The organism is Planosporangium spinosum (genome assembly GCF_049999945.1).
Classification (GTDB): domain Bacteria; phylum Actinomycetota; class Actinomycetes; order Mycobacteriales; family Micromonosporaceae; genus Planosporangium; species Planosporangium spinosum.
This window is the reverse complement of record NZ_JBLYUB010000010.1, coordinates 169,112-213,055: the sequence shown is the minus strand read 5'-3', so window position 1 is coordinate 213,055 and position 43,944 is coordinate 169,112. Positions and strand designations below refer to the sequence as shown.

General features: G+C 72.0%; 40 protein-coding genes and 3 pseudogenes (1 of these 43 running past the window's edge). 21 read left to right on the top strand and 22 right to left on the bottom strand.

Annotation, left to right across the window (positions count from 1 at the left end):
- Positions 1–117 (top strand): annotated as a pseudogene (locus tag ACNTMW_RS16245) (IS5/IS1182 family transposase); the annotation flags it as partial.
- 12 nt (positions 118–129) lie between these two features.
- Positions 130–513, top strand: coding sequence for a GNAT family N-acetyltransferase (locus ACNTMW_RS16240; protein ID WP_426634447.1), 384 nt, complete (start codon positions 130–132; stop codon positions 511–513).
- Between the two features lie 114 nt (positions 514–627).
- Here the strand turns inward: ACNTMW_RS16240 and ACNTMW_RS16235 are convergent, their stop codons facing one another.
- Genes ACNTMW_RS16235 through ACNTMW_RS16225 form a run of 3 tightly spaced genes read right to left on the bottom strand, consistent with a single transcriptional unit; the run spans position 628 to position 2,132 of the window.
- A complete protein-coding gene (locus ACNTMW_RS16235; protein WP_426634446.1) occupies positions 628–1,104 on the bottom strand; it encodes an HAD family hydrolase in 477 nt (158 codons plus the stop codon).
- A 57-nt stretch (positions 1,105–1,161) separates the two neighbouring features.
- A complete protein-coding gene (locus ACNTMW_RS16230) occupies positions 1,162–1,632 on the bottom strand; it encodes an NUDIX domain-containing protein (protein WP_426634445.1) in 471 nt (156 codons plus the stop codon).
- A complete protein-coding gene (locus tag ACNTMW_RS16225) occupies positions 1,629–2,132 on the bottom strand; it encodes a hypothetical protein (protein ID WP_426634443.1) in 504 nt (167 codons plus the stop codon). Before ACNTMW_RS16225 ends, ACNTMW_RS16230 begins: the two co-directional genes overlap by 4 nt.
- A 41-nt stretch (positions 2,133–2,173) precedes the next feature.
- On the opposite strand from ACNTMW_RS16225, the gene ACNTMW_RS16220 reads away from it, so the two are divergent.
- A complete protein-coding gene (locus ACNTMW_RS16220; protein ID WP_426634441.1) occupies positions 2,174–2,545 on the top strand; it encodes a tyrosine-type recombinase/integrase in 372 nt (123 codons plus the stop codon).
- On the opposite strand, the gene ychF is transcribed toward ACNTMW_RS16220, so the two are convergent.
- Together ychF and ACNTMW_RS16210 are read right to left on the bottom strand one after the other, a co-directional pair.
- Complete coding sequence (gene ychF, locus ACNTMW_RS16215; protein ID WP_426634439.1) at positions 2,535–3,620, bottom strand: redox-regulated ATPase YchF; 1,086 nt, start codon at positions 3,618–3,620, stop codon at positions 2,535–2,537. The two genes, ACNTMW_RS16220 and ychF, sit on opposite strands and share 11 nt — an antisense overlap.
- Positions 3,621–3,778: 158 nt before the next feature.
- On the bottom strand, positions 3,779–4,552 hold the full coding sequence (locus tag ACNTMW_RS16210) for a maleylpyruvate isomerase family mycothiol-dependent enzyme (protein ID WP_426634437.1): 774 nt from the start codon (positions 4,550–4,552) through the stop codon (positions 3,779–3,781).
- A gap of 81 nt (positions 4,553–4,633) precedes the next feature.
- On the opposite strand from ACNTMW_RS16210, the gene ACNTMW_RS16205 reads away from it, so the two are divergent.
- The 7 genes and pseudogenes from ACNTMW_RS16205 to ACNTMW_RS16175 all read left to right on the top strand — a co-directional run bounded on the left by ACNTMW_RS16205 (position 4,634) and on the right by ACNTMW_RS16175 (position 14,327).
- On the top strand, positions 4,634–6,100 hold the full coding sequence (locus ACNTMW_RS16205; protein ID WP_426634436.1) for an AlkA N-terminal domain-containing protein: 1,467 nt from the start codon (positions 4,634–4,636) through the stop codon (positions 6,098–6,100).
- Positions 6,101–6,126: 26 nt separating this feature from the next.
- The gene (locus ACNTMW_RS16200) at positions 6,127–6,633 is read left to right on the top strand and encodes a methylated-DNA--[protein]-cysteine S-methyltransferase (RefSeq protein ID WP_426634435.1); all 507 of its coding nucleotides are present in this window, start codon (positions 6,127–6,129) and stop codon (positions 6,631–6,633) included.
- Positions 6,634–6,779: 146 nt separating this feature from the next.
- Positions 6,780–8,583: pseudogene (locus tag ACNTMW_RS16195) on the top strand (ABC transporter ATP-binding protein); the annotation flags it as partial.
- On the top strand, positions 8,582–10,441 hold the full coding sequence (locus tag ACNTMW_RS16190) for an ABC transporter ATP-binding protein (RefSeq protein WP_426634433.1): 1,860 nt from the start codon (positions 8,582–8,584) through the stop codon (positions 10,439–10,441). The pseudogene ACNTMW_RS16195 and the gene ACNTMW_RS16190, both read left to right, overlap by 2 nt.
- Before the next feature lie 76 nt (positions 10,442–10,517).
- A complete protein-coding gene (valS, locus tag ACNTMW_RS16185) occupies positions 10,518–13,040 on the top strand; it encodes a valine--tRNA ligase (protein ID WP_426634431.1) in 2,523 nt (840 codons plus the stop codon).
- A 75-nt stretch (positions 13,041–13,115) separates the two neighbouring features.
- On the top strand, positions 13,116–13,682 hold the full coding sequence (locus ACNTMW_RS16180; protein ID WP_426634429.1) for a GtrA family protein: 567 nt from the start codon (positions 13,116–13,118) through the stop codon (positions 13,680–13,682).
- 333 nt (positions 13,683–14,015) lie between these two features.
- On the top strand, positions 14,016–14,327 hold the full coding sequence (locus tag ACNTMW_RS16175; RefSeq protein ID WP_426634427.1) for a hypothetical protein: 312 nt from the start codon (positions 14,016–14,018) through the stop codon (positions 14,325–14,327).
- A gap of 166 nt (positions 14,328–14,493) precedes the next feature.
- Here ACNTMW_RS16175 and ACNTMW_RS16170 read toward each other — a convergent pair whose 3' ends face one another.
- The gene (locus tag ACNTMW_RS16170) at positions 14,494–15,279 is read right to left on the bottom strand and encodes a hypothetical protein (protein WP_426634426.1); all 786 of its coding nucleotides are present in this window, start codon (positions 15,277–15,279) and stop codon (positions 14,494–14,496) included.
- 54 nt (positions 15,280–15,333) lie between these two features.
- Between ACNTMW_RS16170 and ACNTMW_RS16165 the strand changes: the two genes are divergently transcribed.
- On the top strand, positions 15,334–16,542 hold the full coding sequence (locus ACNTMW_RS16165) for a DNA recombination protein RmuC (RefSeq protein ID WP_426634424.1): 1,209 nt from the start codon (positions 15,334–15,336) through the stop codon (positions 16,540–16,542).
- Between the two features lie 222 nt (positions 16,543–16,764).
- Here ACNTMW_RS16165 and ACNTMW_RS16160 read toward each other — a convergent pair whose 3' ends face one another.
- Positions 16,765–17,739, bottom strand: a complete 975-nt coding sequence (locus ACNTMW_RS16160; RefSeq protein WP_426634422.1) for a 4-hydroxy-3-methylbut-2-enyl diphosphate reductase — start codon at positions 17,737–17,739, stop codon at positions 16,765–16,767.
- A 125-nt stretch (positions 17,740–17,864) separates the two neighbouring features.
- On the opposite strand from ACNTMW_RS16160, the gene xseA reads away from it, so the two are divergent.
- From xseA to ACNTMW_RS16145, 3 genes are all read left to right on the top strand, one after another.
- Complete coding sequence (gene xseA / locus ACNTMW_RS16155) at positions 17,865–19,100, top strand: exodeoxyribonuclease VII large subunit (RefSeq protein WP_426634421.1); 1,236 nt, start codon at positions 17,865–17,867, stop codon at positions 19,098–19,100.
- Positions 19,101–19,400: 300 nt separating this feature from the next.
- Positions 19,401–20,168 carry a GNAT family N-acetyltransferase gene (locus ACNTMW_RS16150; protein WP_426634419.1) on the top strand — a complete coding sequence of 256 codons (768 nt, stop codon included), beginning with the start codon at positions 19,401–19,403 and terminating at the stop codon, positions 20,166–20,168.
- Complete coding sequence (locus ACNTMW_RS16145; RefSeq protein ID WP_426634417.1) at positions 20,165–20,362, top strand: exodeoxyribonuclease VII small subunit; 198 nt, start codon at positions 20,165–20,167, stop codon at positions 20,360–20,362. Before ACNTMW_RS16150 ends, ACNTMW_RS16145 begins: the two co-directional genes overlap by 4 nt.
- 177 nt (positions 20,363–20,539) lie before the next feature.
- Here the strand turns inward: ACNTMW_RS16145 and ACNTMW_RS16140 are convergent, their stop codons facing one another.
- Entirely contained in the window at positions 20,540–21,073 is a 534-nt protein-coding gene (locus ACNTMW_RS16140) for a DUF4245 domain-containing protein (protein WP_426634415.1), read from the bottom strand.
- A 120-nt stretch (positions 21,074–21,193) separates the two neighbouring features.
- Here ACNTMW_RS16140 and glpX point away from each other — a divergent pair, with 120 nt between their 5' ends.
- Entirely contained in the window at positions 21,194–22,231 is a 1,038-nt protein-coding gene (gene glpX, locus ACNTMW_RS16135) for a class II fructose-bisphosphatase (protein ID WP_426634413.1), read from the top strand.
- Between the two features lie 172 nt (positions 22,232–22,403).
- Positions 22,404–23,318 (top strand): DMT family transporter, encoded by a 915-nt coding sequence (locus tag ACNTMW_RS16130; RefSeq protein WP_426634459.1) that lies wholly within the window; start codon positions 22,404–22,406, stop codon positions 23,316–23,318.
- Positions 23,319–23,410: 92 nt separating this feature from the next.
- On the opposite strand, the gene ACNTMW_RS16125 is transcribed toward ACNTMW_RS16130, so the two are convergent.
- Positions 23,411–24,331, bottom strand: coding sequence for an NAD-dependent epimerase/dehydratase family protein (locus ACNTMW_RS16125; RefSeq protein WP_426634411.1), 921 nt, complete (start codon positions 24,329–24,331; stop codon positions 23,411–23,413).
- Between the two features lie 125 nt (positions 24,332–24,456).
- Between ACNTMW_RS16125 and ACNTMW_RS16120 the strand changes: the two genes are divergently transcribed.
- Positions 24,457–25,149 (top strand): TetR/AcrR family transcriptional regulator, encoded by a 693-nt coding sequence (locus tag ACNTMW_RS16120; protein ID WP_426634410.1) that lies wholly within the window; start codon positions 24,457–24,459, stop codon positions 25,147–25,149.
- 54 nt (positions 25,150–25,203) lie between these two features.
- On the opposite strand, the gene ACNTMW_RS16115 is transcribed toward ACNTMW_RS16120, so the two are convergent.
- From ACNTMW_RS16115 to phoH2, 5 genes are all read right to left on the bottom strand, one after another.
- The gene (locus ACNTMW_RS16115) at positions 25,204–25,752 is read right to left on the bottom strand and encodes a CGNR zinc finger domain-containing protein (RefSeq protein ID WP_426634409.1); all 549 of its coding nucleotides are present in this window, start codon (positions 25,750–25,752) and stop codon (positions 25,204–25,206) included.
- A gap of 81 nt (positions 25,753–25,833) precedes the next feature.
- Positions 25,834–26,805, bottom strand: coding sequence for an NAD(P)/FAD-dependent oxidoreductase (locus ACNTMW_RS16110; RefSeq protein WP_426634408.1), 972 nt, complete (start codon positions 26,803–26,805; stop codon positions 25,834–25,836).
- Between the two features lie 92 nt (positions 26,806–26,897).
- The gene (locus tag ACNTMW_RS16105) at positions 26,898–27,578 is read right to left on the bottom strand and encodes a rhomboid family intramembrane serine protease (RefSeq protein WP_426634458.1); all 681 of its coding nucleotides are present in this window, start codon (positions 27,576–27,578) and stop codon (positions 26,898–26,900) included.
- An 80-nt stretch (positions 27,579–27,658) separates the two neighbouring features.
- On the bottom strand, positions 27,659–28,351 hold the full coding sequence (locus tag ACNTMW_RS16100; RefSeq protein WP_426634406.1) for an aggregation-promoting factor C-terminal-like domain-containing protein: 693 nt from the start codon (positions 28,349–28,351) through the stop codon (positions 27,659–27,661).
- A 257-nt stretch (positions 28,352–28,608) separates the two neighbouring features.
- Entirely contained in the window at positions 28,609–30,033 is a 1,425-nt protein-coding gene (gene phoH2, locus ACNTMW_RS16095; protein WP_426634404.1) for an RNA 5'-3' helicase PhoH2, read from the bottom strand.
- Between the two features lie 256 nt (positions 30,034–30,289).
- Between phoH2 and otsB the strand changes: the two genes are divergently transcribed.
- Complete coding sequence (gene otsB / locus ACNTMW_RS16090; RefSeq protein ID WP_426634403.1) at positions 30,290–31,138, top strand: trehalose-phosphatase; 849 nt, start codon at positions 30,290–30,292, stop codon at positions 31,136–31,138.
- 58 nt (positions 31,139–31,196) lie between these two features.
- Here otsB and ACNTMW_RS16085 read toward each other — a convergent pair whose 3' ends face one another.
- A complete protein-coding gene (locus ACNTMW_RS16085) occupies positions 31,197–31,967 on the bottom strand; it encodes an isoprenyl transferase (RefSeq protein ID WP_426634457.1) in 771 nt (256 codons plus the stop codon).
- Positions 31,968–32,083: 116 nt separating this feature from the next.
- On the bottom strand, positions 32,084–33,916 hold the full coding sequence (locus ACNTMW_RS16080) for a phosphoenolpyruvate carboxykinase (GTP) (protein ID WP_426634401.1): 1,833 nt from the start codon (positions 33,914–33,916) through the stop codon (positions 32,084–32,086).
- A 608-nt stretch (positions 33,917–34,524) separates the two neighbouring features.
- Between ACNTMW_RS16080 and ACNTMW_RS16075 the strand changes: the two genes are divergently transcribed.
- A complete protein-coding gene (locus ACNTMW_RS16075) occupies positions 34,525–35,100 on the top strand; it encodes a GtrA family protein (protein WP_426634400.1) in 576 nt (191 codons plus the stop codon).
- A 42-nt stretch (positions 35,101–35,142) separates the two neighbouring features.
- On the opposite strand, the gene ACNTMW_RS16070 is transcribed toward ACNTMW_RS16075, so the two are convergent.
- Both ACNTMW_RS16070 and ACNTMW_RS16065 read right to left on the bottom strand, forming a co-directional pair.
- The gene (locus ACNTMW_RS16070; RefSeq protein WP_426634399.1) at positions 35,143–35,685 is read right to left on the bottom strand and encodes a PH domain-containing protein; all 543 of its coding nucleotides are present in this window, start codon (positions 35,683–35,685) and stop codon (positions 35,143–35,145) included.
- Between the two features lie 116 nt (positions 35,686–35,801).
- Positions 35,802–36,632: a biotin--[acetyl-CoA-carboxylase] ligase gene (locus ACNTMW_RS16065; RefSeq protein ID WP_426634397.1), complete on the bottom strand. Its 831-nt coding sequence runs from the start codon at positions 36,630–36,632 to the stop codon at positions 35,802–35,804.
- A 106-nt stretch (positions 36,633–36,738) separates the two neighbouring features.
- Here ACNTMW_RS16065 and ACNTMW_RS16060 point away from each other — a divergent pair, with 106 nt between their 5' ends.
- Positions 36,739–38,316, top strand: a complete 1,578-nt coding sequence (locus tag ACNTMW_RS16060) for an acyl-CoA carboxylase subunit beta (RefSeq protein ID WP_426634395.1) — start codon at positions 36,739–36,741, stop codon at positions 38,314–38,316.
- A 111-nt stretch (positions 38,317–38,427) separates the two neighbouring features.
- On the opposite strand, the gene ACNTMW_RS16055 is transcribed toward ACNTMW_RS16060, so the two are convergent.
- The 3 genes and pseudogenes from ACNTMW_RS16055 to ACNTMW_RS16045 all read right to left on the bottom strand — a co-directional run bounded on the left by ACNTMW_RS16055 (position 38,428) and on the right by ACNTMW_RS16045 (position 42,903).
- Positions 38,428–39,348 carry a hypothetical protein gene (locus ACNTMW_RS16055; protein WP_426634394.1) on the bottom strand — a complete coding sequence of 307 codons (921 nt, stop codon included), beginning with the start codon at positions 39,346–39,348 and terminating at the stop codon, positions 38,428–38,430.
- 203 nt (positions 39,349–39,551) lie between these two features.
- Positions 39,552–40,563 (bottom strand): annotated as a pseudogene (locus ACNTMW_RS16050) (serine/threonine-protein kinase); the annotation flags it as partial.
- A 63-nt stretch (positions 40,564–40,626) separates the two neighbouring features.
- Positions 40,627–42,903, bottom strand: a complete 2,277-nt coding sequence (locus tag ACNTMW_RS16045; protein WP_426634393.1) for a prealbumin-like fold domain-containing protein — start codon at positions 42,901–42,903, stop codon at positions 40,627–40,629.
- Positions 42,904–42,986: 83 nt separating this feature from the next.
- Here ACNTMW_RS16045 and ACNTMW_RS16040 point away from each other — a divergent pair, with 83 nt between their 5' ends.
- Positions 42,987–43,196 carry an acyl-CoA carboxylase subunit epsilon gene (locus tag ACNTMW_RS16040; RefSeq protein ID WP_426634391.1) on the top strand — a complete coding sequence of 70 codons (210 nt, stop codon included), beginning with the start codon at positions 42,987–42,989 and terminating at the stop codon, positions 43,194–43,196.
- Positions 43,197–43,880: 684 nt separating this feature from the next.
- On the opposite strand, the gene ACNTMW_RS16035 is transcribed toward ACNTMW_RS16040, so the two are convergent.
- Positions 43,881–43,944, bottom strand: the 3' end of a protein-coding gene (locus ACNTMW_RS16035; protein WP_426634390.1) for a hypothetical protein. Its footprint extends 110 nt past the window's final position; the window shows 64 of its 174 coding nt (coding positions 111–174); its start codon lies beyond the right edge, outside the window; the stop codon is at positions 43,881–43,883.

Below are 43,944 nucleotides of genomic sequence, written 5' to 3'. Positions count from 1 at the left end.
ACCCTCAAGACGTGGAAGGTCCTGACCAAACTCCACTGCTGCCCGCGACGAGCCACCCCAATCCTCGCCGCGATCACGCTCCTCCAACTCATCGAGGAGCAGCGCGAGTCAGGATGAAATCAGCTCACGGTGTACCTCGACACCCTGTTCGAGGGATACGAGTTGGGTGGGCAGGCGGCGCAGATCCAGCGGGCGATGATGACGATCGAGCACCGGTCGCCGCACCTGCGCCGGTACCTGGCCTTTCTCGACGGGCGCCCGGCCGCAGCCGCGGGGCTGTACACGACGGGGCAGCACTCGTATCTTGCCGGCGCCGCGACGCTGCCCGGGATGCGGGGCCACGGATGTCAAAGCGCCCTGATCCGGCGTCGCCTGCAGGACGCGGCGGCGATGTCCAGGCAGTCGGTGGTGGTGACCACCGCGTTCGGCTCCCCGAGCCAGGCCAACCTGCAACGTCTCGGCTTCGCCCTGGTGCACACCCGTGCCCTGTGGCGCCGACTGGGTGACCCGTAAACCGCAGCTACGAGCCGGCGCTGAATCCGGTGCGTCGCCGGTAGTGGGCCGCCTCTGGTGCCGCATACGCCAGGTCGATCAGCGCAGCACACGCCTGCGGCCGTGCCAGGGGTGTCAAACAGCCTGGTAAACAGGCGCCGGATCTCGGACACGGTCAGCCGCGGCACAGGTTTGCACCAACAACCTCGTAAGGGGGCACCCGGCCGCAATGCCTCGACGCGCGTCGGCGTGATTGTTGCTGACGATGGCGACCGGGCAGCCACTGTCACGGGCGGCGCGCAGGACGTCGACCACGCCGGGCGTGGGCGCTGCGGTGGCGACGGCGGTCAGCTCGGCGTCCCGGCAGGCGTCGGCGACCGCCCGGGTCAGCTCGTCGTCGCCGAGGTCGGCGGTACGGCGCAGGATGCCCAGCGGATGGGAGGCCAGTTCGGCGATGTCGGGCGGGAGGTGGCCGAGTCGGTCGCCGATGACGGCGTGCAGCCGCGCGGCGGCGGTCGCGGCCGGGTAGCCGGTGAACACGGCGCAGACCGGGCCGTCGAAGTCCAGCAGCAGTGCCCGGTTGCGGGCCAGCGGGTCGTCGGGCGTGGTCATGGCGTGAACTCCTGGGCGAGGGTGATCCAGACGACTCCGGACAGCCTGAGCGTCAAGTCAGAACCGGCTATCGCCGTGTTCTGCGTACGCGGCCTGCCCGTCACGCTTGGCATTGAGGGCGGTGTGTAGCCGACGAAGGAGCCGGCCGGGCACGTACCGGTCGAGTTCGGTCGGTGGCACGAACCGGAGGTCAGAAAGCTCTTCTTGTTGAAGCCGCACGTCCGCAAGACTGCCGGGCGGGAGCGTCCCGCAGTCGAAGATGAACAGGAGCTTGTCGCCCTCGCCCTCTGCGGGTGCCCAGTCGACGACGAGGTGCCGGCCGACGGGCGGGCTGATCGACAGTTCTTCCCTGAGTTCACGGAGGCACGCGATGCGGGGTGACTCGCCCGGCTCGACGTAGCCGCCGGGGATTTCCCAGTAGTCCTTGTAGGTGGGGCGGACGAGCAGCACGCGACCGGCGTCGTCGGTGAACAGAGCACCGGCGGCGACGCGGGGACGGGCCATCGGGGGCGGTTCGGGAGCCGTCACACAGGCAGATTAAGCGATGCGATGATCGCCTTCCCGGTCAGTCGAGGACGGACGTTGAGTCGGCGCGCGAGGTCGATGAGAGCTGAGGGTGGTCGGCTGCGCTGCCGGCGGATCCAGGACAGGACGAGCTGCCTGCTGAGGACGTGATAGCGAACCTGCTCAGGTGCGGGGCGTTCGGCGTCGAGCACGGTGGCTAGCGCCTCGTCGACGCGGTTCCAGGCGCTGTAGGCGCGGGTGGCTTCGAGGGCATGGCGGACCCTGCGCTCCATCGGCAGGGCGGACATGTCGAGGTTCGGCCCGAGGTCGATGGTGACCTGGACATCGCCGAGTTCGGTGGCGGCGGCTACGCGATGGATGGCGACGTTGGTGGGCCCGAACGCGGTCCACAGGTGGTTGGCGTCGTGTCCGAGTCGGCGGGCTGCCTCGTCAGCGGCGGCGAGAAACGACCGGGTTGAGGCGGCACCTGGCCAGCCTCGACGCGGTGAGTCGCTGGCGGGCACGGCGCTCCTCGCCGTCTGTACAACGTGAAGGGAAACAGGACATGCCCAAGGTGTACCCACCCGCGGCGGGCGGGACGCTGTTCACCGCCCGGTTCGGTGGACCGTACCGGCACGACTACTACGGCACGCGGATCTTCGGTGCCGCCGTGGCCGCCGCCGGCCTGCCCGAGCAGGCGACGACCCACGACCTCCGCCACCACTACGCGTCGGTGCTGCTCGCCCAAGGCGAGTCGGTCATCGTGGTCGCGGAACGGCTGGGGCACGAGAACGCGAACCTCGTGCTGTCGGCGTACGGGCACCTGATGCCGGACCCGCAACCGCGCACCCGCCGGGCCATCGACGACGCGTGGTCCGGCGCCCCGGGACCAGGACCCAACCGTGAACAGCCGAAACGTCGCCGATTCAGACGTTGAAGCGGAACTCCACCACGTCGCCGTCCTGCATCACGTACTCCTTGCCCTCGATGCGCACCTTGCCGGCGGCCTTCGCGGCGGCCATCGACCCGGCGGCGATCAGGTCGTCGTACGCGACGACCTCGGCCTTGATGAACCCGCGCTGGAAGTCGGAGTGGATCACCCCGGCGGCCTCCGGGGCGGTCGCGCCGATCGGGATCGTCCAGGCCCGCGTCTCCTTCGGGCCGGCCGTCAGGTACGTCTGGAGCCCCAGCGTCCGGAACCCGATCCGGATGAGCTGGTGCAGGCCGGGCTCGTGCTGGCCGATCGACTCCAGCAGCTCACGGGCCTCGTCCTCGGGCAGCTCGATCAGCTCGGACTCGACCTTGGCGTCCATGAAGACCGCCTCGGCGGGCGCGACGAGGGCGCGCAGCTCGGCCAGGAACTCCTCGTTGGCCAGCTCCTCCTCGTCGACGTTGAACACGTACAGGAAGGGCTTGGCGGTCAGCAGGTGCAGTTCCCGCAGCTCAGCGGTGTCGATGCCGGCGGCCTTGGCTCCCGCGTATAGCGTCGTGCCGTTGTTGAGCAGCTCAGCGGCGGCCTTCGCGGCGGCGAGCATGGGGGTCCGGTCCTTACGGAGCTTGGCCTCCTTCTCCAGCCGCGGGATCGCCTTCTCCAGCGTCTGCAGGTCGGCGAGGATCAGCTCGGTGTTGATCGTCTCGATGTCGTCGGCGGGTGAGACCTTGCCGTCGACGTGCACCACGTTGGGGTCGCTGAACGCGCGGACGACCTGGCAGATCGCGGACGCGTCGCGGATGTTGGCCAGGAAGGCGTTGCCGCGGCCCTGCCCCTTCGAGGCGCCGCGGACCAGGCCGGCGATGTCGAGGAAGGACACCGGCGCGGGCAGGATCTTCTGCGACCCGTGGATCTCCGCCAGCTTCTCCAGCCGCGGATCAGGCAGGCCCACCACGCCGATGTTGGGCTCGATCGTGGCGAACGGGTAGTTCGCGGCGAGCACGTCGTTCTTGGTCAGCGCGTTGAACAGGGTGCTCTTGCCCACGTTGGGCAGGCCGACGATACCGATGCTGAGACTCACGACGAGCAAGTCTACGCAGCGGCGACGGGCGCGACCGCAGCCGCACTCGCCGCCACAACCGCACTCGCCGCCGCAACCGCACTCGTCGCCGCAACCGCACTCGGTGTGCCCCACCCACCTGACGGGCCCGGCTGCCCCGGAGGTTGTACGCGTGAGGATCAGATTCTGACCTGGTCCTGCCACAGGGCGAGGACGGCCCGGTCGCCGCGCAGGTCCAGCCGATCGGAGGTCGGCCGGTTCCACAGCAGCAGGTACAGGTCGGTCGCCGGCCCGACGACGATCAGGTCCGCCGGGTGCCGGTCGGGGACCATGCGGCGGCTGTCGGGGCCGATGACGAGCGTCCACGCCGCCTCGGTGTCGGTCGCCGCCACCGCCATGCTGACCTTCGGATCCGCCGTGACGGTGACCCGTGGGCCGGTGAAGAAGCCGCCCAGCAGCTCGTCGACGCCGTCGGCGGCGAAGCCGGGCTCCCACTCCGGCACGGTGGCGATCACCGACTCGGCGTCCGCCCGGTGGATCGCGGTCTCGTGGGCCTGGCGGCGGGCCCAGAACGCCAGCGGCGACGGTGCGGGCAGGAACGTCCAGCAGGTCATCGTCTCGTCGGCGCGCCGCAGCGCGTCAACGAGCGTCCGATGCCCCTCGCGGAACCAGGTCACCAGGTCGTGGTCGTGCTCCGGGGCGGCGCCGATGATCCCGGCCCGCTCCTCGCGGGTGAACGGCTCGGATCTCCCGGTCGTCACGTACGCGGTCGCCCACCGGTGCACGCCGCCGAGGTGGACCAGCAGGTCGCGCAGGCGCCAACCGGGACAGGTGGGTACCCACAGGTCGAGGCCGGCCCATTCGGCGACATCCGCCAGTCTCCTGCCGTCATGGTCGAGGACGGCGATGTGATCAGCGATCCGCATACCGGCCAGCATGCCATCGACACGCACCGGAACAGGGTGCCAAAATCCCGTACGGTCAGGTCCGAAAACCGCGAGCACCCTGCTGGACGGCCAGGCAGGATCGAACTCGTGGAGTTGGACTTCGAACGGTGCTACCGGGCGGTCGACAGCCGGGACCCGCGCTTCGACGGCCGGTTCGTGACGGCCGTCACCTCGACCCGGATCTACTGCCGGCCGTCCTGCCCGGCGGTCACGCCGAAACGGCACAACGTCCGGTTCCTGCCGTCGGCCGCCGCGGCGCAGCGCGAGGGCTTCCGCGCCTGCCTGCGCTGCCGGCCGGACGCGGCGCCCGGCTCGCCGGAGTGGGACAACCGGGCCGACGTGGTCGCCCGGGCCGTACGCCTGATCGGCGACGGGGTGGTCGACCGGGCCGGCGTACCCGGCCTGGCCAGCCGGCTCGGGTACACCGAACGGCACCTGCACCGGATCCTGCACGCCGAGCTCGGTGCCGGCCCGCTCGCGCTGGCCCGCGCGCAGCGGGCGCAGACGGCGCGGATCCTGGTCGAGACGACCGACCTCGGGCTGGCCGAGATCGCGTTCGCGGCCGGGTTCCGCAGCGTGCGGCAGTTCAACGACACGATCCGCGAGGTGTACGGGCGGCCGCCGTCGGCGCTGCGGACCGCCGGGAACCGGACCGCCACCACCGCTCCCGGCACGATCACGCTGCGCCTGCCGTACCGGTCGCCGCTGCACGCGGACGCGCTGTTCGGGTTCCTGGCCGCCCGCGCGATCCCGGGCGTCGAGGCGATCGACGCCGACGGCTACCACCGGACGCTGCGCCTGCCGCACGGGCCCGCCGCCGTGTCCCTGGCCCCGGACGGCGGTTACCTCCACGCCACGCTGCGCCTGCGCGACGTCCGCGACCTCGCCCCGGCCGTGGCGCGTTGCCGCCGCCTGCTCGACCTGGACGCCGACCCCGAGGCCGTGGACACCGCGCTCGCCGCCGACCCCGCGCTCGCGTCGGCGGTGCGCGCCGAGCCGGGGGTACGCCTGCCGCGCGCCGTGGACGGCTTCGAACTCGCCGTCCGGGCGGTCGTCGGCCAGCAGGTGTCCGTCGCCGCCGCCCGCACGGTCCTGGGGACGCTGGTACGGGAATGTTCCCCCGCCGCGGACGAACCCTCCCCCGCGCCGGACGGAACGCGGGAGGCAACAGCGCCCCACCTGCTGTTCCCGGACGCCGCGACCGTCGCGGAGGCGCCGGACGGGGCGTTCGCGATGCCGGATGCGCGCCGGCGCACGATCCGGGCGCTGGCCGCCGCCGTGGCGGCCGGCGATCTCGTCCTCGACGACGGCGCCGACCGTACGGAGACCGAGACGAAGCTGCTGGCGCTGCCCGGCATCGGGCCCTGGACGGCGGGTTACGTCGCGCTGCGCGCGCTCGGCGACCCGGACGTCTTCCTGCCGACCGACCTGGGGGTACGCCGGGGCGCGGCGGCCCTGGGCCTCCCGGACGGACCGGACGCGCTGGCCGGGTACGCGGCGCGCTGGCGGCCGTGGCGGTCGTACGCGCTGATCAGACTGTGGCGACACGCATGACAGAGACAGACATGACGGAGGCACCGATGACCTGGTACACGTCCACGATGGACACCCCGCCGGGGCCGTTCACGATCCTGCTGGCCGGCGACGACACGGTACTGGCCAGCGGCTGGACCGCCGACGCGGAACTGCTGGCGTCGGTCGTACACGCGAGCCTGCGACCACGGTCGCGGCCGCAGCCGCGCGCCGACCTCGGCCCGGTGACCAAGGCCGTGCTGGCCTACCTCGACGGCGACGTCGCGGCGGTCGACGACGTGCCGGTGCGGCAGCGCTCCGGCGTCTTCCTGGAACAGGCGTGGCAGGCGCTCCGGCAGGTGCGCCGCCCTGTGACGTACACGGAGTTCGCGGCGCTGGCCGGGCGGCCGGCCGCGGTACGGGCGGCGGCGCAGGCGTGCGCGCGCAACGCGGCAGCGCTGTTCGTACCGTGCCACCGGGTCCTGCGCACGGACGGCACGCTCGGGGGGTTCCGCTGGGGGCTGCCGGTGAAGCGCTGGCTGCTCGACCACGAGGCGGAGACGAACGCGGCCTAGGAGAACGCGGCGGGATTCCGATAAATATCGCGCCTGTCACCGCCGATCCTATCCGCGCCGACGAGGGCCGCGCGGGCGAACGAACCAAGATCATCATATGACGAAAAGCGGTGGGTAACGTCGGACCCCGCCGGTAGCTTCGAGGCGTGCCGGCCGCTGACAATCCCCCTGACACCCCTCATCGGCTACGCAACCTGTGGCGGATCCGCCACTACGTGCGCCCCTACCTCAACCAGATGATCTGGCTGCTGGTCGCCGCGTTCGCGTCGACCGGCGCCGGCATCGTCGTACCGCTCGTCGTGCGCCGCGTCGTCGACGGACCGGTGCGCCACGGCGACCCGGCGGGCCTGCTCCAACTGGGCGCGCTCGCGCTGGCGCTCGGCCTGGTCGAAGCGGTGCTCATCTTCATCCGGCGCTGGACCCAGTCCGCGTCCGCGCTCGGCATGGAGGCCGCGCTGCGCCGCGACCTGTACGCGCACCTCCAGCGGCTGCCGATCGCATTCCACGACCGGTGGCAGTCCGGCCAGTTGCTGTCCCGCGCGACCAGCGACATGTCGGTGATCCGGCGGTTCCTGTCGTTCGGGCTCCTCTTCCTCGTCGTCAACCTGGCCACCTACGTCACGGTGGTCGCGCTGCTGATCCACCTGCACTGGCCGCTCGGGCTGCTCGTGGCCGCGAGCGCGGTGCCGCTGTTCCTGGTGAGCCGGCGGTTCACCAGGCAGTACTTCGCGGCGTCCCGGCGGATGCAGGACCAGCTCGGCGACCTCGCCACCCAGGTCGAGGAGTCGGCGCAGGGCATCCGGGTCATCAAGTCCTTCGGCCGGCGCCGCCACCAGGGCGCCCTGTTCGCCGACGGCGCGCAGCGCGTCCACGACACCGCCGTCGCCAAGACGCGCATGCTCGCCGACACCTGGTCACAGTTCGACCTGATCCCCAACGTCACGCTCGCGATCGTCCTGGTCGTCGGCGCGCTGGAGGTGTCCCGCGGCGCGCTGTCGCTGGGCGGCCTGGTCGCGTTCGTGTCGCTGCAGGTGATGCTGGTCTGGCCGATCGACGCGCTCGGCTGGATCATCGCCAACGGCCAGGAGGCGATGACCGCCGCCGACCGGGTGTACGAGGTGCTCGACACCGAGCCGTCGATCGTCGACCATCCCGCGGCGGTCGCCGTGACGCCGCGCGACGTCGCCGGCCACGTCCGGTTCGAGGGGGTGCGGTTCGCCTACCCCGGCACGCAGGTGCCCGTCCTGCACCGCGTCGACCTGGACGTCCGGCCCGGCGAGACGATGGCCATCGTCGGTGCGACCGGCTCCGGCAAGACGTCCCTGGTGTCGCTCGTGCCCCGACTGTACGACGTGACCGGCGGCCGGATCACCATCGACGGCCGGGACGTGCGCGACCACCGGCTCAGCTCGCTGCGGCGCGTCGTCGGAGTGGCGTTCGAGGAGCCGACGCTGTTCTCGATGAGCGTGCGGGAGAACCTCACGCTCGGTCGATCCGGCGCGAGCGACGACGACATCGCCGAGGCGCTCGCGGTGGCCCAGGCCGAGTTCGTCTACGAACTGCCGTGGGGGCTCGACACCCGGGTCGGCGAGCAGGGCCTGTCGCTCTCCGGCGGCCAGCGGCAGCGCCTCGCGCTGGCCCGCGCCGTCCTGGGCAGGCCCCGCGTGCTGGTCCTCGACGACCCGCTGTCGGCGCTGGACGTGCACACCGAGGCGCTCGTCGAGGAGGCGTTGGCCCGGGTGCTCAGCGGTACGACCGCGCTGCTGGTGGTGCACCGGCCGTCGACGGTCGCCCTCGCCGACCGGGTGGCGCTGCTGCTCGACGGCGAGATCGCGTGCGTCGGTACGCACTCCGAACTGCTCGCCACCGTCCCCGAGTACCGCAGCGTGCTGTCGGCGGAGGCCGAGGCCGCCATCGACGAGGCCGCCATCGACGAGGAGGTGCCGGCGTGACCGCACAGCCCGGGTCGGTCGACGTCAGCCAGTGGCGCGGGGTCGCGCCCGACGAGGACGCCGAGCGCACCGCGGCGGAGTCGTCCGACTCCGCGTCGGTGGTACGGCTGCGGGCCAGCAGCCGCCGACTGCTCGGCTCGCTGCTGCGCCCGCACCGCCGGGCGCTGTGGTTCGCCGTGGCGCTGCTGCTGCTCCAGAACGCCGCCTCGATGGCCGGTCCGTACCTGGTCAAGCTCGGCATCGACCGGGGCATCCCGCCGCTGACCGGCGGTCGTCACGACGCAGGCGTGCTGGTCGCCGTCGCGGTGGCGTTCGCCGCCGCCGCGGCGACCGAGTACGTCACCAAGCGCGGCTTCCTCGCCCTGTCCGGGCGGATCGGCCAGGCGATCCTGCTCGACCTGCGGCGCCGGGTGTACGACCATTTCCAACGCCTCTCCGTCGGGTTCCACGAGCGGTACACGTCCGGCCGGGTGGTGGCCCGGTTGACCAGCGACATGGACTCCATCGGCGAACTGCTCGACGGCGGCATCGAGGACCTGGTCCTCGCCGGCCTGTCGGTGGTCTCGGTCGCCGCGATCCTGCTCTGGCTCGACTGGCCGATGGCCCTGGTCACGCTGGCGTCGTTCCCGTTCCTGCTGGCGCTGTCGCGCTGGTTCCAGCGGGCCTCGGCGCGGGCGTACCGGCGCACCCGGGAGACCGTCGCCCTGGTGATCGTCCACTTCGTCGAGTCGATGGGCGGCATGCGCGCGGTGCACGCGTTCCGGCGCGAGTCCCGCAACCAGGAGATCTTCGACGCGGTCAACGACGACTACCGGGCGGCCAACCTGAAGGCGAACCGGCTGATCGCGATCTACTCCCCCGGCATCAAGCTGGTCGGCAACGTCACCATCGCGGTCGTGCTCACCTACGGCGGGTACCGGGTACTGCACGGGCAGGCCGAGGTCGGCGTGCTCGCCGCGTTCCTGCTGTACCTGCGCCGCTTCTTCGAACCGATGCAGGAGCTGAGCCAGTTCTACAACTCGCTGCAGTCGGCGACCGCCGCCCTGGAGAAGCTCGCCGGGGTACTCGACGAACCGCCGTCGGTACCGGAGCCGGCGCGTCCGGTGCCGCTGCCGGCGGCCCGCGGTGACCTGCGGCTGGACCGGGTACGGTTCGCCTACCGCGGTGACCGTACCGTGCTGCCGGAGCTGGACCTGCACATCCCGGCCGCCCAGACGGTCGCCGTCGTCGGCGCCACCGGCGCCGGCAAGTCCACGATCGCGAAGCTGGTCTCGCGCTTCTACGACCCGGACTCCGGCGCGGTCACGCTCGACGGCGTCGACCTGCGCGACATCAGCGACGCCGACCTGCGCCGCGCCGTCGTCATGGTCACCCAGGAGAACTTCCTGTTCTCGGGCACCATCGCCGACAACATCGGGTTCGGCCGCCCCGGCGCGAGCCGGGCCGAGATCGAGGCGGCCGCACGCGCGATCGGCGCAGACGGGTTCGTCCGGGCGCTCCCCGACGGGTACGACACGGACGTGCGCAAGCGCGGCGGCCGGCTGTCGGCCGGGCAGCGCCAGCTCGTCGCGTTCGCCCGGGCGTTCCTCGCCGACCCGGCGGTCCTGATCCTCGACGAGGCCACGTCGTCGCTGGACATCCCGTCGGAACGGCTGGTCCAGCGGGCGCTGCGGACGATCCTCGCCGACCGGACCGCGATCGTGATCGCCCACCGGCTGTCCACCGTGGAGATCGCCGACCGGGTGCTCGTGCTGGACGCCGGCCGGGTCGTCGAGGACGGCCCACCGACCGTGCTGGTGGCCGGCGGCGGGCGGTACGCGACGCTGCACCAGCAGTGGCGCGACAGCCTCGTCTGACCCGACCACACCCGCGCCGGCCGGTCGCCGGAAAAACCGGTCGGCGCGGCCCACCTGCCGTCACTACCATCTGCGCATGACGGATACGGAGCACACCGCGCACCGCGTCCCCGACCGTCCCCAGTTGGACGGCATCGAGGAGAAGTGGTCGCGGCACTGGCAGGAGGAGGGCACGTACGCGTTCGACCGGTCGAGGAACCGGGCGGGCGTATACGCGATCGACACCCCTCCGCCGACCGTATCCGGCGCCCTGCACATGGGGCACCTGTTCTCGTACACCCACACCGACATCGTGGCCCGCTTCCAGCGCATGCGCGGCAAGGCGGTGTTCTACCCGATGGGCTGGGACGACAACGGGCTGCCCACCGAGCGGCGGGTGCAGAACCACTTCAAGGTCCGCTGCGACCCGTCGCTGCCGTACGACCCGGACTTCACCCCGACCGGCGGGTGGACGCCGATCTCACGGCGCAACTTCATCGAGCTGTGCGAGCGCCTGACGGCCGAGGACGAGAAGGCGTACGAGCGGATGTGGCGCCGGCTCGGCCTGTCAGTCGACTGGTCGTACCAGTACACAACGATCGGCCACAACGCCCGGGTGGCCGGTCAGCGGGCCTTCCTGCGCAATCTCGCCCGCGGCGAGGCGTACCTGGCCGAGGCGCCGACGCTGTGGGACGTGACCTACTCCACCGCGGTGGCCCAGGCCGAGCTGGAGGACCGGGAACGGCCGGGCGCCATGCACCGGCTGCGCTTCCGCGGCCCCGACGGCGCCGACGTGCTCGTCGACACCACCCGGCCGGAGCTGCTGCCGGCCTGCGTGGCGCTGGTCTGCCACCCCGACGACGCCCGGTACGCCGCCCTGGTCGGGCGGACCGTCCACACTCCGCTGTACGGCGTGGCGGTCACGGTGCACGCCCACCCGCTCGCCGACCCCGGCAAGGGTACGGGTATCGCGATGGTCTGCACGTTCGGCGACGTGACCGACGTGGCCTGGTGGCGTGACCTGAAACTGGACACCCGTGCCGTGATCGGCCGGGACGGGCGGCTGCTGGCCGACCCGCCACCGGGCGTGCCGGAGCAGCCGTACGCCGAGGTCGCGGGCCGCCCGGTGACCCAGGCCCGGCGGCGGACCGTGGAGCTGCTCGCCGAGCGGGGCGACCTGGTCGGCGAGCCGGTCCTGGTCACCCATCCGGTGAAGTTCTACGAGAAGGGCGAGCTGCCGCTGGAGATCGTGACGTCACGCCAGTGGTACATCAGCAACGGTGGCCGCGACCCCGACCTGCGGGAGAAGCTGCTGGAGCGCGGCGAGGAACTGCGCTGGGTGCCCGAGCACATGCGCCACCGGTACGACCACTGGGTGCGCGGCCTGACCGGGGACTGGCTGATCAGCCGGCAGCGCTTCTTCGGGGTACCGATCCCGGTGTGGTACCCGGTGCGCGCCGACGGGTCGGTCGGCTACGGCAGCCCGCTCACCCCACCGGAGTGGCGGCTACCCGTCGATCCGGCGTCCGAGCCGCCCGAGGGGTACGAGGAGTGGCAGCGCGGCCGGCCCGGCGGGTTCGTGGCCGACCCGGACGTCATGGACACCTGGGCCACCTCGTCGCTGACCCCGCAGATCGCCGGGGGCTGGGAGCGGGATCCGGACCTGTACCAGAGGGTGTTCCCGTTCGACCACCGGCCGCAGGCACACGAGATCATCCGTACCTGGCTGTTCTCCACCGTGGTGCGCTCGCACCTGGAGGCCGGGGCGCTGCCCTGGCGCACGGCGGTGGTCTCCGGCTGGATCCTCGACCCCGACCGCAAGAAGATGTCGAAGACGTCCGGGGCCGACCCTGCGAACGAGACGCTGGAGCGGTACGGCTCGGACGCGGTGCGGTACTGGGCTGCCAACGGCCGGCCCGGCACCGACCTCACGTTCGACCCCGCCCAGTTGCGCATCGGCCGACGGCTGGCGACGAAGCTGCTCAACGCGTCGCGGTTCGTGCTCGGTCTCGGGGCGGCCGAGGCGCTCCGGGCCGGTGTCGTGGCGGTGACCGAGCCGCTGGACCGCTCGCTGCTCGCCGCGCTCGCGGCCACAGTGGACGACACCACGGCCGCCCTCGACGGGTACGACCACACCGCGGCCCTGACCGCCGTCGAGCGCTTCTTCTGGATGTTCTGCGACGACTACATCGAACTGGTGAAAATCCGCGCCTACGGCGGGTCACCGTCGGCGCGGGCCGCGCTGGCACTGGCGCTGTCGGTGCAGTTGCGCCTGTTCGCGCCGGTCCTGCCGTACGTGACGGAGGAGGTCTGGTCCTGGTGGCGGTACGGCTCGGTGCACCTGGCGCCGTGGCCGTCGGTACGGGAACTGGCCGGTGCGGTCGGTGACCGCACCGTGCTCGCCGTCACCAGTGAGGCGCTGCACCAGGTGCGCCGGGCCAAATCCGACCGACAGGTGTCGATGAAGACGGCGGTGCCCCTGGCCGAGGTGCGCGGGCCGGCGGGCGACCTGGAACTGCTGGCGCTCGCCGAGGAGGACCTGCGCGCGGCCGGCGCGATCGACCGGGTCGACGTCCTACCCGGGCGGACCGAATCGCTCGTGGTCGCCTGCGCGTTCTGACCGGCAGAGGGCGGGACCGGGGGATGGCTACCGGCCGTCCCCCGGTCAGAGACACCGGACGGTATAGTCCGTCCCGTGTCTCTGACCGATCGCTTGCTGACCCTGGTGCCGCGCCCACTTCGCACGGCACTGATCGAGCGTCGGGAGGTCGTCAAGTTTCTCCTGGTCGGCGGCACCTGTTACCTGTTCACCGCCGTGGTCAACTACTCGTTGAAACTCACGGTCCTCACCACCCGGCCAGCCACCGCACTGACCATCGCGACGGTCCTGGGCGCGGCACTGTCCTACGTCCTCAACCGCGAATGGTCGTTCCGTACCCGGGGTGGTCGTCGCCGTCACCACGAAGCCACGCTGTTCTTCCTGGTCAGCCTGGTCGCCGTCGGGCTGACCGTGCTGCCGCTGCTGATGTCGCGGTACGTGTTCCACCTCCAGGTACCGACCATCTCGCGCCCCGCCCAAGAGGTGGCCGACTTCTTCTCCGGCATGATCGTGGGCACGCTGCTCGGCATGGTGTTCCGCCTGTGGGCGTTCCGCCGGTGGGTGTTCCCGCACGAGAACGTCCGGCCGGACCGCGCGAACCGTCTGGCCCCGGCTCCGGCTCCGGCCCGTAGCGGCGCCGACGATCGGGTCGACGCCGCGTAATAACGCCGTCCCGCCGCGTCCTGGCGCCACCTCGGTCAGTGCCAGCCGCAGCAGGGCACTCCCCGCGCTCGGCCCGTCGTCCAGTTCCCGGCGCAGCATCTCGACCGTGACTCGACCGCCGTCGACCACCTCCGCGACCAGCGCCCGCAGCTCGCTCAGGTCGCGGCACCACCGGCCGGCGTCCGCCACGGCCCGGTCGAGCGGGCAGACCGGGACCGGCACCGCGAGCCTCAGGTACGGGACCGGCACGACCGGCCGGGCGTACGGGACCGGCACGACCGGCCGGCGGGTGCGGTGCACCCGGACGAACGCGGCCGACCGTACCTGCCGTTCATGCGGGACGAGTACCCGCACGAACGGGTCGTGGGGCAGGTGACGCACGCCGTGCCACCGCAGCGCCGCCCGGCCGGTGAGCACCGCCCCGCGGCCGGCGTACAGGCACCCGGCGAGCAGGCGCTGCCGGTGGTCGAGCGGGCCGCGGAACGACGCGTACACCGACGGGAGCACCTCGTCCCAGCGGCCGGTCCGCAGCCAACTCCGCAGAGTGGCCCGCGGGACACCGAGAACGACAAGTTGATCGCGGTGGACGATGCCCTCCTGCGCCGCCAGGACGGCGCCCGCCAGCTCCGGCGACAGTTCACCTGACTCCGGCGACAGTTCACCCGACGGCGCCGCCGGGTTCGGCGACCACGCCAGCTCCGGCTGCCACGACACGGTGACCACGACAACCGACTGTGCGCCACCCGCGCTCGGCGCACAACGACCGTTTTCCGGCTGTGGACAACCGGGCCATCGGGTCAGTCGACCGGCGTCAGAAGTCGCCGCCGAAGTCACCGAAGTCGCCGCCGCCCCAGTCACCGCCGAAGTCGCCGCCGCCCCAGTCACCGCCAAAGTCGCCCGCGGCGTCGTATCCACCGTCCCCGCCGGGGTCCCAGCCGTGCTGGTCGGCGTACTCCAGCCCCTGCGTGAAGCCGGCGTCGTAGCCGGGGTCGGCCCACGACGGGCTGAACAGCGCATCGAAGAGCAACATGGTGCCGACAGCGCCGGCACCGGCGACCAGCGCGGTCTTCCACAGCGGCTGGGAGTACCAGCCTGCCGGTACGGGACGGCCACCCACCATGCCGCCCGGGTAGTAGTACGGCGTGTCGTGGCCCGGTCGCGGCCCGGCCTTGATGTGCTGGCCCTGCACGTCGACCTCGCGCTCCTTGGTGAGCGCGCCGGCCGCGCGCTGGCCGGCCAGCGGCGGAAGCTCCGGTCCCGGGTCGATCCCCATCGCGGTGCGGGCCGCCCGCACGTAGGACAGCCCTTCGAGGGCCGTCTCGCGCGCCAACTCGTACTGCTTGGTGGTGGTGGCCCGGTCGAGCTGGGCGCCGGCGGCGTTGTAGCGCTCCCCGGCGTCGACCAGGGCCTGCCTCACCGCCGGGTCGTCGCCGCCGGACAGGTTCATGATCTGGCCGCCGAGCCGCTCGTACCAGCGCAAGGCCTCCTCCCGCGCGTCCGCGAGCTCCTGCGCCCGCCGCTTGCGCCCGAAGAACGAGAAAACCACGAGGACCCCCACTAAGCCGAGGATGAGCAACCCGAACAGGACCCAACCCATAATTAAGACGGTACCTACACGCGTCTCGCACCCGACTGCGGCATGCTGTCGATCGTGGCGCTTCTCCTTCTTCTCGTCGGTCTCCTCGTCGGTACGGCACTCGGCTGGCTGGTGGCACGTTCCCGGTCGGCCGCCGACATCGCACGGCTCGACGCCACGCTGAAGGCCACCCGGGAGGGCGAGGCGCGGCTCGAGCAGTCGCTGCGCGCGCTCAGCTACGAGGCCAGCGCGCAGACCCAGGACGCGGTCGCGGACGCCGTCGCACCGCTGCGGGAGGCCCTGCTCCGGTACGAGCAGCGCGTCGCCGAACTGGAGCGCGAACGGGTCGGCGCGTACGAAGCGCTGCGCGAGCAGGTGCGCGGCATGTCCGAGGTCTCGGGTGAGCTGCGGACCGAGACCCGGCAGCTGGTGGCGGCGCTGCGGGCGCCGCAGGTACGCGGCCGCTGGGGCGAGCACCAGCTGCGCCGCATCGTCGAGGCGGCCGGGATGCTGGAGCACTGCGACTTCTCCGAGCAGGTGTCGGCGGCCACCGACAGCCGTGGGATCCGGCCCGACCTGGTGGTCCGCCTGCACGGTGGCCGCCAGGTGGTGGTCGACGCCAAGGCGCCGTTCGATGCGTACCTGTCGGCGATGGAGGCGCGCGACGAGGCCACCCGGAACACCCACCTCGCCGCGCACGCCAAACACGTACGGGCGCACGTCGACGCCCTGTCCGCCAAGTCGTACTGGTCGGCGTTCGAGCCGACGCCCGAGTTCGTGGTGCTGTTCATGCCGGCCGACCCGTTCCTGGACGCCGCGCTGCAACGCGACCCGGCGCTGCTGGAGCACGCGTTCGCCCGCAACGTCGTCCTGGCCACCCCGGCGACGCTGGTCGCGCTGCTGCGCACGATCGCGTACGCGTGGCGCCAGGAGTCGCTGGCGCGCAACGCGCTCGCCGTGCACACCCTCGGCAAGGAGCTGTACGCCCGGCTGTCGACGATGGGCGACCACCTCGCGAAGGTCGGTACCTCGCTGGGGAGCGCCGTCACCGCGTACAACAAGGCGGTCGGGTCGCTGGAGGCGCGAGTACTGGTCAGCGCGCGGCGCCTGGGCGAGCTGGGCGTGTCGTCCGAGGAGCTGGCGGCGCCCGGCCAGATCGAGGTGACGCCCCGGCAGCTACAGGCGCCGGAACTGGTCGACAGCGAGTACGCGTCGCTGCTGGCCGACCTGCGCCGCGAAGAAGCCCGCCACGACGACCGTCACGGCGAGCCCCCGGCCGCCTGATCTTCCGGGGCTCCCGACATCCGCGCCGCGCCCACGCTCAAGATCCGCGCAATGTCGCCCGTATTGCTGCTTCGGAGCCCGCCGAAGCAGCAATGTTCGCGACATTGCACGGATCTTGGCGCACGGATCTTGGGGCACGGATCTTGGCGCACGGATCTTGGGGCACGGGGCGTCCTGGCGCGGTCCCGGTTCAGCCCTGGGCGTCCTGGCGCGGTCCCCGGGTCAGCCCTGGGCGGCCGACGCGGCGGCCTTCATGTCCCGCTTCAGCTCCTGCGGCAGCGAGAAGGTCAGCTTCTCGTCCGCCGTGGTCACCTCGGTCACCTCCGCGAAGCCGCGCTCCGCCAGGAAGTCGAGGACCTCCATGACCAGCTCGTCAGGTACCGAGGCCCCGGACGTCAGACCCACGGTCGACACACCGTCGAGCCACTCGTCGCGGATCTCGCGGGCGAAGTCGATCAGGTATGCGGCGTTCGCCCCGGCGTCGACGGCCACCTCCCGCAGGCGCTGAGAGTTCGACGAGTTCACCGAGCCGACGACGATCACCACGTCGCACTCCGGCGCCATCGTCTTGACGGCCTCCTGGCGGTTCGACGTGGCGTAGCAGATGTCATCGCTGGGCGGCGATACCAGCAGCGGCAGCTTGCGCTTGAGGCGGTCCACCGTCTCCAGCGTCTCGTCCACAGACAGCGTCGTCTGCGACAGCCAGACCACCTTCGAGGGGTCCCGCACGGTCACCGTGTCGACCGCGTCCGGACCGTCGATGAGCTGGATGTGCTCGGGGGCCTCGCCGGTGGTACCAATGACCTCTTCGTGGCCTTCGTGCCCGATCAGCAGGATGTCGTAGTCGGCGGCCGCGAAGCGGCGGGCCTCCTGGTGGACCTTGGTCACCAGCGGGCAGGTCGCGTCGATCGCCTTCAGCGACCGCCCCTTCGCCTGCTCGTGCACCTCCGGCGCCACGCCGTGGGCGGAGAAGACGACGGTCGACCCCTCCGGGACCTCCTCGTTCTCCTCCACGAAGATCGCTCCCTTGGCCTGGAGCGTCGCGACCACATGCCGGTTGTGCACGATCTCCTTGCGCACATAGATCGGCGGGCCGTAGAGCTTCAGCGCCTCCTCGACCGTCTGCACGGCACGGTCCACGCCGGCGCAGTAACCACGAGGCTTGGCGAGCAGGACGCGCTTGGGGGTCTCGGTCACCCGACCATCGTACGAGGCCGTGGTTAACCGGCCCGAACCCGTGGTTAGCCGGTTGCGTGAGTCGGGCCACCCGTAAGCTGACCGGCGGACCAGCAGCCCAGGCAGCACCACGAGCGGGGGAAGCAGTGAGCGAACCGGCCACCACGGCGAGCGCGCCGCCGACGACGCCGGAGCAGCCGTGGCCGGTACGGGTGGTCAGCCAGAAGATCGCCGCCTGGATCGGGAAGCTGGGCTGGGTGTGGGTGGACGGGCAGGTCGCGCAGATCAGCCGGCGACCCGGCGCCAGTACCGTCTTCCTGACGCTGCGTGACCCATCCGCCGACCTGAGCCTCACCGTCACCACCAACCGGGACGTCCTCGACGCGGGCGCGCCCAACCTGGTCGACGGCGCCCGCATCGTCGTCCACGCCAAGCCCGACTTCTATCCCGGCCGGGGCACGCTCAGCCTGCGCGCCGACGAGATCCGCCAGGTCGGCGTCGGTGAGCTGCTGGCCCGCATCGAGCACCTGAAGAAGTTGCTGCGCGCGGAGGGCCTGTTCGACCGGGCGCGTAAGCGCCCGCTGCCGTTCCTGCCCCGGCGGATCGGACTGATCACCGGCCGGGCCAGCGCCGCGGAGCGGGACGTACGGGAGAACGCCCGCCGCCGCTGGCCGTCCATCGACTTCCGGATCGTCAACGTCGCTGTCCAGGGCGCGGCTGCCGTACCGCAGATCCTCGACGCCCTGGCCGTCCTCGACGCCGACGAGACCGTCGATGTGATCGTGCTGGCCCGTGGCGGCGGCTCGGTCGAGGACCTGCTGCCGTTCTCCGACGAGGCGCTGTGCCGGGCGGTGTTCGCCTGCCGGACCCCGGTCGTCTCCGCCATCGGCCACGAGACGGACACGCCCCTGGTCGACTACGTCGCCGACCTCCGCGCGTCCACGCCGACCGACGCCGCCAAACGGGTCGTACCCGACCTCGCCGAGGAGGTACGCCTGATCGACCAGGCCCGCCAGCGGCTCCGGCGCCGGGTCGGCCACCTGCTCGACCGCGAGCAGCAGCGGCTCGACGCGGTCCGCAGCCGGCCGGTCCTCGCCCGGCCGCAGGCGGCCATGGTCGACCAGCGGGAGGCCGAGGTCCGCGCACTGCGCGAGCGCGGTACCCGCTGCCTGGGTCACCGCCTCGACCGCGCCGACGGCGAGTTGGCGCACACCCTCGCCCGGCTGCGGGCACTGTCCCCGGCGGCGACGCTGCAGCGCGGGTACGCCATCGTGCAACTGCCCGACGGCGCGGTGGTCCGGGCACCCGACCAGGTCGCCAAGGGTGATCGGCTGCGGGTCCGGCTCGCCGGCGGCGAACTGGCCGCGACGGCCGAGGACTGAGAACTCACCGCGACCGGGCAGGTCGCGTTCACCGCGACCGGCGGCGCGATCGTCAATTCGCTGCGGCCGGCGCCGCAATCGTGAAAGAATCCCCGGCACGCCCGAGAGTCGGTCGTGGCACGTACCAAGGGGATGCCAATGCAGACGCGCCTCGGTCCCGGCGCCGCTGTCTGCTGCTGAGCGCCGCGCTCCTTCAAAGCACCGCGCTGCCTCCAGGCACCGCGAGCGCCAACTCCGGCCCGTACGCGTGGCGACGGGCTGTGCACCCCCTTGAAGACTCTTGAAAGGCGACGAGCAGAAGTGTCCGCTCTCATCCAGGAGTACATCCGCCGGACCGCGGCCGCCGGCCGCGACACCGAACAGGTCGGCCCGTTCCTGGCCACGTTCTCCCGGCACAGCACCAACCCGTTCCTCAACTACGCCATCCCCGACGCCGGCGCGCAGCCTTCCGCGGCCGACGTCGCCGCGCTGGCCGACGCGTACGCCCGCCGCGAGCGCATCCCGCGGCTGGAGTACCTGCCCAAGCTCGCCCCGGACGTCGAGCCGGCGCTGCTCGCGGGCGGTTTCACCGTCGACGACCGGCTCCCGGTCATGAGCTGCGCGGACGGCGAGGCGACGCCCCTGCCGGTACCGGCCGGGATCGAACTGGTCGCCCCCGTGACCGACCGGGACCTGCGGGACATGCTCGCCGCGCAGCAGGAGGCGTACGACGAGCCGGAGCCCCCGACCGACGCCGACGTGGCGAGCGCCCGGCGGCAGCTTTCGGCGGGCGGCCTGGCCGTCGTCGCCCGCGACGGGGCCACCGGCGAACCGGCCGGCGGCGGTATCTGCACCCCGATCTCCGACGGCGTGGGTGAGCTGGCCGGCTTCGGCGTACGGCCGGCGTTCCGGCGGCGGGGCATCGCGGCCGCGATCACGGCGTACCTGACGGCCGAGGCGCACCGGGCCGGGGCACGGTTCGTGTTCCTGACCCCGGAGAGCGAACCCGTGGCCCGCATCTACCGGCGCGCCGGGTTCCACACGATCGACGAGATCGTTTTCATCTCCCGTAGGGTGACAGCGTCATGAGTACCCCTGAGATGAGCTATGAGCAGGCGCGGGCCGAGCTCGCGGCGGTGGTGGAGAAGCTCGAGGCGGGCGGCAGCACGCTCGAGGAGTCGCTGGCGCTGTGGGAACGCGGCGAGCAGCTCGCGGCCGTGTGTCAGCAGTGGCTCGACCAGGCGCGGGCCCGGCTCGACGCGGCCCGCGCCCAGGCCGAGTAACAGCACCGGACACGCCCGGGCCGAGTAACAGCACCGGACCCGCCCGGGCGGAGTGACAACGCGGCGGTCGGCTCGCCGGTCGGCGGGTCGACCGCCGCGCGCTGCAACACCGCAACGGCGCCGGCGCCCCCTACGGCGGAGGTGCCGGCGGAGGTGCCGCCGCGGCAGGGGCGCCGCTCAGTGCAGGGACGTCGCGAGCTGGGTGAGTTCGGTGTCGCTCGCGTGTCCCACCACGATCATGGTCCTGTCCTGCTGGCTGAGCACCAGTGCCCGGTCGCCACCGGGCGCGGTGTAGCGGCGCCACTCGTGTCCGTCCAGCCGGGCACCGCCCTCGTCGCGGGCGTCGGTGCCCAGTTCGGCGGTGACCAGCGCGCCCGCACTCACGTTGCTCTCGACCAGTTGGGCGGTGCCGCCGCTGGGGCTGCGGAACCCGACGCGCAGTACGGCGCCGGCGTCGCTGCGGCGGAACGCCGAGCTGACCGGCTGCCAACCGGCGGGCGGGGACGCCTCGGCCACCGGGAAGGCCTTGGAGGCGCGGGCGTCGGCGTACGCGGAGGACGGGTCCACCACGGTCGGGCTCTCCCCGCCGAGGAACCGGTAGACACCCAATAGGACTATGATCGGCACCAAAAGGACAAGCAGGGACAGCACCATGTCGCGGGGCGTACGGCCGGCGCGCCGGGGCGGTGCCGTGGGGCTGGCGGTCTGCACGGTTCCATCCTCCCTGATGCCCGACCCGGCTAGCCGACCCGGGCCACCCGAACGAGCGTTCACTCCTACGATCTGCCAGGATTGCGGCATCGCAGCCGCCCATGGACCAGGAGGCGCCGCATGACCGGAACGAATGGCACGCCCGTCCGCACGCCCCAGGAGCCGGACCGTAACCTGGCTCTCGACCTCGTGCGGGTCACCGAAGCCGCGGCAATGGCCGCCGGACGCTGGGTCGGCCGCGGCGACAAGGAAGGCGGCGACGGCGCGGCCGTCGACGCCATGCGCCGCCTGATCAACTCCGTACCGATGCGCGGCGTGGTCGTGATCGGCGAGGGCGAGAAGGACAACGCCCCGATGCTGTACAACGGCGAGCAGGTCGGCGACGGTACCGGCGCCGAGGTCGACGTGGCGGTTGACCCGATCGACGGTACGACGCTGATGAGCAAGGGTATGCCCAACGCGCTGGCTGTCCTGGCTGTCACCGAGCGCGGCGCGATGTTCGACCCCAGCGCGGTCTTCTACATGGAGAAGCTCGCGGTCGGCCCGGAGGCCGCCGACGTGATCGACATCAACGCGCCGATCGCCGAGAACCTCCGCCGGGTCGCGAAGGCCAAGCGGGGCAACGTCTCCGACGTGACGGTCTGCGTCCTGGACCGGCCCCGCCACGAGAAGATCGTGCACGAGATCCGCCAGACCGGCGCCCGGATCCGGTTCATCTCCGACGGCGACGTCGCGGGAGCGATCAGCGCGGCCCGGGACGCCAGCGAGGTCGACATGCTGATCGGCATCGGCGGCACCCCGGAGGGCATCATCGCGGCCTGCGCGCTCAAGTGCATGGGCGGGGCGATGCAGGCCAAGCTGTGGCCGCGCGACGCGGCCGAGCGGGAGAAGGCGCTGGCCGCCGGGCACGATCTCGACCGGGTCCTGACCACCGACGACCTTGTCAAGGGCGAAAACATCTTCTTCTGTGCGACCGGCGTGACCAGCGGTGATCTGCTCCGCGGTGTGCGTTACCGTTCCGGAGGCGCCTACACCCAGTCGATCGTCATGCGGTCGAAAAGCGGGACAATCCGGGTGATTGACTCTTACCATCGGCTGGAGAAGCTCAACCTGTACTCGGTGGTCGACTTCGACGGTTCGCCGATCGACCGCGCCTGAGGCGGGCGCCCGGCGCTCCGGCGCCCGGGGATCGACGACCAATCGCGGCTCATGGTGCCGGTCGCGGGGAAGACTCAGTGTGACGACTTCGCAGTACCCGCCCGCCACCGCCACCGAGGCCCCGACCGCGAGGGTCGCCGCAGCCCCCACCGGCACCCAGCGCGCCCTCGGCATGACCGCAGCGCTGGTGTGCGGAGCGCTGGTGGCGCTCCAGTCCCGGATCAACGGCGAGCTGGGCACCCGCCTGCACGACGGCATCGCAGCCGCGGTCGTGTCGTTCGGCGTCGGCCTGGTGATCCTGGCCGCCCTGGCCGTGCTGCTGCCGGGGGTACGGCGGGGTGCGGCAGCGGTTCGCGGCGCCGTCCGTACCGGTGGTCTGCGCTGGTGGCAACTGCTGGGAGGCACCTGCGGGGCACTGCTCGTGCTGAGCCAGGGGATCACAGTGACCGCCATCGGCGTCGCGGTGTTCACCGTCGCGGTCGTCGCCGGCCAGTCGATCAGCAGCCTCGCCGTGGACCGGTTGGGGCTGGGCCCGACCGGGCGCCACGCGCTCACCGTGCCGCGGGTGGTCGGGGCGGTCCTGACCGTGGCCGCCGTCCTGGTGGCCGTCTCCAGCAAGTTCGGCAACCCGAGCCTGCTGGCCCTGGCCGTGCTGCCGGCGCTGGCCGGGGTCGGTACCTCCTGGCAGCAGGCGGTCAACGGCCGGGTACGCCAGTTCGCCGGGGCGGCCCTGCCCGCGACCCTGGTCAACTTCTCCGCCGGGATGGCGGCGCTGCTGCTCACGTTCGCGGTCGACGTGGCTGTCCGGGGCTGGCCGAGCGGCACCCTGCCGCACGAGCCGTGGCTGTACGTGGGTGGGCTGATCGGTATCGCGTTCATCGCGGTCTCGGCGTCCGTGGTCCGTTGGACCGGCGTCCTGCTGCTGGGCCTGGCCAACATCGCCGGCCAGCTGGTGGCGGCCGCCCTGCTCGACTACCTGGCTCCCGGTCGCACCGGTGGACCGGAAGCCACCACGCTGGTGGGCATCGCGCTCACGCTGGTCGCCGTCGGCATCGCCGCGGTGCCCGCCCGGCGCCGGCCGCACTGACCGCGGCCCGCACCGAGCACCTCCCCGGTCCCGCACTGACCGCGGCCCGCGCCGAGCACGTCCCCGGCCCCGGCCCCGCACCGATCACCCGGTCACGCCGTGGCGGACGCCGCGACCTCGACGAGCGCCTCGTCGAGCGGGGTCGCGGTCAGCCCGAACGTCCGGGTCGCCGCGGACGAGTCGAGCACGAACGGCGCGCGGAACTGGTAGTCCATCTCGATCAGTTCCCGAACGAACGGGTTGAACGGGGCGAGCAGGTACAGCGTGGCCCGCGGCAGGCTGGCCACCTTGACGCCGGGGCGCCCGGCCACCCGGAAGTACCGCTGTGCCAGCTCGCGGACCGTCAGCGCCGGGTTGGTCGGCGCGTGCCACGCGCGACCCCAGGCCCGCTCGTCACGGGCGGCGGTGATCAGCATCCGCGCCATGTCGCCGGTGTAGGTCCAGCTGTGCGGCGCGTCGAGGTCGACCGGCGCCCAGGCGGTCCGGCCCTTCGCGGCGGCGGGCAGGATGACCGCCGAGAAGATGGACGCGGCCCGGGCACCGATGTAGTCGGAGCCGCGTACCTCCGTCACCCGTACCCGCCCCGCCCGGTGGGCAGCGAGGGCGTCGCGCCACATGACGATCCGCACCCGGCCCTTGCGGGTCGTCGCGGCGAGCGGGGTCTCCTCGGTCATCGGGGCGTTCACCTGCCCGTACCCGTACAGGTTGCCGGTGATGGCGAGGACGGCGCCGGTGTCCTCGGCGGCGCGCAGCATCGACTCCGCGAGCGGCGGCCAGTCGGTGCGCCAGCGGTGGTACGGCGGGTTGGCGCAGTTGTACAGGGCGGCCGCGCCGGTGGTCAGCTCCCGCAGCCGCGCCGCGTCGGCGGCGTCGGCGGCGACCAGTTCGATGCCGGGGCGCACCGGGCCGCTGCCGCTGCGGGTGACGAGGCGGACCTGCTCGCCCTCGTCGGCGAGGAGGTTGGCGACGCTGGTGCCGACCGGACCGGCGCCGACGACGACGTGAAGCGACATTTGCGTTCTCCTTCTAGAGCACCGCTCTCTGTTGCGAGAGACGATCTCACGTGCACCGGCGATTCGTCAAGAGCAGTGCTCTCGAAACATGACGATGCTCCGACATTTGTGTAAGACTGGACGCCATGACCGCCGCTTCCCTCCGTGCCCGCGTCCGCGCCGAGATGATCGAGGAGATCAAGTCCACCGCCCGCCGGCACCTCGCCGCGGACGGGGCCAACCTCTCGTTGCGCGCGGTCGCCCGCGACCTGGGCATGGTGTCGTCGGCGATCTACCGCTACTTCGCCAGCCGCGACGACCTGCTGACCGCGCTCATCGTCGACGCGTACGACGCGGTCGGCACCGCCGCCGAGCGGGCCGAGGCCGCGGTCGACCGCGCCGACCTGCTCGGCCGCTGGCTGGCGACCTGCACCGCCGTGCGGGAGTGGGGACTCGCCCACCCGCACGAGTACGCGCTGATCTACGGCAGCCCGGTGCCGGGCTACACCGCACCCGTCGACACGGTCCCCCCGGCCAGCCGCATCCCGATCCTCATCGGGCGGCTGCTGGCTGACGGCTTCCGGACCGGCGCGCTGCCGGCCGAGCGGGGCGAACCGGTACCCGCGGCCCTGCACCCCGAGCTGGCGGCGGTCGCCGCGGCGATCACGACCGACGTGCCGCCCACGCTGATGGCCCGCGGCATGGCCGCCTGGCTGCAGCTGTTCGGCGCGGTCAGTTTCGAGCTGTTCGGCCAGCTCAACAACGTGATCGCGGACCGGGAGACGTTCTTCGGGTACCAGATGAGGGCGGTCGCGCGACTGGTCGGGCTGCCAGACTGACGCCGTGGCGCCGCCGCATCGCCGAGCCGCCCCGGCGGCTCTCGAAAATCTCGTTCAACTGGCGGGAGGGTTGGCGGTACGTGCTGGCCTGACCCGTTCCCGGTACGCCCGGGTCTTGCTGCGGTTGCCGCAGACCTCCATCGAGCACCAGCGCCGCGAGCCGTTCTTGGACCGGTCGTAGTACACGTACCGGCACGCCCGCGACGAGCAGATCTTCAGCCGGCGCCAGGTGCCCTCGTGCGCGGCCCGGACGACAGCGGCCAGCACCTCCCCCAGCACCGCCGGTACACCGGTGCCGATCGGCGCCAGGCCGATCCCGCCGTCCGGGGCGAACCGGGCGACGAGGCCGATCCCGGCCGCCAGCCGGTCCAGCCGGGACCGGTCGCCCCGGCCGGCCAGCTCGTCGCGAAGGGCGCCGCGCAGGTCACGGGCGGCGGTCAGGTCCGCCTCGGTCGCGGCGTCCGCGGCGGCGGCCCGGCCGTGGTCGCGCAGCCACCGCCGGAAGCGCGGGAGCGCGTCCAGATCGTCCTGCCCGCTTTCGGTGTCGACGGAGTTGAGCAGGGACTCCACGAGCCACAACGACTCGGGTACGCCAGGCTGCACAGCCGTCACGGTATCCGTTCTCCCGCGATCACGGACAGGTGGACCGGTGAGGCGGGCTCACCTGTCCACGATCGCCGGGAGTCACCCGTTGTCGGACGAGTGGCCCGGGAACAGGTGCGCGGCCGGGTCGACCGCGACGGCGGCGTTGTTGACGGCCGTCGCCGCCTCCCCGAACCCGGTGGCGATCAGCCGGACCTTCCCCGGGTACTCGCTGATGTCGCCCGCGGCGAACACCCGCGGCAGGTTCGTGGCCGTGGTCGAGTCCACCAGGATGTGCCGCCGGTCGAGGTCGAGCCCCCAGCTCGCGAGGGGACCGAGGTCGGCGGTGAAGCCGAGCGCCGCCACCACAGTGTCGGCCGGCAGCTCGCGGGTCTCGCCGCCACGGATCGTCACGTCCACGCCCTCGACCCGCTCGTTGCCCCGGATCTTGGCCAGCTCGGCGTTGACGATCAACGGTACGCCCAGGGCCTGGACCTTCGCGACGGTGGCGGCGTGCGCCCGGAACTTGTCCCGGCGGTGGACCAGCGTGACCGACCGGGCGATCGGGTGCAGCGACAGGGCCCAGTCGAATGCGGAGTCACCGCCACCCACGATGACGACGTCGTGCCCGGCCAGGTCGTCGAGGTGCGGGACGAAGTAGAGCACGCCGGCGCCGGTGAACCCGGCGGCCGCGGGCAGCGGGCGGGCGGTGAAGCTGCCCAGTCCCCCGGTGATGATGATGGCGCCGCAGCGCAGCGACTCGCCGGTCGACAGCCGGATCACCGGGCGGCCGTCGTCGGCGTACGACAGGTCCTCGGCCCGGGTGTTCAACAGGTACTCCGGACCGAACGCGGCGGCCTGTGCGACCAGGTTGGCGACCAGTTCCCGACCCCTGATCGCGGGGAAGCCCGCGACGTCGTAGATGACCTTCTCCGGGTACATCGCCGAGACCTGACCGCCCGGCTCGGGCAGCGCGTCGATGACCGCCACCGAGAGCCCCCGGAAGCCCGCGTAGTACGCGGCGAACAGCCCGGTGGGGCCGGCACCCACGATGGCCACGTCGATCTCGCGCATGGGACGGCTCCTCGCACGTCGGGGCGATGACCTCGAACGTACGGCCACCCTTCCCCGGGCGCAACGGCACTCACCCGCGCGTTATCGGGATTTCAGGAAATGGGCAGGGTCAGATCGTCACCGTCGGCCGGTACCGCCCGGCGCGGCCGGCGGCGCCGGAACAGCACCGCCGCCACCATCCCGGCCACGAGCCCGCACAGGTGCCCCTGCCACGAGATGTTCGACTCGACCACCGGCAGCACCCCGACCAGTTGCCAGCCGTACAGCAGGGCGATCAGCAGCGCGACCGCGACGTTCCACCAGGACCGCTCGACCACACCGCGCACGACCAGCAGGCCGAAGTACCCGAAGATGACCCCGCTGGCGCCTACGATGACGGTCCGGGGGTCGCCGACCAGCCACACGCCGAGCCCGCTGGCGATCGCGATGAACACCGTGGCGGCGAGGAACCGGCGGGTACCGGACGCGAGCACGAACGTGCCGAGCAGGATCAGCGGCACGCTGTTGGCGGTCACGTGCTCGAAGCTGGCGTGCAGGAACGGGGCCAGCACCACCCCGTCGAGGCCCTGCAGCGCATGGGGCTGGATGCCGCCGTCGCGCTGGAGGCGGTCACCCGTGAGCCGGTTCACGAACTGGACCAGGAACAGCAGGGGTACGAACGCGCACATCGCGACGAACGCCCGGCCGATGGAGGAGTAGAACGAGTCGCTACCGAACCGGTCCGGGTCGTCGTCGCGGCTCCCGGACATCGACGTGGGCGCGCGGTCTGCCATCATTCCCCCGTGGTACCGCCGGTGGCGCACCCGACCGCCACCGACCGCGTCGCGGCCGGTCCTAGTAGTCGCGGCCGGTCCTAGTAGTAGCCCTTGGACTGGAAGTTCGACCAGGCGCCGCAGGGCGTCCGGTACTTGGTCTTGATGTAGTTCAGGCCCCACTTGATCTGGGTGGCCGGGTTGGTCTTCCAGTCGGCACCGTACACCGACATCTTCGATCCCGGGTTGGACTGGGGGATGCCGTAGGCGCGGCTGACGTTGCCGGCGGTCTCGCGCCAGCCGCTCTCCTTCATCCACAGGTTCTTCAGGCAGGGCATCTGGTCGAGCCCGAAGCCGGCGTCGAGCATGAGGGCGCAGCCGATCGCGACGTTGCCGGTGTACTCGGAGCAGGAGGCGGGGATCGGGCCGAAGGGGGCCGCCTTGGACGGCGAGGTGCTCGGCGAGGCGGACGCCGACGGGCTGGTCTTGACCAGTCCCTTGCGGCGCGCCGCGTCCTGGGCGGCCTTCGCCTGGTCGGCGGCGGCGGAGGCGGCGGCGTCCGCCTTCTCCTGCGCCTCGCGCTGGGTGGCCCGGGAGACGGCGGAGACCCGGGACCGCTCGGCCTCCAGTTCCCGCTGCTCGTCCTGTGCCACCTGGGCGAGTTGGGCGGCCCGCTGGAGCCGCTGCTGCGCCTGGCGCTCGGCGCTCACCTGCGCCGCTGCCACCACGCCGAGGACGAGGACGGCGGCCGAGAGTATCCGGAAGACGCCGACCCGGTGCCACAACCGGACCACGAGCGGTTCCCTTCGTCACGGGACAACTTGCGGGCACGTTACCGCTGGTGGCGCCGCATGTGGGCGGCGCCACGGTCGGACGGGCGGGTCGTCTTGCAACCGACCCGGACCCGTCCGGCAACCGTTCGGGTGACCCCCGCGGAACGCGGCGATCACCGCGGCTCGATGCCGTGCACCGCCGGCTACCCTCGCGTAGATCTGCCGCGAGGGCTAACCGGAGCCGCGTCGTTGTGAGCCAGCTCACGCGACAAAACCGACTAATCGGTATCGAACGGGAGATCCTCCAGCAGGTTCGTCACGACCTCCGCGATGGGCGAGCGCTCGGACCGGGTCAGGGTCACGTGGGCGAACATCGGATGCCCCTTGAGTACCTCGATCACCGCCGCGACCCCGTCGTGCCGGCCCACCCGCAGGTTGTCGCGCTGCGCCACGTCGTGCGTGAGCACCACCCGGGAGTTCTGGCCGATCCGGGAGAGCACCGTGAGCAGGACCCCGCGCTCCAGCGACTGCGCCTCGTCCACGATGACGAACGCGTCGTGCAGGCTGCGGCCACGAATGTGGGTCAGCGGAAGCACCTCGAGCATGCCCCGCGCGGCGACCTCCTCCATGACATTCTCGTGCACCAGCGCACCGAGCGTGTCGTAGACCGCCTGGCCCCACGGCGACATCTTCTCCGCCTCGCTGCCCGGCAGGTAGCCCAGGTCCTGACCACCGACGGCGTACAGCGGCCGGAACACGATCACCTTCTTGTGCTTGCGCCGCTCCATCACCTGCTCCAGCCCGGCACACAGGGCCAGGGCCGACTTGCCGGTACCGGCGCGGCCACCCAGCGACACGATGCCCACCGAGTCGTCCAGCAGCACGTCCAGCGCGATCCGCTGCTCCGCCGAGCGGCCCCGTACCCCGAACGCCTCCCGGTCGCCGCGGACCAGCCGGACCGACTTGTCCGGACCGACCCGGCCGAGCGCGGAACCGCTGCCGGAGTGCAGGACCAGGCCGGTGTGGCAGGGCAGCGCACCGGCGCCGTCCAGCTCGACCGTCTCGCCGGCGTACAGCCGGGCCACCTGGTCGTCGGAGATCGGCAGTTCGGCCATGCCGGTCCAGGTCGGGTCGGCGGCCTGGCCGTGCCGGTACTCGTCGGTCGCGAGCCCCACGGAGGCGGCCTTCACCCGCAGTGGCATGTCCTTGGTGACCAAGGTCACATTCCGACCCTCCCGGGAGAGGCCCAGCGCGACCGACAGGATCCGGGCGTCGTTGGTCTCCGCTCGGAAGCCGGGCGGCAGGACGTCGGGGTCGGCGTGGTTGAGCTCCACCCGGAGCGTCCCGCCCAGGTCGGTCACCGGCAGCGCCTCGTCGAGCCGCCCGTGCTTGACCCGCAGCTCGTCGAGGAAGCGCAGCGAGCGGCGGGCGAAGTACCCCAGCTCGGGGTGGTGTCGCTTGCCCTCCAGCTCGGAGATCACCACCAGCGGGATGACGACCTCGTGCTCGGCGAAGCGCAGGAACGCGCCGGGGTCGGAGAGCAGGACGGACGTGTCGAGGACGAAGGTACGGCGCGCTGGGTCGCCCTCGCCGTCGGCGGTCGTACCGGTACGGCGGGAGGTACGGGACCGCCCCGCCGAAGCCGACGTGCGGCCGGTCGACGAGGCGGAGGCGTTCTTGGTGGAGCGGGGTCGTTCGGTCACGAGGCAACTCCCGGCGGGCGTCACCCCGGCGCCCACATTCGGCAGCCGTCCGTTGCCCGGCACGGGGGCGGGTGTTGGCCCCGTGGCAGCTCACGCACTATTCCGGGCCTCCCGGGTGGCCCGGGAAGACCCCGGTCCACATGAGAGAAGGTAGGCGGCGTGAGCGGTTTCGGCCAGCGGTGACACGTCAAGAGTTCATGACTCACTCATCCACCACGGCTGCTGGGGGCCCGAAATGTACTTCTAGGCTGAGGGAATGGCAGCCCTCGACACCGCACCCGGACGCTGCGGCCAGCGGAGTACCCCCGGCGACCCCGACCAGCAGGCCCTGACCGTCGACCAGGCGCTCTCGGCCACTGCGGAGCGCGCCGACAGCTCCGTGTTCTTCTTCGATTTCGACGGCACACTCGCACCGATCCAGGACGATCCCGACGCCGTCCAGCTCGCGCCGGGCGTCCTCGACGTCATCGCCGACCTGGCCGCCGCCGTGAAGAGCGTGAGCCTGGTGTCCGCCCGCCCCGTGGACTTCCTGCGCAGCCGCTTCCCCGACGTCCCGGTGACCCTGCACGGCCTGTACGGCCTGGAGAGCCAGTACGTGCCCGGCCGGACGGTCACCTATCCCCCGGCGCTGCCCTACGCCGACGGGGTGGCCGAGCTGGCCCGGCGCGCCGAGCGGGAGCTACCCGGCGAGGTACTGGTGGAGTACAAGCGGCTGTCCGTGGCGCTGCACTACCGGTCGGCGCCCGAGCTGCGCGACACCGTGCACGCCTGGGCACAGGAGCAGGCCGGCCGGTACGGCCTGCGCGAGCAGGAGGGCCGGATGGTGATCGAGCTGAAGCCGGCGGTCCAGCGCGACAAGGGCAGCGTCGTGGCCGAGGAGATCGAAGGGTTCTCCTGCGCCTGGTACTTCGGTGACGACCTGGGCGACCTCGCGGCGTTCCGGGCGCTGGCCGACCGCCAGGAGGCGCACCCGGACTTCCTGGGGGTGCGGGTGGCCGTCGGCAACCCGGAGACCGGGGCGGAGGTGGCCGCCGCCGCCGACCTGTGCCTGTCCGGGCCGGCCGAGGTACCGCCGTTCCTGCGCGCCGCGATAGCCGCGCTGTAACTCCCCGATCGTGGACACGTGGGCCGCCGATGACCGGTCCACGTGTCCACGATCCGAGCTACGCCCCGAAGCGGCGCTGGCGGTTGGCGTACTCGCGCAGCGCCCGCAGGAAGTCGACGCGCCGGAAGCCGGGCCAGTACGCGTCGCAGAAGTAGAACTCCGAGTGGGCGCTCTGCCAGAGCATGAAGCCGGACATCCGCTGCTCGCCGCTGGTACGGATGATGAGGTCGGGATCGGGCTGGCCCTTGGTGTACAGGTGCTCGGCGATGTCGTCGACCTCGAGGGTGTCGGCGAGCTCCTCCAGCGGCGTGCCCAGCTTCGCGTGCTCGTGCAGCAGCGACCGGACCGCGTCGGCGATCTCGCGCCGGCCCCCGTACCCGACCGCGATGTTGACCTGCGCCCCGCCGGTGCGGCCGATGGTGCGCTCCTCGGCCGCCTTGAGCGACTCGGCGAGCGCCGCGGGCAGCACGTCCAGCGCGCCGACCATGTGCAGCCGCCACGGGTTGCCGTCCTCGGCCAGCTCGGCGGCGAGGTTCTCGATGATCTGCAACAGCGGGTCCAGCTCGCTGGCCGGGCGGCTGAGGTTGTCGGTGGACAGCAGCCAGAGCGTGACGTGCTCCACCCCGGCCTGGTCGCACCAGCGCAGCAGCTCTCGGATGCGGGCCGCGCCGACCCGATGGCCGTCGTTGGGATCGATGTACCCCATCTCGCGGGCCCACCGCCGGTTACCGTCGCACATCACCCCGACGTGTCGGGGGTGCGGCTTGCCGACCAGCTTGGCCGCCAGGCGACGCTCGTACAGGGAGTAGATCAGGTCACGCAGGCCCACGGCGAGCAGAGTAGCCACCTTCCGAGACGATGACGAGTCCGGACCACGAAAGGAACAGGCGTCCGCCACGACTTCTCCACACCGTGACGGACGCCTGTCATAACGGCCCTGACCTGCTACTCCATGCCGAGGCGGGCCTTGAGCGCATCCAGCTCAGCCCAGAGCACGCCCGGCAGCTTGTCACCGAACTTGGCGAACCACTCGGTGACCTGCGGTACCTCTGCCTTCCACTCCTCGGCGTCGACGCGCAGCACCTCGGCGATGTCATCGGCGGAGATGTCCAGCCCGTCCACGTCAAGAGCGTCCGGCGTGGGTACGTAGCCGATCGGCGTCTCGACGGCCGCACCGCGGCCCTCCAGGCGCTCCACGACCCACTTCAGCACCCGGGAGTTCTCGCCGAACCCGGGCCACAGGAACCGGCCGTCGTCGCCGCGGCGGAACCAGTTGACGTAGAAGATCTTGGGAAGCTTGGCGGCGTCGCCGTCGACGCCCTTGCCCATCTCGATCCAGTGGGCGAAGTAGTCGCCGCCGTGGTAGCCGATGAACGGCAGCATCGCCATCGGGTCGCGGCGGACCACGCCGACCTGGCCGACCGCCGCGGCGGTCGTCTCCGACGACAGGGTGGCGCCCATGTACACGCCGTGCGTCCAGTCGCGGGCCTCGGTGACCAGCGGGATGGTGGTCTTGCGGCGGCCGCCGAACAGGATCGCCGAGATCGGTACGCCCTGCGGGTCGGAGTACTCGTCGGCGAGGATCGGGCACTGCGTGATCGGCGTGCAGAAGCGGCTGTTCGGGTGCGACGACAGCTCACCCGAGTCGGGCGTCCAGTCGCGGCCCTTCCAGTCGGTCAGGTGTGCCGGCGGGGAACCCATGCCCTCCCACCAGATGTCGCCGTCGTCGGTCAGCGCCACGTTGGTGAAGACCGAGTTGCCCCGGTCGAGGGTGCGCATGGCGTTCGGGTTGGTCTTCCAGTCGGTACCGGGGGCGACCCCGAACAGGCCGTACTCCGGGTTGACCGCGTACAGCCGGCCGTCCGGACCGAAGCGCATCCAGGCGATGTCGTCGCCGAGCGTCTCGACCTTCCACCCCGGAATGGTGGGCTCCAGCATCGCGAGGTTGGTCTTGCCGCAGGCGCTCGGGAACGCCGCCGCCACGTAGTAGACCTTCGCTTGCGGGCTGGTGAGCTTGAGGATCAGCATGTGCTCGGCGAGCCAGCCCTCGTCGCGGGCCATGACGCTGGCGATCCGCAGCGAGTAGCACTTCTTGCCGAGCAGCGAGTTGCCGCCGTACCCGGAGCCGTAGCTCCAGATCTCGCGGGTCTCCGGGAAGTGCGAGATGTACTTGGTCTCGCTGCACGGCCAGGCGACGTCGGCCTGCCCCGCCTCCAGCGGTGCGCCGATCGAGTGCAGCGCGGGCACGAAGTCGGCGTCGTCACCCATGGCCTCGAGCACCGTGGTACCCATCCGGGTCATGATCTTCATGCTCGCGACGACGTACGGGCTGTCGGTGATCTCGACGCCGAACATCGGGTTGGTGGCATTGAGCGGCCCCATGCAGAACGGGATGACGTACATCGTGCGCCCGCGCATGCAGCCCCGGTACAGCTCGGTCATGATGCGCTTCATCTCGGCCGGCGCCATCCAGTTGTTGGTGGGGCCGGCGTCGGCTTCGTCCACCGAGCAGATGAACGTGCGCTCCTCGACGCGCGCGACGTCGGAGGGGTCGGTACGGGCCCAGAACGAGTTGGGCTTGCGTTCGTCATTGAGGCGGACCAGGGTGCCGGCCTCGACGAGTTCGTCAGTCAGGCGCTTCCACTCGGCGTCGGACCCGTCGCACCAGACCACCCGGTCGGGAGTCGTCAGCTCGGCTACTTCGCGTACCCAACGCAGCAGCCGGGGGTGGGAGGTCGGGGCCCGGTCGAGCCCCGGGACGGTGGCCGGAGCACTCATCACTCATCTCCTTGCTATCGACTCTGACCTCGTACCCGAATAAGGCACCGTTGACGCGCGGGGGCTTACGCAAACGGTGCGGAAATTGGGTACGGGAAGTTGACCTCAGGTTAAACCGGCAGGCAGGTCAGGACACCAGGCCAGCTTGTGAAAAACTGCACAAGGAATCGAAATTTTACGGAGCCCCGCGCAATGCGGCGCGTTTATCCCGGTCACTAAGCAGTTTCACGCAATAGTTGAAAGGAATGCGGCCGGACCGTCGCCGACGGCGCCCCGCGGCGGTGGCCGACGCCCATCGATGTACATCACTGGCATGTCGCCCCGTGCACCGGCGTCGTGCGCTCGGCCGGTGCACGGCACGTCCCGCGCCGAACCGGCCCCGACGGCGGCCGGGTCCGGCCGGCCTTCACCGGCCAGCTCGCCGACCTGATCAGCGCGGAACGTGGTGGGCATGGCCGGGGGCACGCTCTTCCGCTTCTGGACTTACCGCAGGTTCGTCTTCCGGTCACGTAAAGTAATGAAGGCAGGCGCCGGACTTGAGGGCAGGTAACCCGGTTCACTCCCGGCCGCCACCGATCGCGATGCCTTGACGGGTAACGTAAAGTAGCGTGGTGCGCCCTGTCCGGTTCCTGCCACTACGCCTGCGGCAGATGGCTCCCGAGGCCGTCGCCTTCGCCGCGATCGGTGTGGGAAACCTGGTCCTCTACTTCCTGATCTTCAACGCGCTGATCATCATCGGCGCGGTGAAGGCGACGGTCATCGCCACGCTGGTGACGACGTACCTCGCGTACCTGGCCAACCGGCACTGGACGTACAAGGACCGGCCGCGTGGCGCGGTACGCCGCGAGTACACCCTGTTCTTCGCCGTCAACCTGGTCGGGCTGTTCATCCAGTCCGCCGGCACCGGCATGCTCAAGTACGGCTTCGGGATGAGCGAGCGGCAGGACCGGTTGGCGTTCAACATCACGACCACGGTCTGCATCTGTGCCGCGACCCTGTTCCGCTTCTGGACCTACCGCACGTTCGTGTTCAAGGACACGCCCGCCGGGACCGGCGTGACCGGTGCGCTGGCCACTCCGGTCGACGGCCCGGCCGCGGACGGGACCACCCCGGTCGTCGACCTCGAACCTCCGGTCGTCGCCCCCGCCGAGGGTCTGCCGGTCCCGGTCCCCGACCACCGCTGACCCCGCCGATCGGCGGACAACCGGTCCGCCGATCGGGACGGGTCACCGCAGTTCGTCGATGATCGCCTCGCGGTCGCCGTCGTCGAAGGTGTGCCTGGCCCGGTCGGCCTCGACCAGTTCGTACAGCAGGCTCTGGGTCTTCTCCACGTGCGGGATGTCGGTCAGCACCACCTGACCCCGCTCCCCCGCCGACTCGATCGTGAGGGTGCCGCAGCCGAGCACCCGGTCGACGATCCCGTGCGCGAACGACACGTCGTTGACCCGCCCGAGTGGAATGTCCCGCCCGGTACGCGAGAAGACCCCCGTCCGCAGGATCACCCGCTCGTTGGTGAACACGTAGTGGGTGGTGCGCCACACCAGCCACGGCCAGAACGCCAGCCAGACCACGGCCAGCAGTGCCAGCCCGCCCGCGACGTAGAGCAGCGCGGTGGACCAGCCGGCCGTGGGAAGGAAAATCGCCGCGACGACCACCGCCGCGATCGCGACCACCACCACGAGTACCGGCCGGATCAGCGCCTTCCAGTGCGGATGCAGGTGCGAGACCACCTGTTCGTCCTTGGTGAGCACGCTCTCCGGGAATCCCACCCCGACCTCCTCGCAACGACATTCAAGAATTCGCCGCGAGGGTAACGGTTGCGCGCGATGGCCGGGTACCGGACCGGTCCGGACCGGATTTCCGCGTAGGTGCGCAGACGGCGTCGTCAGCGCAGGTGCGTGACGTCGGCGGCGGCCAGCGGGCGGCCGTCGACCACGATCCGGCCGTCGAGGTCCACCCCGTCGGCCCGGCCGCGCAACTGCGAGCCGTCCGGGAGCCCGACGAGCACGTCCCGGCCGAGCGTGTCGCAGTGGAACGCGTACGCCTCCCGCACCCCGCTCGCGTCCGGGTCACCGCCCGCCGCCCGCCACCGGCCGTACCAGTCCGCCAGTGACCGCAGCAGCGCGCGCAGCAGTGGATCCCGGTCGGCGCAGGCCGCTCCGGCGAGCGCCAGCGACGTGGCGTCCGCCCGGGGCAGCTCGTCCGCGCGCAGCGTCGTGTTCAGCCCGATCCCGACCACGACGGCCGACTCGCCCCCGACCACGCCCGGCGCCGGGGGGATCGCCTCGGCCAGGATCCCGGCGCACTTCCGTCCGTCGATCAGCAGGTCGTTGGGCCACTTGAGCACCGCGTCCACCTCGGCGATCCGGCGCACCGCCTCCGCCAGCGCCACCCCGGTGAGCAGCGGCAGCCAGCCGAACCGGGTCAGGTCCACCCCGGTCGGGCGCAGCAGCACGCTCAGGGTGAGCCCGGCCCGCGGCGGCGAACTCCACATCCGGCCCAGCCGACCCCGGCCGGTCGCCTGGCGTTCCGCGACGAGGACCAGCCCCTCCGGCGTACCGGCCCGGGCCGCCTCGGCCACGTCGGAGTTGGTCGAGCCGGTCTCGGCGACGACGCGCAGGTCGGTCCACAGTCCCCCGGGAACGACCAGCGCCCGCCGCAGCGCCGCCTCCCGCAGCGGTGGGCGCTCCAGATCCGTGTACGGGCTCTCTGCCACCCCGCCAGCGTAGAAGGGGGACCCGCCGCTCCCGACCCGGGTGTATTTGCCACTCGCGGACCTAGGTCACAGCGCGCCGGGCGGCGCGGTCGCTACGATCGGCCCCGTGACCGCAGAGCTGACCGCTGACATCCACACCACCGCCGGCAAGCTCGCCGACCTCGGCCGGCGCATCGAAGAGGCGGTACACGCCGGTTCCGCCCGGGCCGTCGAGAAACAGCACGCCCGCGGCAAGAAGACCGCGCGCGAGCGGATCGAGATGTTGCTGGACGAGGGCTCGTTCGTGGAACTCGACGAGTTCGCCCGGCACCGCAGCACGAACTTCGGCCTGGCCGACGAGCGACCGTACGGTGACGGCGTGGTGACCGGGTACGGCACCGTCGACGGCCGCCAGGTGTGCGTGTTCGCCCAGGACTTCACCGTCTTCGGCGGTTCCCTCGGCGAGGTCTTCGGCGAGAAGATCGTCAAGGTGATGGACCTGGCGATGAAGACCGGCTGCCCGGTGATCGGCATCAACGACTCCGGTGGCGCCCGGATCCAGGAGGGCGTGGCCTCGCTCGGCCTGTACGGCGAGATCTTCTTCCGCAACGTCCGGGCCTCCGGCGTGATCCCGCAGATCTCGCTGATCATGGGTCCGTGCGCGGGCGGCGCGGTCTACTCGCCGGCCGTCACCGACTTCACGGTCATGGTCGACCAGACCAGCCACATGTTCATCACCGGCCCGGACGTCATCAAGACCGTCACCGGTGAGGACGTCGCCATGGAGGACCTCGGCGGCGCCCGTACCCACAACGCCAAGAGCGGCAACGCGCACTACCTGGCGACCGACGAGGAAGACGCGATCGAGTACGTCAAGGCGCTGCTGTCGTACCTGCCGTCGAACAACCTCGACGAACCCCCGGTGACCGACGAGCCGGCCGACCTCGAGGTGACCGAGGAGGATCTCGCGCTCGACACGCTGATCCCCGACTCGGCCAACCAGCCGTACGACATGCACACCGTGATCGAGTCGGTCGTCGACGACTTCCTCGAGGTGCAGCCGCTGTACGCGCAGAACATCATCGTCGGCTTCGGCCGCGTCGAGGGCCGCCCGGTCGGCGTCGTCGCCAACCAGCCGATGCACTTCGCCGGCTGCCTCGACATCGCCGCCTCCGAGAAGGCCGCCCGGTTCGTGCGCACCTGCGACGCGTTCAACCTGCCGATCCTGACCTTCGTCGACGTACCCGGCTTCCTGCCCGGCACCGGCCAGGAGTGGGACGGCATCATCCGCCGCGGCGCCAAGCTGATCTACGCGTACGCCGAGGCGACCGTCGGAAAGGTCACGGTCATCACCCGCAAGGCGTACGGCGGGGCGTACGACGTCATGGGCTCCAAGCACCTCGGCGCCGACCTCAACTTCGCCTGGCCGACCGCCCAGATCGCGGTCATGGGCGCCCAGGGCGCGGTCAACATCCTGTACCGCCAGGAGCTGAAGAACGCCGAAGACCCCACGGCGCTGCGGGCCGAGCTGATCCAGGAGTACGAGGACACGCTGGCCAACCCGTACGTGGCGGCCGAGCGCGGCTACGTGGACGCCGTCATCCCGCCGTCGGCCACGCGCGCCCAGGTCGTGAAGGGCCTGCGGGCCCTGCGGACGAAGCGCGAGACGCTCCCGCCGAAGAAGCACGGCAACATCCCGCTGTAGCGGGCACGCACGCCGAAGCCCTGACCCTCGCCGGTTCGCCGGTGGCGGTCAGGGCTTCCGCGTGTGGCCGGTCGGGGCTTCCGGATTGCGGTCGGCGCTCGGATCTGCCGGTCAGGGCTTCGGCGTGAACGTCTTCATGATCAGCTCGAAGTTCGGCAGGTTCGCCTGCCAGGTCGACTCCGGCGTGGACCACCAGATGCCGTACGCCTGGTGGTCCGACGTCACCACACCCCGGTTGATCACGTGGGCGCGGGTGCCGCGCTGGTCGTAGGTGAACTCCCAGTCGGCGCAGGCGACGAAGTAGTCGACCGGCGCGATGCGGATGCGCTGGTAGCCGGGGTAGAAGCTGCCGGCCCGCTCGCCCTCCTGCCGGGTCCAGTCGGCGACCGGGTCCCGGTGGGGCTGGTTGGTCTGGTCGACGCTCAGGATGCGGCCCTCCGACGGGTCGCGGAAGTAGACGATGCTGCCTTCGCGTGACACGTTCCAGCCGTCGGGCACGGCCAGGCTGAAGCCGGTGGGGTCGGAGTGCAGATGCCAGCCCGCAGGGATCACCGGAGCGGCCGGCGTGGCCTGCTGCGGCGTGGCGGCCGCTCCCCCGGACGAGCCGTCGCCCGGTGCCGGCGTGGTCGGGGCGGCCGCCGAGGCGGCGGGCGGCGCGGCGGCGGCGCTGGTCGCGGCCGGTGCGGAGGTCCGCGTGGCCGGGCCGTTCGCGGTGTCGTGGCCGTCGTCGCCACTCGTCAGGACGACCACGACCACGACCACGAGCAGGACCACGACGACGGCGGCCAGCAGCCACAGCCAGGGCCGGGCCAGGGTCTCGCGCCAGGCGAGCGGCAGCCTGCCCAGCAGGTCGGGGGACGCGGCGTCACCGGCGGGGGTACGGCCGGCCGGGCGGCGGTCGGTGGCGGTGCTCTCGACCCCGGTGGCGGCCGCGAGCGCCGCGACCGGCGGCGGGCCGGTGTCGGTCTGCTCCGACGAGCTCGGATTCGGCGTGATGACCGCGGTCCGCTCGCCTCCCGACGGCCGGATCACCGCGGTGGCTTGGGCGGCCGCGGCGGCCGGTGTACCGGCGGCCGTCTCGTCCGACCCCTCCGGCTTCGTACCGGTAGAGCCGGGCGCCTTCGTACCGGCGGAGCCGGGCGCCTTCGTACCGGCGGTCTCGCCCGAGGTCGTACCCGCGGCTGTGCCCGAGGCGCCAGCCCCGGACGCCTTCGCACCGGCGACGGCCGGGCCGGCGGCGGCCGCCGCCTTGGCGCCGGTGGAGCCGGAGGGCTTGGCGCCGCTGGAGCCGGACGGCTTCGACGCGCTCGCCCCGGACGGCTTCGAGCCGGCGGAGCCGTCGGTCGCCGGCTGGCCGGAGGAGCCCGACCCCGGCTCGGGGCGCAGGCCGCGCCGGGGCTTGGGCACCAGCCAGATCCGGGAGCCCAGGCCACCGCCGGCGGCCCGGCGCAGCAGCCGCTCGGCCTCCTCGGCATTGATGCGGGTGGTCGGGTCCTTGCGCAACAGGCCATTGAGGACGGCGCGCAGCGGGCCGGCGTTGCGCGCCGGTGGCGGGTCCTCCGTGACCAGCGCGGTCAGCGTCTCGATCGCGGAGGAGCGCTGGTACGGGGAGTTGCCCTCGACCGCGGCGTACAGCGTCGCGCCGAGCGACCACAGGTCGGACTCCGGCCCGGTGATGCCCTCGCGGGCCCGCTCGGGGGCGATGTACGCCGGGGAGCCCAGCACCATGCCTGTCCGGGTCACCGACGCATCACCGGCCATGATCGCCAACCCGAAGTCGGTCAGCACCACCCGACCCTCGTCGGTGAGGAGCACGTTGCTCGGTTTCACGTCGCGGTGCAGCACACCGGCGCGGTGCGCGGCGCGCAACGCGCCGAGCACCTGGAGCCCGATCTCCGCGGCGCGGGTGGGCGACAGCGTGCCGTCCTCGGCGATCACCTGGTGCAGCGACCGCGACGGCACGTACTCCATCACGATCCACGGATGCGTATCGGTGCGGACCACGTCGTAGACGCGGACCACGCTCGGATGGTTGAGCCGGGCCGCCGTGCGGGCCTCGCGCAGGGTACGGCGGCGCATCTCGTCGCGCTCCTGCGCGGTCAGGCTCTCCGGAGGGATGACCTCCTTGATGGCGACGTCACGGTGCAGCACCTCGTCGCGGGCCAGCCAGACGCGGCCCATGCCGCCCTGGCCGAGGGACCGGACAAGCCGGTAGCGCTCGGCGATAAGGGGCTGCGTGACCGACATCCTGAGGAAGATACCCGGTCAGTCCATGGGCATGTACGAGCGCCACCCCGGTCTCACCTGTTGTCACACCACGCGTCGCCGTAAAAGTACCGCGATAAAGATAAGTCCCCCGAATCCGACCATTCCAATGCCCACCATTATCAGGGGCAGTACCCGAAGCTGGTCGAGGAACGACTCCTCCGCCACGGTCGCGGGCGGCTCGCTGAACTCGTCGGTCACGGCGATGGTGTACTCGGTCACGTCGCGCGCCACGTCCAGCCGGTACGGCAGCTCCACCGGCGGGCCGCCGGTGGCCGGCTCCCGGGTGGCCGACACGGTGACCGTAGCGCCCGGCGCCGCCCCGGTGTCCTGCTGCCGGATCTCGCAGGTGGTCGGTTCCAGGAAGGACAGCGGTTGCGGCAGCACCGCCGGGCCGGCGGTGTCCGGGGCGAGGACCAGCCGCCCGCGCGAACCGTCCACGCAGGACACCTCGACCACGGCGGCACCGCGGCGGGCCATGTCCGCACCCGTCGCGCGTACCGTCACCCGCAGCCGGGTCGCCGCCTCCGCCTGGTACGACGCCGTGCACACCGGCTCCCGCCCGCCGGGCGCCAGCGTGACCCGTACCGCTCCGCCGGCGGTGGCCTCGGCCGCCCCGTCACAGCGCAGCGACGCCAACCGCCACCCGGTCGTCGCGCTGGCCCGGGGCGGCACCGGCGTGACCAGGTAGGTGCCGAACGGCAGTTCCCGGGGAAGGTCACCGGCGGCGACCGCCGGTACCCCGTACCCGGTGGTGTTGGCCGCCGCCCACCAGCCGCCGCCCGCGTCGTCGACCGCGACCACCGCGAACGCCGCGCTGGCCACGCCACCCGCGGTGACCACGTCCAGCCGCAGCGCGGGCGTCCGCCGGGCCAGTTGGAGCACGCAGTCGACCGCCGCGCCGGGCGGGAGATCCAGTGTGACGCTCATCGCGTCCGCGCGGACCTGTGCGCCGTCACACAACGCGCCCATCAGGGTCCACTGGTCCGCCTGCCCCGTGGGCGGCGTCACGGTCGCCGTGTACCGGCCGGGGGTGAGCGCCGTCAGGTCGGCGCCGGTGGCCGCCGCCGGCCCGTCGGCACCGGTCGTGGCGGTCAGTGTCCGCGATCCGGCTCCGCCGGCCGGCGAACCCGCCGCGCCGGCCAGCGTGATCCCGAACGTCCCGCCGGTACCGGGGCTGTACACCGCGAGGGCGAGGCCGGGCGGCGGCGCCGGCGGCTCCAACGTGTACGTGCAGACGACCGTCTCGCCGGCCACCACCGACACCGACGCCGCTCCGGTCGCCGGGTCCACCGTGGCCCGCCCCGACACCTTCCGGCCGTCCGAGCGGGTGGCGTCGCAGGCCGCCGCGGCGAGCCGCCAGCCCTCCGGTACCCGCGGCCGGATCGGGTACGCGGCCTTGCCGGGCGGCCGGGTGAACGACGCCTCGACCGGCTCACCCGAACTGGCCAACGCGAACCCGCCGTCGCCGAGGTTGCTCAGCCCCGAGGCGAACGACACCCGTTGGGCGTAGCCCACCGGCCGGGTGGTGCGCAGCCGCACCGTGACGGTGCCGGACTGGGGAGCACCTCGGACGTAGTACGCGTAGCAGAACACGTGCCGCACACCGGACGGGAACGCCAGCCACTGGACGTTGCCGGCGGTGCGCCCGTCGATCGCGCAGCGCAGCACGCCGAACGCGTACCCGTCACCGACCGGCTTGTCCGGCGTACCACCCTGCACCCACAGTTGCCGGTGTACCGCCAACCCGACCTGCTCATCGCTCAGCGTGACGGTGACCGCCCCGGCCAGCAGCCCGCCGGTGTCCCGGCCGGTCGCGTCGAGCCGGGCGGTCGAGTCCCCGGTGGGTGGCGTGCTGACCGGCCGGCCCGTGACGGTCGACAGCCGACCCGTACGCTCGTGCCCCGAGCCCAGGGCGAAGCGCCAGCCGGGCAGGTCGGTGCAGCCGCTGTCGAGGTCGTCCTCGACAGCCGGGTCGACGGGTTGGCCGGGAAGGTACGGGCTGGCATGTCCGGGCCGGCCGAGCGTCTCGGCGTCGTCGCCGGGCCCCTGCCCGGCGGTGAGAGCCTCGTACGAGGGGCAGGAGCGCGCGACGAAGGTCACCTGGTACCGGGTCGCCGACGACGTGGCTTCCGGCGCGGGCGCGGACGGCTCGGCGAAGGCCGGCGCGGCGAAGGCCGGCGCGGCGAAGGCCGGCGCGGCCCCGGCGAACGGTCCGGCCGACTCCGACCCGGCGGGGATCTCCGGGGCAGCCACGGTCAGGACGCCCGCCAGCACGCCGGTCACGGCGGCCAACAGTCCGGGCGCCCTCCGTCGCGTCACCTGCAAAGCCTCGATAAGGTCGAGTATCCGGCGACCCACCGGCCCGGTGCGGTAGCGACGCGGACGATGTTTGGGGAGGTCACGTGGCCGACGAGACGACTCCGGCGCTGCGGGTGGTGCGCGGTACCCCGACGCCCGAGGAACTGGCGGCACTGGTCGGTGTGATCCTGCGCCGCCCCGCCGCGCCCGCCCCGGCCCCGGTGGCCCCGTCGCGGTGGCGGGCGAGCGCCCTGCCCGGCGTCCCGCTGCGCGCCGGTACCGGTGCCTGGCGCGCCTCGGGACTGCCCCGCTGACTCGCGGACTCCACGCCCCTTCGTGATCACTGAGACTCTGCGGTGCCACGGCCCCGCAGAGTCTCAGTGATCACGGGAGAGACGGGCCGGATCCACGGGCGAGATCGGGCACGATCGACCAGGTGCCGGCTCGACCCGGCACCCGGCGACGGCCGCGTCCACAATGTACGATTCGAGGGATTCTCGCTGACCGCGAAAGTCGCCTGACGGCGTCGGGGTCGCTCGAAGTGGCCAACCCTGCCGACTCCTCGTAGATCTTGGAAAGTTAGGCGCCAATATTGGTGCCCTGCTTTCCAAGATTGGAGACGTGGACCCCGACTCACGGGTCGGCCATCACCCGGAAATCGGCAACCACCCCACAAAACGGTCATGCAGGTCGCCGGCCGGAACGGCACGCAGGTCCGCCGTGGCCTCCACGAGCGCGGCACTCAAGACCAGGGACAGCGAGACCGGGGTACCGGCGTACTCGCCGAGCAGCTGACGCCGGTGGCTCGGACACGGCCACGAGTACCCGCACCCCACGCAGACCCAGCTCGGCCGGAGCGGCTGATGCGCGGTCACCGACCGGACCGCCGAGGCAGCCGGGCCCGGATGATCGCGTCGGCCTCCAGCACCTCGACCATGCCGGTCACCCGGGCCCGCTCGATCCAGCTCACGTACACCCGCAGGGTCGAGTTGTCGAACTTATCCAGCGTCCAGCGTCCAGCGGATCATCCGCTCGTCGTACGTACCCAGGTCCACGCCCCGC

Coding starts and splice junctions, on each gene's coding strand:
- ACNTMW_RS16235 (WP_426634446.1), bottom strand. CDS start 1,104: ATGACCACGCCCGACGACCCGCTGGCCCGCAACCGGGCACTGCTGCTG.
- ACNTMW_RS16220 (WP_426634441.1), top strand. CDS start 2,174: ATGCCCAAGGTGTACCCACCCGCGGCGGGCGGGACGCTGTTCACCGCC.
- ACNTMW_RS16200 (WP_426634435.1), top strand. CDS start 6,127: ATGACCTGGTACACGTCCACGATGGACACCCCGCCGGGGCCGTTCACG.
- valS (WP_426634431.1), top strand. CDS start 10,518: ATGACGGATACGGAGCACACCGCGCACCGCGTCCCCGACCGTCCCCAG.
- ACNTMW_RS16175 (WP_426634427.1), top strand. CDS start 14,016: ATGCGGGACGAGTACCCGCACGAACGGGTCGTGGGGCAGGTGACGCAC.
- ACNTMW_RS16170 (WP_426634426.1), bottom strand. CDS start 15,279: ATGGGTTGGGTCCTGTTCGGGTTGCTCATCCTCGGCTTAGTGGGGGTC.
- ACNTMW_RS16145 (WP_426634417.1), top strand. CDS start 20,165: ATGAGTACCCCTGAGATGAGCTATGAGCAGGCGCGGGCCGAGCTCGCG.
- glpX (WP_426634413.1), top strand. CDS start 21,194: ATGACCGGAACGAATGGCACGCCCGTCCGCACGCCCCAGGAGCCGGAC.
- ACNTMW_RS16130 (WP_426634459.1), top strand. CDS start 22,404: ATGACCGCAGCGCTGGTGTGCGGAGCGCTGGTGGCGCTCCAGTCCCGG.
- ACNTMW_RS16125 (WP_426634411.1), bottom strand. CDS start 24,331: ATGTCGCTTCACGTCGTCGTCGGCGCCGGTCCGGTCGGCACCAGCGTC.
- ACNTMW_RS16120 (WP_426634410.1), top strand. CDS start 24,457: ATGACCGCCGCTTCCCTCCGTGCCCGCGTCCGCGCCGAGATGATCGAG.
- ACNTMW_RS16110 (WP_426634408.1), bottom strand. CDS start 26,805: ATGCGCGAGATCGACGTGGCCATCGTGGGTGCCGGCCCCACCGGGCTG.
- ACNTMW_RS16105 (WP_426634458.1), bottom strand. CDS start 27,578: ATGGCAGACCGCGCGCCCACGTCGATGTCCGGGAGCCGCGACGACGAC.
- otsB (WP_426634403.1), top strand. CDS start 30,290: ATGGCAGCCCTCGACACCGCACCCGGACGCTGCGGCCAGCGGAGTACC.
- ACNTMW_RS16080 (WP_426634401.1), bottom strand. CDS start 33,916: ATGAGTGCTCCGGCCACCGTCCCGGGGCTCGACCGGGCCCCGACCTCC.